Source organism: Variovorax sp. Soil_C_19 (genome assembly GCF_057657255.1).
In genome coordinates this window covers 54,371-109,601 of the sequence record NZ_JBDGIV010000003.1, presented here as the reverse complement: position 1 = coordinate 109,601, position 55,231 = coordinate 54,371, and the positions used below count along the sequence as shown (strand labels likewise).

General features: G+C 66.9%; 59 protein-coding genes (2 of these 59 cut by a window edge). 32 read left to right on the top strand and 27 right to left on the bottom strand.

The window, feature by feature from the left end:
- Positions 1-938, bottom strand: the start of a protein-coding gene (locus AC3A6R_RS07895) for an Rne/Rng family ribonuclease (protein WP_487864194.1). It extends 2,317 nt beyond the left edge of the window; the window shows 938 of its 3,255 coding nt (coding positions 1-938); the start codon lies at positions 936-938; its stop codon lies off the left edge, out of view.
- A 559-nt stretch (positions 939-1,497) separates the two neighbouring features.
- Here AC3A6R_RS07895 and AC3A6R_RS07890 point away from each other — a divergent pair.
- Genes AC3A6R_RS07890 through AC3A6R_RS07875 form a run of 4 tightly spaced genes read left to right on the top strand, consistent with a single transcriptional unit; the run spans position 1,498 to position 4,698 of the window.
- Positions 1,498-2,580 carry an RluA family pseudouridine synthase gene (locus AC3A6R_RS07890; RefSeq protein ID WP_487859581.1) on the top strand — a complete coding sequence of 361 codons (1,083 nt, stop codon included), beginning with the start codon at positions 1,498-1,500 and terminating at the stop codon, positions 2,578-2,580.
- Positions 2,573-3,247 (top strand): HAD family hydrolase, encoded by a 675-nt coding sequence (locus AC3A6R_RS07885; protein WP_487859582.1) that lies wholly within the window; start codon positions 2,573-2,575, stop codon positions 3,245-3,247. The genes AC3A6R_RS07890 and AC3A6R_RS07885 overlap by 8 nt, the downstream gene beginning before the upstream one ends.
- A gap of 31 nt (positions 3,248-3,278) precedes the next feature.
- Positions 3,279-3,653: a Rieske (2Fe-2S) protein gene (locus AC3A6R_RS07880; RefSeq protein ID WP_487859583.1), complete on the top strand. Its 375-nt coding sequence runs from the start codon at positions 3,279-3,281 to the stop codon at positions 3,651-3,653.
- A gap of 1 nt (position 3,654) precedes the next feature.
- Positions 3,655-4,698: a S49 family peptidase gene (locus AC3A6R_RS07875; RefSeq protein ID WP_487859584.1), complete on the top strand. Its 1,044-nt coding sequence runs from the start codon at positions 3,655-3,657 to the stop codon at positions 4,696-4,698.
- A gap of 36 nt (positions 4,699-4,734) precedes the next feature.
- Here the strand turns inward: AC3A6R_RS07875 and AC3A6R_RS07870 are convergent, their stop codons facing one another.
- The 3 genes from AC3A6R_RS07870 to AC3A6R_RS07860 are packed head-to-tail and all read right to left on the bottom strand — an operon-like array spanning position 4,735 to position 7,225.
- On the bottom strand, positions 4,735-5,883 hold the full coding sequence (locus AC3A6R_RS07870; RefSeq protein WP_487859585.1) for an MFS transporter: 1,149 nt from the start codon (positions 5,881-5,883) through the stop codon (positions 4,735-4,737).
- Positions 5,884-5,885: 2 nt separating this feature from the next.
- Positions 5,886-6,647, bottom strand: a complete 762-nt coding sequence (locus AC3A6R_RS07865) for an SAM-dependent methyltransferase (RefSeq protein ID WP_487859586.1) — start codon at positions 6,645-6,647, stop codon at positions 5,886-5,888.
- Positions 6,644-7,225: a Maf family protein gene (locus AC3A6R_RS07860; RefSeq protein ID WP_487859587.1), complete on the bottom strand. Its 582-nt coding sequence runs from the start codon at positions 7,223-7,225 to the stop codon at positions 6,644-6,646. The genes AC3A6R_RS07865 and AC3A6R_RS07860 overlap by 4 nt, the downstream gene beginning before the upstream one ends.
- Positions 7,226-7,261: 36 nt before the next feature.
- On the opposite strand from AC3A6R_RS07860, the gene AC3A6R_RS07855 reads away from it, so the two are divergent.
- The 22 genes from AC3A6R_RS07855 to nagZ all read left to right on the top strand — a co-directional run bounded on the left by AC3A6R_RS07855 (position 7,262) and on the right by nagZ (position 26,718).
- A complete protein-coding gene (locus tag AC3A6R_RS07855) occupies positions 7,262-7,828 on the top strand; it encodes a YceD family protein (protein WP_487859588.1) in 567 nt (188 codons plus the stop codon).
- A 125-nt stretch (positions 7,829-7,953) separates the two neighbouring features.
- Positions 7,954-8,136: a 50S ribosomal protein L32 gene (rpmF, locus tag AC3A6R_RS07850; RefSeq protein ID WP_007830466.1), complete on the top strand. Its 183-nt coding sequence runs from the start codon at positions 7,954-7,956 to the stop codon at positions 8,134-8,136.
- A 61-nt stretch (positions 8,137-8,197) separates the two neighbouring features.
- Complete coding sequence (plsX, locus tag AC3A6R_RS07845) at positions 8,198-9,292, top strand: phosphate acyltransferase PlsX (RefSeq protein ID WP_487859589.1); 1,095 nt, start codon at positions 8,198-8,200, stop codon at positions 9,290-9,292.
- Positions 9,292-10,269, top strand: coding sequence for a beta-ketoacyl-ACP synthase III (locus AC3A6R_RS07840; RefSeq protein WP_487859590.1), 978 nt, complete (start codon positions 9,292-9,294; stop codon positions 10,267-10,269). Before plsX ends, AC3A6R_RS07840 begins: the two co-directional genes overlap by 1 nt.
- A gap of 54 nt (positions 10,270-10,323) precedes the next feature.
- Positions 10,324-11,274: an ACP S-malonyltransferase gene (gene fabD / locus AC3A6R_RS07835; RefSeq protein ID WP_487859591.1), complete on the top strand. Its 951-nt coding sequence runs from the start codon at positions 10,324-10,326 to the stop codon at positions 11,272-11,274.
- 29 nt (positions 11,275-11,303) lie between these two features.
- Entirely contained in the window at positions 11,304-12,047 is a 744-nt protein-coding gene (gene fabG, locus AC3A6R_RS07830) for a 3-oxoacyl-ACP reductase FabG (RefSeq protein ID WP_487859592.1), read from the top strand.
- Positions 12,048-12,145: 98 nt separating this feature from the next.
- Entirely contained in the window at positions 12,146-12,385 is a 240-nt protein-coding gene (gene acpP / locus AC3A6R_RS07825; protein WP_007830471.1) for an acyl carrier protein, read from the top strand.
- A gap of 99 nt (positions 12,386-12,484) precedes the next feature.
- Positions 12,485-13,729, top strand: coding sequence for a beta-ketoacyl-ACP synthase II (fabF, locus tag AC3A6R_RS07820; RefSeq protein ID WP_487859593.1), 1,245 nt, complete (start codon positions 12,485-12,487; stop codon positions 13,727-13,729).
- A 13-nt stretch (positions 13,730-13,742) separates the two neighbouring features.
- On the top strand, positions 13,743-14,225 hold the full coding sequence (locus AC3A6R_RS07815; RefSeq protein ID WP_487859594.1) for a hypothetical protein: 483 nt from the start codon (positions 13,743-13,745) through the stop codon (positions 14,223-14,225).
- A 9-nt stretch (positions 14,226-14,234) separates the two neighbouring features.
- Entirely contained in the window at positions 14,235-14,909 is a 675-nt protein-coding gene (gene rpoE / locus AC3A6R_RS07810; protein ID WP_487859595.1) for an RNA polymerase sigma factor RpoE, read from the top strand.
- Positions 14,910-14,926: 17 nt separating this feature from the next.
- Positions 14,927-15,601: a sigma-E factor negative regulatory protein gene (locus tag AC3A6R_RS07805; RefSeq protein WP_487859596.1), complete on the top strand. Its 675-nt coding sequence runs from the start codon at positions 14,927-14,929 to the stop codon at positions 15,599-15,601.
- Positions 15,602-15,623: 22 nt separating this feature from the next.
- Positions 15,624-16,688 (top strand): MucB/RseB C-terminal domain-containing protein, encoded by a 1,065-nt coding sequence (locus AC3A6R_RS07800; RefSeq protein ID WP_487864193.1) that lies wholly within the window; start codon positions 15,624-15,626, stop codon positions 16,686-16,688.
- Positions 16,689-16,785: 97 nt separating this feature from the next.
- On the top strand, positions 16,786-18,294 hold the full coding sequence (locus AC3A6R_RS07795; RefSeq protein ID WP_487864192.1) for a DegQ family serine endoprotease: 1,509 nt from the start codon (positions 16,786-16,788) through the stop codon (positions 18,292-18,294).
- Positions 18,295-18,816: 522 nt separating this feature from the next.
- A complete protein-coding gene (lepA, locus tag AC3A6R_RS07790) occupies positions 18,817-20,628 on the top strand; it encodes a translation elongation factor 4 (RefSeq protein ID WP_487859599.1) in 1,812 nt (603 codons plus the stop codon).
- A gap of 8 nt (positions 20,629-20,636) precedes the next feature.
- Positions 20,637-21,602, top strand: coding sequence for a signal peptidase I (lepB, locus tag AC3A6R_RS07785; RefSeq protein ID WP_487859600.1), 966 nt, complete (start codon positions 20,637-20,639; stop codon positions 21,600-21,602).
- 30 nt (positions 21,603-21,632) lie between these two features.
- On the top strand, positions 21,633-22,004 hold the full coding sequence (locus AC3A6R_RS07780) for a DUF4845 domain-containing protein (protein WP_487859601.1): 372 nt from the start codon (positions 21,633-21,635) through the stop codon (positions 22,002-22,004).
- Positions 22,005-22,021: 17 nt separating this feature from the next.
- Positions 22,022-22,708 carry a ribonuclease III gene (rnc, locus tag AC3A6R_RS07775; protein WP_487859602.1) on the top strand — a complete coding sequence of 229 codons (687 nt, stop codon included), beginning with the start codon at positions 22,022-22,024 and terminating at the stop codon, positions 22,706-22,708.
- A 7-nt stretch (positions 22,709-22,715) separates the two neighbouring features.
- Entirely contained in the window at positions 22,716-23,684 is a 969-nt protein-coding gene (gene era / locus AC3A6R_RS07770; RefSeq protein WP_487859603.1) for a GTPase Era, read from the top strand.
- A 1-nt stretch (position 23,685) separates the two neighbouring features.
- Positions 23,686-24,462: a DNA repair protein RecO gene (gene recO, locus AC3A6R_RS07765; RefSeq protein WP_487859604.1), complete on the top strand. Its 777-nt coding sequence runs from the start codon at positions 23,686-23,688 to the stop codon at positions 24,460-24,462.
- Positions 24,459-25,220 (top strand): pyridoxine 5'-phosphate synthase, encoded by a 762-nt coding sequence (locus tag AC3A6R_RS07760; protein ID WP_487864191.1) that lies wholly within the window; start codon positions 24,459-24,461, stop codon positions 25,218-25,220. Before recO ends, AC3A6R_RS07760 begins: the two co-directional genes overlap by 4 nt.
- On the top strand, positions 25,217-25,609 hold the full coding sequence (acpS, locus tag AC3A6R_RS07755) for a holo-ACP synthase (protein WP_487864190.1): 393 nt from the start codon (positions 25,217-25,219) through the stop codon (positions 25,607-25,609). The genes AC3A6R_RS07760 and acpS overlap by 4 nt, the downstream gene beginning before the upstream one ends.
- Positions 25,606-26,718, top strand: coding sequence for a beta-N-acetylhexosaminidase (gene nagZ, locus AC3A6R_RS07750; protein WP_487864189.1), 1,113 nt, complete (start codon positions 25,606-25,608; stop codon positions 26,716-26,718). Before acpS ends, nagZ begins: the two co-directional genes overlap by 4 nt.
- Here the strand turns inward: nagZ and AC3A6R_RS07745 are convergent.
- From AC3A6R_RS07745 to AC3A6R_RS07730, 4 genes are all read right to left on the bottom strand, one after another.
- Entirely contained in the window at positions 26,715-27,233 is a 519-nt protein-coding gene (locus AC3A6R_RS07745) for a M48 metallopeptidase family protein (protein ID WP_487864188.1), read from the bottom strand. The two genes, nagZ and AC3A6R_RS07745, sit on opposite strands and share 4 nt — an antisense overlap.
- Positions 27,230-28,498 (bottom strand): Hsp70 family protein, encoded by a 1,269-nt coding sequence (locus AC3A6R_RS07740; protein ID WP_487864187.1) that lies wholly within the window; start codon positions 28,496-28,498, stop codon positions 27,230-27,232. The genes AC3A6R_RS07745 and AC3A6R_RS07740 overlap by 4 nt, the downstream gene beginning before the upstream one ends.
- Complete coding sequence (gene lysS / locus AC3A6R_RS07735) at positions 28,495-30,066, bottom strand: lysine--tRNA ligase (RefSeq protein ID WP_487864186.1); 1,572 nt, start codon at positions 30,064-30,066, stop codon at positions 28,495-28,497. Before lysS ends, AC3A6R_RS07740 begins: the two co-directional genes overlap by 4 nt.
- 122 nt (positions 30,067-30,188) lie before the next feature.
- A complete protein-coding gene (locus AC3A6R_RS07730; protein WP_487864185.1) occupies positions 30,189-30,836 on the bottom strand; it encodes an LON peptidase substrate-binding domain-containing protein in 648 nt (215 codons plus the stop codon).
- A gap of 49 nt (positions 30,837-30,885) precedes the next feature.
- On the opposite strand from AC3A6R_RS07730, the gene AC3A6R_RS07725 reads away from it, so the two are divergent.
- Positions 30,886-31,443 (top strand): YggT family protein, encoded by a 558-nt coding sequence (locus AC3A6R_RS07725; RefSeq protein ID WP_487864184.1) that lies wholly within the window; start codon positions 30,886-30,888, stop codon positions 31,441-31,443.
- A gap of 40 nt (positions 31,444-31,483) precedes the next feature.
- Here AC3A6R_RS07725 and accD read toward each other — a convergent pair whose 3' ends face one another.
- From accD to AC3A6R_RS07630, 19 genes are all read right to left on the bottom strand, one after another.
- A complete protein-coding gene (gene accD / locus AC3A6R_RS07720; RefSeq protein WP_487859613.1) occupies positions 31,484-32,356 on the bottom strand; it encodes an acetyl-CoA carboxylase, carboxyltransferase subunit beta in 873 nt (290 codons plus the stop codon).
- A 30-nt stretch (positions 32,357-32,386) separates the two neighbouring features.
- Entirely contained in the window at positions 32,387-33,232 is an 846-nt protein-coding gene (trpA, locus tag AC3A6R_RS07715; protein WP_487859614.1) for a tryptophan synthase subunit alpha, read from the bottom strand.
- Positions 33,232-34,509, bottom strand: coding sequence for a tryptophan synthase subunit beta (trpB, locus tag AC3A6R_RS07710; protein ID WP_487859615.1), 1,278 nt, complete (start codon positions 34,507-34,509; stop codon positions 33,232-33,234). The genes trpA and trpB overlap by 1 nt, the downstream gene beginning before the upstream one ends.
- Positions 34,510-34,557: 48 nt before the next feature.
- Complete coding sequence (locus AC3A6R_RS07705; protein WP_487864183.1) at positions 34,558-35,253, bottom strand: phosphoribosylanthranilate isomerase; 696 nt, start codon at positions 35,251-35,253, stop codon at positions 34,558-34,560.
- Complete coding sequence (gene truA, locus AC3A6R_RS07700) at positions 35,250-36,074, bottom strand: tRNA pseudouridine(38-40) synthase TruA (protein ID WP_487859617.1); 825 nt, start codon at positions 36,072-36,074, stop codon at positions 35,250-35,252. Before truA ends, AC3A6R_RS07705 begins: the two co-directional genes overlap by 4 nt.
- A 30-nt stretch (positions 36,075-36,104) precedes the next feature.
- The gene (locus AC3A6R_RS07695; RefSeq protein WP_487864182.1) at positions 36,105-38,927 is read right to left on the bottom strand and encodes a FimV/HubP family polar landmark protein; all 2,823 of its coding nucleotides are present in this window, start codon (positions 38,925-38,927) and stop codon (positions 36,105-36,107) included.
- Positions 38,928-39,095: 168 nt separating this feature from the next.
- Positions 39,096-40,238, bottom strand: a complete 1,143-nt coding sequence (gene asd / locus AC3A6R_RS07690; RefSeq protein ID WP_487864181.1) for an aspartate-semialdehyde dehydrogenase — start codon at positions 40,236-40,238, stop codon at positions 39,096-39,098.
- 78 nt (positions 40,239-40,316) lie between these two features.
- Entirely contained in the window at positions 40,317-41,405 is a 1,089-nt protein-coding gene (gene leuB, locus AC3A6R_RS07685) for a 3-isopropylmalate dehydrogenase (RefSeq protein ID WP_487859620.1), read from the bottom strand.
- A 38-nt stretch (positions 41,406-41,443) separates the two neighbouring features.
- Positions 41,444-42,094 carry a 3-isopropylmalate dehydratase small subunit gene (leuD, locus tag AC3A6R_RS07680; RefSeq protein WP_487859621.1) on the bottom strand — a complete coding sequence of 217 codons (651 nt, stop codon included), beginning with the start codon at positions 42,092-42,094 and terminating at the stop codon, positions 41,444-41,446.
- 14 nt (positions 42,095-42,108) lie between these two features.
- Positions 42,109-43,530 carry a 3-isopropylmalate dehydratase large subunit gene (leuC, locus tag AC3A6R_RS07675; RefSeq protein ID WP_487864180.1) on the bottom strand — a complete coding sequence of 474 codons (1,422 nt, stop codon included), beginning with the start codon at positions 43,528-43,530 and terminating at the stop codon, positions 42,109-42,111.
- A 39-nt stretch (positions 43,531-43,569) separates the two neighbouring features.
- The gene (locus AC3A6R_RS07670) at positions 43,570-44,523 is read right to left on the bottom strand and encodes a LysR substrate-binding domain-containing protein (protein WP_487859623.1); all 954 of its coding nucleotides are present in this window, start codon (positions 44,521-44,523) and stop codon (positions 43,570-43,572) included.
- A gap of 148 nt (positions 44,524-44,671) precedes the next feature.
- Positions 44,672-44,812, bottom strand: coding sequence for an entericidin A/B family lipoprotein (locus AC3A6R_RS07665; protein WP_487859624.1), 141 nt, complete (start codon positions 44,810-44,812; stop codon positions 44,672-44,674).
- 147 nt (positions 44,813-44,959) lie between these two features.
- The gene (gltA, locus tag AC3A6R_RS07660) at positions 44,960-46,270 is read right to left on the bottom strand and encodes a citrate synthase (RefSeq protein WP_487859625.1); all 1,311 of its coding nucleotides are present in this window, start codon (positions 46,268-46,270) and stop codon (positions 44,960-44,962) included.
- A gap of 24 nt (positions 46,271-46,294) precedes the next feature.
- Entirely contained in the window at positions 46,295-46,609 is a 315-nt protein-coding gene (locus tag AC3A6R_RS07655; RefSeq protein WP_487859626.1) for an FAD assembly factor SdhE, read from the bottom strand.
- Between the two features lie 19 nt (positions 46,610-46,628).
- Complete coding sequence (locus tag AC3A6R_RS07650) at positions 46,629-47,330, bottom strand: succinate dehydrogenase iron-sulfur subunit (RefSeq protein WP_487859627.1); 702 nt, start codon at positions 47,328-47,330, stop codon at positions 46,629-46,631.
- Positions 47,331-47,357: 27 nt separating this feature from the next.
- A complete protein-coding gene (gene sdhA, locus AC3A6R_RS07645; protein WP_487859628.1) occupies positions 47,358-49,166 on the bottom strand; it encodes a succinate dehydrogenase flavoprotein subunit in 1,809 nt (602 codons plus the stop codon).
- A 16-nt stretch (positions 49,167-49,182) separates the two neighbouring features.
- Complete coding sequence (sdhD, locus tag AC3A6R_RS07640; protein WP_487859629.1) at positions 49,183-49,548, bottom strand: succinate dehydrogenase, hydrophobic membrane anchor protein; 366 nt, start codon at positions 49,546-49,548, stop codon at positions 49,183-49,185.
- A 15-nt stretch (positions 49,549-49,563) separates the two neighbouring features.
- Positions 49,564-50,010, bottom strand: a complete 447-nt coding sequence (gene sdhC / locus AC3A6R_RS07635; RefSeq protein WP_487859630.1) for a succinate dehydrogenase, cytochrome b556 subunit — start codon at positions 50,008-50,010, stop codon at positions 49,564-49,566.
- Between the two features lie 235 nt (positions 50,011-50,245).
- Entirely contained in the window at positions 50,246-51,004 is a 759-nt protein-coding gene (locus AC3A6R_RS07630) for a GntR family transcriptional regulator (RefSeq protein ID WP_487859631.1), read from the bottom strand.
- Between the two features lie 184 nt (positions 51,005-51,188).
- Between AC3A6R_RS07630 and AC3A6R_RS07625 the strand changes: the two genes are divergently transcribed.
- From AC3A6R_RS07625 to AC3A6R_RS07605, 5 genes are all read left to right on the top strand, one after another.
- The gene (locus tag AC3A6R_RS07625; RefSeq protein ID WP_042578072.1) at positions 51,189-52,175 is read left to right on the top strand and encodes a malate dehydrogenase; all 987 of its coding nucleotides are present in this window, start codon (positions 51,189-51,191) and stop codon (positions 52,173-52,175) included.
- 11 nt (positions 52,176-52,186) lie between these two features.
- The gene (gene tam / locus AC3A6R_RS07620; protein ID WP_487859632.1) at positions 52,187-52,963 is read left to right on the top strand and encodes a trans-aconitate 2-methyltransferase; all 777 of its coding nucleotides are present in this window, start codon (positions 52,187-52,189) and stop codon (positions 52,961-52,963) included.
- Positions 52,960-53,961 (top strand): HpcH/HpaI aldolase/citrate lyase family protein, encoded by a 1,002-nt coding sequence (locus AC3A6R_RS07615; protein WP_487864179.1) that lies wholly within the window; start codon positions 52,960-52,962, stop codon positions 53,959-53,961. Before tam ends, AC3A6R_RS07615 begins: the two co-directional genes overlap by 4 nt.
- Positions 53,962-53,990: 29 nt before the next feature.
- A complete protein-coding gene (locus AC3A6R_RS07610) occupies positions 53,991-54,554 on the top strand; it encodes a hypothetical protein (RefSeq protein WP_487864178.1) in 564 nt (187 codons plus the stop codon).
- Positions 54,555-54,634: 80 nt separating this feature from the next.
- A protein-coding gene (locus tag AC3A6R_RS07605; protein ID WP_487859635.1) for a bifunctional aconitate hydratase 2/2-methylisocitrate dehydratase crosses the window boundary here: on the top strand, positions 54,635-55,231 show its 5' portion. It continues 1,998 nt past the right edge of the window; the window shows 597 of its 2,595 coding nt (coding positions 1-597); it begins with the start codon at positions 54,635-54,637; its stop codon lies beyond the right edge, outside the window.

The window sequence follows — 55,231 nt, the reverse complement described above, 5'->3', positions numbered from 1 at the left end:
ATGTCGCCGCCCTTGATGGCGCGGGCCGAGTTCACGTCGACCGACACGAGCGCTTCGGTGTGGTCGATCACGATGGCGCCGCCCGAGGGCAGCTGCACGGTGCGGGCATAGGCCGACTCGATCTGGTGCTCGATCTGGAAGCGGCTGAACAGCGCCGCATCGTCGCGGTAGCGCTTCACGCGGGCGGCATGCTCGGGCATGACGTGCGCCATGAACTGCTGCGCTTGCTCGTAGATGTCGTCGGTGTCGATCAAGATGTCGCCGATGTCGTGATTGAAGTAGTCACGGATGGCGCGGATGACGAGCGAGGATTCCTGGTAGATCAGGAAGGCGCCCTTGCCGCCCTTGCCCGCGCCGTCGATGGCGGTCCAGAGCTTGAGCAGGTAGTTCAGGTCCCACTGGAGTTCGGGCGCCGAGCGGCCGATGCCAGCGGTGCGCGCGATGATGCTCATGCCCTTCGGGTACTCGAGCTGGTCCATCGCCTCCTTGAGCTCGGCGCGGTCGTCGCCTTCGATGCGGCGCGAAACGCCCCCGCCACGCGGGTTGTTCGGCATCAGCACGACATAGCGGCCGGCCAGCGAGATGAAGGTGGTGAGGGCCGCGCCCTTGTTGCCGCGTTCTTCCTTCTCGACCTGGACGGTCAGTTCCTGGCCTTCCTTGATGACGTCCTGGATGCGCGCCTGGCTGGCGGAAACGCCTTCGGCAAAGTACTGCTTGGAGATTTCCTTGAACGGCAGGAAGCCGTGGCGGTCTTCGCCGTAGTCGACGAAACAGGCTTCGAGCGACGGCTCGACGCGCGTCACGACGGCCTTGTAGATGTTGCCCTTGCGCTGTTCGCGCCCTTCGATCTCGATCTCGTAGTCGAGGAGCTTTTGCCCGTCGACGATGGCCAGGCGGCGTTCTTCGGCCTGCGTGGCATTGATCAGCATCCGCTTCATGATGCGTTGTCCTTCTATGTATCGTTCTACCGGCCCATGACGGGCCAACGATGCACGGACGACGCCCGCGAAACGAGGGGAATTGCCGCTTGGCCCCGGATGCTGTGCTGTGCCGCGCAGGCGCGGACAAGCCTCTCGAGCGTCAGCTCAGGAGGACAGCCGGGGTGGGGGCGCGTGGATGGGCGCGAGCCAGATTCGGTGTTGAGCGGCCATCTTTTCGATGGCAGGGTGCGCAATGGTGGCGCGCGGCGCGGATGATTCCATGCCGGAGGCCGCTGGCAGAAGCCAGGTCGGCCAGCGCAGGCACAGTCGAATCAGCAGCATCAACACAAGGGGCTCGCTTCGATCCGCCTGCAGCTCGGAAGCTGCAGGCTGGGTATTCCGTATCGGTGTTTCGTGGGTGTCGGCTTGACTTGGGTGCAGGGCCTGCCACTTTGCGCGCTTGCGCGGGGTTTGCAGTCTCGGCGCCAAAGCGGCATCGACCTCGCAGCGTTGTAGTGGGTGCTTGACCGCAGTGGTCTAAACTTCTGTCTAATCAAGCACTTACACGACCGCGCTGGTGAAAAACATTATAGGTGCGAAGCACAGCCCCGCGGCGCCCCAAATCGCGGGAAATGAAGGCGGCGCGCCCGGCGCGTCCATCAAATTCATTACTGTGGACGCCGAATCCGCCGGACAGCGGCTCGACAACTTCCTTTTCCGCCACCTGAAGGGCGTTCCCAAGACGCATGTCTACCGGATCATCCGGTCGGGCGAGGTGCGCATCAACAAGGGACGCGTGCAGGCCGAGACGCGCATCGAGGCCGGCGACGTGCTGCGGCTGCCGCCGGTGCGGATCTCGGCGCGCGCCGAGGAGGGCGCCACGCCGCCGGCGCCCGCGCGCGAGTTCCCGGTGCTGCTCGAGGACGATGCCGTGCTCGCCATCGACAAGCCCGCCGGCGTGGCGGTGCATGGCGGCAGCGGCGTGAGCTTCGGCGTGATCGAACAGCTGCGGACCGCCCGGCCCGGCGCGAAATTCCTCGAACTGGTGCACCGGCTCGACCGCGAAACCTCGGGCATCCTGCTCGTGGCCAAGAAGCGCAGCGCGCTGGTGGCGCTGCAAGACCAGTTCCGCGAACGCGAGACCGGCAAGACCTATCTGGCGCTGGTCGAAGGAACCTGGCCGGCGAACCGCAAGGTGCTCGATGCACCGCTTGCGCGGTTCCTGCTGCCGGGCGACGTTGCGGGCGCCGGCGAACGCCGCGTGCGCGTGGTCGCCAAGGACCACCCCGACGCGATGCACGCGGTGACGCTGGTGCGCGTGCTTGCGCGGCTCACGCTGGCGGGCGAGGCCGCGCCGTTGTCGCTGCTCGCAGTCACCATCAAGACCGGCCGCACGCACCAGATCCGGGTGCACCTGGCCTCGGCCGGCCACCCGATCGCGGGCGACGACAAGTACGGCGACTCGGACCGCCAGCGCGCACTCCAGCGGCTGGGGCTGCGGCGCATGTTCCTGCATGCCTGGCGACTGCAATTCAACCATCCCGTGACCGGCGAGCGCGTGGCGCTGCAGGCCGACCTGCCGCCCGAACTGCATACCCTGATACCGCCGCCCGCCCTCGAGGCGCTGGCCCAACATCCCCTTCCCACGGCCCATGACTGACCCCACTACCCGACCCTTGCGTTTCGACCTGATTGCCTTCGACTGGGACGGCACCCTCTATGACTCCACGCGGCTCATCGTGCGCTGCATCCAGGCCGCGGTGGTCGACGTCGGCGGCGCGAAGCCGAGCGAGAACGACGCTGCCTGGGTGATCGGCCTGGGCCTGGCCGAGGCGCTCGCGCGCGCGGCACCCGACGTGCCGAAGGAGAAATACCCCGAGCTCGGTGCCCGCTACCGCTACCACTACCTGCAGCACCAGGACGACCTCGTGCTGTTCGACGGCGTGCTGCAGATGCTCGATGCGCTGCGCGCGCGCGGCCACAAGCTGGCTGTGGCCACGGGCAAATCGCGCCGCGGCCTCAACGAGGCGCTCCGGTCGGTGGCGCTGCGCGAGCGCTTCGACGGCTCGCGCACCGCCGATGAGACCTTCGGCAAGCCCCATCCGCGGATGCTGCTCGAACTGATGGAGGAGCTCGAAGTGCCGGCGGAGCGCACGCTGATGATCGGCGACACCACGCACGACCTGCAGCTCGCGCTCAATGCCGGCTGCGCGAGCGTGGGCGTGAGCTACGGCGCGCACGAGCCCGGGAGCTTCGACGAACTGAAGCCGTTGTTCGTGGCCCACTCGGTGGCCAGCCTCGAGGCCTGGCTGCTCGAGAACGCCTGACGACCGCCTGCGACCGCCTGACAATCGCGCGATGACGAGCGAAGAACAGCGCATTCCCCTGTGCAACGCGTCCGACCTGGTCGAAGGCGGCCGCGCCGTTCCCTTCGACGTGGTCTATGGCGGTGAGACCTGCCGGGCCTTCGCGGTGCGCTTCGAAGGGCAGCCGCACGCCTACCTGAACCGGTGCAGCCATGTGGCGATGGAAATGGACTTCCAGCCCGACCGCTTCTTCGACGATTCGGGCCAGTGGCTGCTGTGCGCCACGCACGGCGCGGTCTACCGGCCCGACACGGGCGAATGCGCGGGCGGCCCGTGCCGCGGCGGCCTCGTGAAGATCGCCCTGAGCGAAAGCCACGGCGTGGTCCACTGGCATACTGCCTGGAACCTCCATCCCCTGACATTCTGAAATGACCGACTCGAACCGCACGGAACCCGAAGGCTTCGAACCCTTCGAGCCGGCGACCCCTTTGGCGCCCTCGCAGGGCGCACCGAGAAACATGGCCAAAGATCCCACGCAACGCCCCGGCTGGGAGCGTGCAACGCTCGAAAAACTCGCCTTCGCATCGCTGAACGAACAGAAGGCAGCGCGCCGCTGGAAGACCTTCGTGCGCCTGTCGTGGCTCGCCTTCTTCATCTTCCTGGTCTGGCTGGCCATGTCGCGCAGCGCGCCGAGCACCGCCACGAGCACGGCGCACACGGCGGTGGTTGAGGTCAAGGGCGAGATCGCCAACGGCAGCGATGCGAGCGCCGAGTTCGTGATCGCCGCGTTGAAGACGGCCTTCGAGGACCAGGGTGCCAAGGGCATCGTGCTGCTCATCAATTCGCCCGGCGGCAGCCCGGTGCAGGCCGGCATCATCAGCGACGAGATCAAGCGCCTGAAGGCCAAGCACAAGAAGCCGGTCTATGCCGTGGTCGAGGAAACCTGTGCCTCGGCGGCGTACTACATCGCGGCAGCCACCGACAAGATCTTCGTCGACAAGGCCAGCATCGTCGGCAGCATCGGCGTGCTGATGGACGGCTTCGGCTTCACGGGCGTGATGGACAAGGTCGGCGTCGAGCGCCGCTTGCTCACGGCCGGCGAGAACAAGGGCTTCCTCGATCCGTTCAGCCCCATGAACGACGCGCAGCGTGCCCATGCCCAGGCGATGCTCGACCAGATTCACACACAGTTCATCAATGTGGTGAAGACCGGGCGCGGCGACCGGCTCAAGCTCGACACGCCGGGGCTCTTCAGCGGTCTGTTCTGGAGCGGCGAGAAGGCCGTCGAGTTCGGCTTGGCCGACCAGCTGGGCAACGTCGACTTCGTGGCGCGCGAAGTCATCAAGGCCGAGGAGGTCACCGACTACACGCGGCGTGACAACGTGGCCGAGAAGCTCGCGAAGAAATTCGGCGCCGCCATGGGCGCCGCCACCGTCCGCTCGCTGCAGTCCGCCTCGCCGGCGCTGCGCTGAGATCGGCAGCGGCTGCCCGGCGCGATCAAGCCGCGATCAAGCCCGGGTGCCGCGCTCGGTGAAGCGCGCCGAGGCCGCGAGCGCCACCGCGAACGCCACCACCACATACAGCGCGGCCGTCAGCGAACTGGCGCGCGCCAGCAGCCCGATCACCGCCGGCCCGGCCATGAAGCCCAGGTACGCCACGGCCGACACCGCGGCAATGCCGCTGGCGGGTTCCACGCCGGGCACGCGGGCCGAGGCGCCGAACAGGATCGGCACCACGTTCGCAAAGCCCACGCCCACGCCCGCGAAGCCGAGCAGTGCGACCCACGGCAGGTGCGTCAACAGCACCAGCGTCATGGCAGCGGCCGCGAGCAGGCCGCTGCCGAGCAGCAGGGCGGCGGGCGAGAAGCGGGCGCGCAGCGCGTCGCCGCCGAAGCGCGCCGCCGCCATGGCTGCGGAAAAACTCGCATAGGCCAGTGCGGCCTGCTGCTGCGGGCTGTGGAGCTCCTGCTGCATGTACAGCACGCTCCAGTCGTAGATGGCACCCTCGGCGATCAGGCCCAGCGCGGCGAGCACGCCCAGCACCGCGAGCGTGCCGCGCGGCAGGCGGAAGCCATGGCGCGCGGCCGCGTCGCCGACAGCGGCAACGGGCGGCAGCATGCGGGTCGAGGCGATCGCGACCGCAGCTACCATCGCCGCCGCCACCCACAGCAGGTGCGCCTGGGCCCCAAGTCCGGCAGCCAGCGCGGCGCTGCCGCTTGCTGCGCCGGCCATGCCGCCGAGGCTGAACATGCCGTGCATGCCGCTCATCAGCGGCTTGCCGCCCTTCAGCTCGAGCTGGGCCGCCTCGGTGTTGATGGCAACGTCGAACACGCTGGTGACGAGCCCGAAGGCGGCCAGCAGCGCCAGCAGCGCGAAATAGCCCGGCATGGCGATGAGACCCGCGAGCAGCAACGCGTAGATGCAGCCGCAAATAGCCGCCATGCGGCGGGCGCCGTGGCGGCCGATCCATCGGCCTGCGCTCGTGAGGCCGAACATCGCGCCGGCGCCGGCCGCGAGCATGGCGAGGCCGAGTTGTGCCTCGTCGATGCCGTAGTGCGCCTTGACCGTGGGCACGTGCACGCCCCAGGTCGCGAAGATGAAACCGGAAGAGAAAAACTGCGCGCGCGAGGCCCAGCGGTGGCTGGCAGTCACCCTCATCGTCAACGTCCGATCGCGAACACGGCCGGCAGGCGCTCGTCCGCGGTGCTCTTGGGCTGGGTGCGCCACGTCTTCGCGGTCTGGCTGCGAACATCGGCGGTGGCCAGCGTCAGCCCGCGCGCGACGGCGAGCCGCGTGTTGTGCTGCAGCGTCTGCACCAGCGCCTGCAGGAGTGCGGCATTGCGGTAGGGTGTCTCGATGAACAGCTGCGTCTGGCCGGTTCGCAGCGCCAGCGCCTCGAGATCGCGGATGCGGCCCTGGCGCTCGCCGGCATCCTGCGGCAGGTACCCGACGAAGGCGAAGTTCTGGCCATTGAGGCCGCTCGCCGCCAGCGCCAGCAGCAGCGACACCGGGCCGGTGAGCGGGACCACGGCCAGGCCGAGATCGTGCGCAGCCCGCGCCACCGACGAGCCGGGATCGGCCACTGCCGGCATGCCCGCCTCGCTGAGCAGTCCGATGTCATGGCCTTCGAGCGCGGCGGCGAGCAGCGGCCGAGCGTCGAACTGGCCCGCATGGTCGCCCTTCTTGTGCACTTCGCGCGGCAGTTCGCGGATGTCCTGCGCCTGTAGTGGCGCGGCCAGCGGCACCACCGCATCGATCCGCTTCAGGTAGGCGCGCGCCGACTTCGCGTTCTCGCAGATCCAGTGGGTGAGGCCCGCGGCGACCTGGAGGGTTCCGAGCGGCAGCGCGTCCTGCAGCGGCGCCTGCGATTCGCAGCCGAAGTCGAGTGGCGCGGGCACGAGGTAGAGCTTGCCCGGCGTCACAGGAGTTCGACTCCCGCGGCGCGCAGCATCCGGCAGGTGCGGATCAGCGGCAAGCCCACGAGTGCCGTGGGGTCGTCGCTGTCGATGGCGTCGAGCAGGGCGATGCCGAGGCCTTCGCTCTTGGCGCTCCCGGCGCAGTCGTAGGGCTGCTCGGCCTGCAGGTAATTTTCGATCGCGTCATCAGTGAGCTCGCGGAACACCACCCGAACGGGCGCCAGGTCGTGCTGGACGAAGCCGCTCGCGTGGCAGACCACCGCCACCGCCGTCTGGAACACCAGCGTCTGGCCGCGCATGCGCCGCAACTGCGCGGTCGCGCGCGCATGGTCGCCCGGCTTGCCCAGCGCCTCGCCGGCCAGGTCGGCCACCTGGTCGGAACCGATCACCACGGCTTCGGGAAAGCGCGCCGCCACCGCGTGGGCCTTTTCGAGCGCCAGGCGTTCGGCCAGCGCCCGGGGCGACTCGCCGCCGCGCGGGGTTTCGTCGACGTCGGGCGGCTGCACGTCGAAGGGCAGGCGCAGGCGGGAAAGCAGTTCGCGCCGGTAGCGCGAGGTCGAGGCAAGGATCACGGGGCGTTGCATGGGATGATTGTGCGTGAGCGCGCTAGACTGGTGAGGATGAAGAGAGAATTTGCCCCCGAACGGCTCGACGTGGCCCGCTTTGCCCTCGCGGGCGCCACGCTGGAAGCGGCCGAGCCGGTTGCGAACTACGTGCGGCTCGCGGCCGAGCTGGCGACCGAGGCCGACCCCGCAGCCGACACCCTCGTGCGCTGGACAGCCAGCGGCGAAGAGCGTCCCGGCGCCGACGGCAAGGCCGAGCCCTGGCTGCACCTGGACGCCGAAGCGACGCTGCCCCTGACTTGCCAGCGCTGCCTGACGCCGGTGGCGACGCCGGTCATGGTGAGCCGATGGTTCCGTTTCGTCGCCGACGAGGCCACGGCCGAGGCCGAGGACGAGGAAGCCGACGAAGACGTGCTCGCGATGAGCCGCGACTTCGACCTGCACGCGCTCGTCGAAGACGAACTGCTGATGGAAATTCCCGTCACGCCCGCGCATGACGTCTGTCCCGTGCCGGTCCGGCTGTCGTCCAGCGACGACGATTTCAAGGCGGCGGAAGAGGCCAAGCCGAACCCGTTCGCGGTGCTCGGTGCGCTGCGTCCGCGTGGCCCCAAAGAGGGCGGGTAGCCCTTATCCGCCAGCTGGGCTATAATCATGGGCTTCGCGCGCGCCGCCGTGATCAGCAATGCCATTCATCATTGCCACCGCAAGAGAGCGCATCCAATCACTCACCTCACAGTCCAGGAGCCATCATGGCCGTCCAGCAAAACAAGAAGTCGCCTTCCAAGCGTGGCATGCACCGTTCGCACAACGCGCTGGTCGTGCCCGGTATCGCCGTCGAGCCCACCACCGGCGAAACGCACCTGCGCCACCACATCAGCCCCAACGGTTTCTACCGTGGCCGGCAAGTGCTCAAAAACAAGTCCGAAGCCTGATCTCGCATCCCAAGGCCGAGGCCCGAAGCTACTTTTGCCGTAGCGTCGGGCCTTTGTTTTGATGGCTACGTCTTCTCCCGAATCCACTGCTGCGCCTTCCGCAATCACGCTTGCCGTCGATTGCATGGGAGGCGACCACGGGCCGCGCGTCACGCTCGCGGCCTGCCGCGCGTTTCTCGAGCGGCACAGTGAGGCCTCCTTGCTGCTGGTAGGTGCGCCGGCCGCATTGGCGGGCTTCGCCGCGCATCCGCGCGCCCGCGTCGTGCCGGCCAGCGAAGTGGTGGGCATGGACGACCCGATCGAGATCGCGCTGCGCAAGAAGAAAGATTCTTCCATGCGCGTGGCGATCCAGCAGGTGAAGGACGGCGCGGCGCACGCGGCGGTGTCCGCCGGCAACACCGGCGCCTTGATGGCGATTGCGCGCTACCTGCTCAAGACGCTCGACGGTATCGACCGCCCCGCGATCGCACCGCAACTGCCGAACGTGAAGGGTGGCGCGACGACCGTTCTCGACCTGGGCGCCAACGTCGATTGCGATGCCGAGGACCTGCTGCAGTTCGCCGTGCTCGGTTCCGCCCTGGTTTCCGCGCTCACGGGCAACGAGGCGCCATCGGTGGGCCTGCTCAATATCGGCGAGGAAGCCATCAAGGGCAGCGAAACCATCAAGAAGGCTAGTCAACTGCTGCGAACTGCTGCCAACTCGAAAGATCTCAACTTCTACGGCAACGTCGAGGGCAACGACATTTTCAAAGGCACCACGGACATCGTCGTATGCGACGGCTTCGTCGGGAACGTGGCGCTCAAGGCCAGCGAAGGCGTGGCTTCGATGATTGGCGATTTCATTCGGGTCGAATTTTCCCGCAATGTCTTCACCAAGATGGCTGCAATTGCAGCCTATCCGGTCCTAAAAGCGTTCAAAAGCCGCCTTGACCACCGCCGCTACAACGGCGCGGCCCTGCTTGGCCTGCGCGGGCTGGTTTTCAAGAGCCATGGCTCGGCTGACGAAGTGGCTTTCGGCCATGCGCTCGATCGCGCTTATGATGCCGCTCGCAACAACCTGCTCGATCGCGTGCGGGCCCGCATTGCCCACGCCGCGCCATTGCTCGCGCGGCAGGAGCCCGCGGTGTCCCAGGACGCGACGGCCCTTCACGCTTGATGAGCCCATATTCACGCATCACCGGCACCGGCAGCTACCTGCCACCGCGCCGGGTGACCAACGACGACCTCGCCAGTGAACTGGCGCTGCGCGGCGTCGAGACCTCCAATCAGTGGATCGTCGAGCGCACCGGCATCCACGCGCGCCACTTCGCGGCACCGGAGGTGTCGAGCAGCGACCTCGCCCTTGAAGCGGCCCGGCACGCCCTCGAGGCGGCAGGCCGCAAGGCGGAAGAGATCGACCTGATCATCGTCGCGACCTCGACGCCGGACATGGTGTTTCCGTCGTCGGCCGCGATCCTCCAGAACAAGCTTGGCATTGCCGGCTGCCCGGCCTTCGACGTGCAGGCGGTCTGCAGCGGCTTCGTCTATGCCCTTACGGTGGCTGACGCGATGATCCGCACCGGCACGGCACGGTGCGCGCTGGTGGTGGGCGCCGAGGTCTTCTCGCGCATCCTCGATTTCAACGACCGCACCACCTGCGTGCTGTTCGGCGACGGCGCGGGCGCGGTGGTGCTCGAGGCCAGCGAGGAGCCCGGCATTCTCGCGAGCGATCTGCATGCGGATGGCAAGCACGTGGGCATCCTGTGCGTGCCCGGCCATGTGTCGGGCGGCAACGTGCTCGGCACACCGCTGCTGCACATGGACGGTCAGGCCGTCTTCAAGCTCGCTGTGCGCGTGCTCGAGGAAGCCGCCCGTACCACGCTCGCGAAGGCCGGCAAGACCGAAGCCGACATCGACTGGCTGATTCCGCACCAGGCGAACATCCGCATCATGGAAGGCACGGCGAAGAAGCTCAAGCTGCCGCTCGAGAAGCTTGTCGTCACGGTCAACGAGCACGGCAACACGTCGGCCGCCTCGATCCCGCTGGCGCTCGACGAGGCCGTGCGGTCCGGGAGGGTGAAGAAAGGCGAGACGCTCATGCTTGAAGGCGTGGGCGGTGGCTTCACCTGGGGTGCGGTGCTACTGAATCTATAGCATGCCGCCGTCCGCAGTCGCGTACCGCGGCGTTCGCATGCGCCATAAAAAACAATGAAATCCTTTGCTTTTGTCTTTCCCGGCCAGGGCTCTCAGGCCGTCGGCATGCTCGACGCCTGGGGCGATCATCCGGCCGTGACCGAGACCTTGCGCGAGGCGTCCGAAGCGCTCGGCGAAGACATCGGCGCGCTGATCAAGAACGGTCCCAAGGAAGAGCTGGCGCTCACCACCAACACCCAGCCCGTGATGCTGGTGGCTGGCGTGGCCGCCTGGCGTGCCTGGCTCGCCGAGGGCGGCGCGGCCCCTGCGGTCGTGGCGGGGCATTCGCTGGGCGAGTATTCGGCACTCGTGGCGTCGGGCGTGCTCACGCTGGCGCAGGCTGCGCCGCTCGTGCGGTTCCGCGCCAAGGCCATGCAGCAGGCCGTGCCGGTGGGCGCAGGTGCGATGGCGGCGGTCCTCGGCATGGAGGCCTCGAAGGTGATCGCTGGTTGCGCCGAGGCCAACGCGTCCTTCGGCGCGGGCAGTGCCGAAATCGTCGAGGCGGTGAACTTCAACGATCCGATGCAGACGGTTATCGCCGGCAGCAAGGCCGCGGTCGACAAGGCCTGTGAGCTGCTCAAGGCGGGCGGCGCCAAGCGCGCGCTGCTGCTGCCGGTGTCGGCACCGTTCCATTCGAGCCTGATGAAGCCCGCCGCCGAGGCGCTGCGCGAGAAGCTCAGCACGATCAGGCTGGCCGCGCCGCAAATTCCGGTGCTCAACAACATCGACGTGGCGGTGGAAACCGAGCCCGAGCGCATCCGCGAGGCCCTGGTGCGCCAGGCCGCCGGTCCGGTGCGGTGGGTCGAGAGCGTCCAGGCCTTGAAACTGCGCGGTGTCGCCGCCATCATCGAGTGCGGGCCCGGCCGGGTGCTGGCCGGAACGGTCAAGCGCATCGCCCCCGAACTCGAAGCCGCGTCGGTGTACGACCCGGCCACGCTCGCAGACACCCGTCAACTGCTCGCCTGATGAGCGGCCCAAGGCCCGATACTCCTTTTATGAGCATTCCAAAATTCGAAGGGCAGGTTGCCCTGGTCACCGGCGCATCGCGCGGCATCGGCGCGGCAATCGCGCTCGAACTCGCGCAGCGCGGTCTCAAGGTGGTCGGCACTGGCACCACCAACGACAGCGCGGCCAAGATCACGTCGGCCCTGAGCGCGTTCGACGGCCGCGGCCGTGCGCTCGACGTGAACGACGGGGCGGCCGTCGAAGCGCTCATCGACGAGATCGTCAAGGCTTATGGCGCGATCCACGTGCTGGTCAACAACGCCGGCATCACGCGCGACACGCTGGCCATGCGCCTCAAGGACGAAGACTGGGATGCGGTACTCGACACCAATCTGAAAGCCGTGTTCCGGCTTTCGCGCGCGGTGATCCGCCCGATGATGAAGCAGCGCTACGGCCGCATCATCAGCATCACGAGCGTGGTGGGCGCCGCCGGCAATGCCGGCCAGGCGAACTACGCGGCCGCCAAGGCCGGCGTTGCCGGCATGACCCGCGCGCTCGCGCGCGAACTCGGCAGCCGCAACATCACGGTCAACTGCGTCGCGCCGGGCTTCATCGAAACCGACATGACGGCCAGCCTTCCCGAAGCCCAGCAGCAGGCGCTGCTGCAGCAGATCCCGCTCGGGCACCTGGGCAAGCCGGCCGACATCGCGCATGCGGTGGCCTACCTCGCATCGCCTCAGGCGTCGTACGTGACGGGGCAGGAGCTGCACGTCAACGGCGGCATGCACATGTAGCCGAAAGGCGCAATGTTTTCCCGTACCGGACGCACGGCAAATGCCACAATGCGCCCGGCTAAAATCCACTGTTACCTACAACCCTCAGAGGGAACCAAATGAGCGATATCGAAGCACGTGTCAAGAAAATCATCGCCGAGCAGCTCGGCGTGGAAGAGTCTCAAGTGACGAATGAAAAGGCTTTCGTGGCCGACCTCGGCGCTGACTCGCTCGACACGGTCGAACTCGTGATGGCACTCGAAGACGAGTTCGGCATCGAGATCCCCGACGAAGATGCCGAAAAGATCACCACGGTGCAAAACGCCGTCGACTACGCCACCAAGAATCAAAAGGCCTGATCGGCCAATTGATGCTGCGACGGCGCCTGGCGGCTTTTCTTCACTGAACCGCAAGCGCCGATCGGCAGCTGCTCCACGCTTCCAGAAAGGTTTGCCGGCATGACCAAACGCCGCGTCGTCGTGACCGGACTCGGTTGCATCGCTCCTGTCGGAAACTCCGCAACCGAATCCTGGGCCAACCTGTTGGCCGGGAAGTCGGGCATTGCGAACATTACCGCCTTCGATGCAAGCGCCTTCGCCTGCAAGTTCGCAGGCGAGGTGAAGGGTTTCGACATCACCCAATACATTTCCGAGAAGGAAGCGCGTCACATGGACCGCTTCATCCATCTCGGCCTTGCCGCGGCCATCCAGGCCGTGCAGGACAGCGGTATCCAGACCAACGATGCGCTTTCGCCCGAAGAGGCGACGCGCATTGGCTGCAACATCGGCTCGGGCATCGGCGGGTTGCCGATGATCGAAGAAACGCACGGGGAGCTCGTGAACCGCGGCCCTCGCCGCGTGTCGCCGTTCTTCGTGCCGGCCTCGATCATCAACATGATCTCGGGCCACGTCTCCATCAAGTACGGCTTCCAGGGGCCGAACATCGCGGTCGTCACGGCCTGCACCACCGGCTTGCATGCGATCGGCCTGTCGGCCCGCATGATCGAGTACGGCGATGCCGACGTGATGGTCGCGGGCGGCGCCGAATCGACCGTCTCGCCGCTGGGCATCGGCGGCTTCGCGGCGGCGCGCGCACTCTCGACGCGCAACGACGATCCCGCCACGGCCTCGCGCCCGTGGGACAAGGACCGCGACGGCTTCGTGCTCGGCGAGGGCGCCGGGGTGGTCGTGCTCGAGGAGTACGAGCACGCCAAGGCGCGCGGCGCCAAGATCTACGCCGAGGTTTCGGGCTTCGGCATGAGCGCCGACGCGTATCACATGACGGCGCCCAATGTCGACGGACCACGCCGGTCGATGTCGATGGCGCTCGCCAATGCGGGGGTCAACGCCGACGAGGTGCAGTATCTCAATGCGCATGGCACTTCCACGCCGCTGGGCGACCTGAACGAGACCAACGCGATCAAGAACACCTTCGGCGACCATGCGAAGAAGCTGATCGTGAACTCCACCAAGTCGATGACCGGCCACCTGCTGGGCGGCGCTGGCGGCATCGAGTCGGTGTTCACAGTGCTCGCGCTGCATCATCAGAAGAGCCCGCCGACCATCAACATCTTCAACCAGGATCCGGAGTGCGATCTCGACTACTGCGCCAACGAGGCGCGCGATCTGAAGATCGATGTCGCGGTCAAGAACAACTTCGGCTTCGGCGGCACCAACGGCACGCTGGTGTTCAAGCGCGTTTGAGCATTGCTCTTTCATGCACAGCGCGCCGTCGGTGATCTATCCGGTCGGGCGCTCGCGCGGTGCAGCCCGGATCCTGATCGCGGCGTGGGCACTGGGTGCGTGCTGCGCCGGCGTGTCCTGCTATTTTTTTGACGGCGCGGGCTGGCGCCAGGTGCTCCTGGTGCTGAGCGTGCTGTTCTCGGGCGGTGCTGCCGCGCTCGCGCTGCGAGGCGACGCTGCGGCCGAACTGCGTTTCGACGGGCGTCACTGGACGCTGGCGGGCGCGGAGACCGGCCGGGCGGTTGTTGCGGCGCGCGCGGCCGTGGCGCTCGACCTGCAATCACTGCTGCTGATCAGGCTGGCCGAGCCGGGTCGGTCGGTGCGCTGGGTGTGGGCCGAGCACAGTGCCATGCCCGAGCGCTGGCGCGACCTGCGCCGTGCGGTATATTCGCGCGCCCCGTCGGGTTCGACCGCCGGTGAGCCGTGGCGGGCGACCGCCCATGCCGATGGGCCCTGAACCTTCCAGATGACCACTTCCGTGCCGCCAGTGCCACCGGACTCGGGCTTGCCCGAGGGAGTCGCCGCTGCGCCGCGGCCGGGGGAGGTCGACTTGCAACTGGTCCAGCGCACCGTGGCCGGCGACCAGAAAGCCTTCGAACTTCTGGTCATCAAGTACCAACGCCGGATCGAGCGCCTGATCGGGCGCATGGTGCGCGATGTCGACCTGGTCGAGGATATCGCGCAGGAGACCTTCATCCGGGCCTATCGCGCGTTGCATCAGTTTCGCGGCGACGCGCAGTTCTACACCTGGCTCTACCGGATCGCGGTCAACACCGCCAAGAAGGCGCTGGTCGACATGAAGCGCGATCCGACCATCTCGGAAAGCGCCCTGCGCCCGTCTTCTGACGACGACGATGAAACTTACCGTCCGGGAAACGAACCAACCACCGACGAAACCCCCGAATCGGTGCTGGCGGCCAACGAAATCGCCCGCGTGGTCGAGATGGCCATGGATGCGCTGCCAGCCGAACTGCGTCAGGCTGTGACCCTGCGCGAGATCGAGGGCATGAGTTACGAAGAGATTGCCGAGGTCATGAATTGCCCCATCGGCACGGTGCGCTCGCGTATCTTCAGAGCGCGTGAGGCCATTTCGGCCAAGGTCAAGCCGATGCTGGACAACCAATCCGGCAAGCGGTGGTAGGTAAGCAGGTGAATGAAATGAATCAGAGCATGACGGTTCGTGAACAAGTGTCCGCACTCGCGGACGGTCATTTGCAAAGCGAGGACCTGGCGCTGGCCATCGAAGCGGTCTGCGCGCAGGAAGACGCCCGCGGCGCCTGGCAGGCCTACCATCTCGTGGGCGACGTGCTGCGCTCGGGCGCCCATTCGCCATGCACCGACACCGACGCCTTCCTGACGCGCTTCCAGCGGCGCCTGGCGGCCGAGCCCTTGGTGGTGCGGCCGGCCGCGGTGCCCGTGGCGCCCGCTACGTCGGTGCCTGCGGTTCGTCGCAAGGCGGACGCGGCCAACGAGCCGGTGTTCCGCTGGAAACTCGTCGCCGGTGCCGCGTCGCTGATGGCGGTCGCGGCCATCAGCTGGACCCTGGTCGGCAACGGCGCTGCCGTGCAGGCGCCGGGCGCTCAACTCGCGGCAACGCAGCCGCAGCCGGGCGCAGCGTCCGTGGTGGCCACAGCGGGTGCGAACGGCGCCGCGAATGCCGCCCCGACCGCGCGGGCGTCGACGCGCGTGCTGGTCGGCAACGGCAACCCGCAAGTGATGCTGCGCGATCCGCGACTCGACCAGTTGCTCGAGGCGCATCAGCAGGCCGGCGGCGCATCTCAGATGCCCTCGGGGTTCCTGCGCAATGCGACTTTCGAAGGCCCTTCGCGCTGATGTGCGCCGATCGCCACGCTCGATGACCGTTCCGATGCCCACCTCCGCTCGCGCGTTTGCGCTGGTGATCGCTGCCTTTTGCCTGGCCCATGCGGCGGTCGCCCAGACCCGGCCCGCGGCGGCGAACCCCAAAGGTGCGGCCTCGGCACAGGCCGGTGACGCGCCGCCGTCGCTGGGCGTTGTCGAGTGGCTGCAGCGCATGCACTCGGGGGCACGGCAGCGCAACTACATTGGTACCTTCGTGGTGTCGGCCGCGGGCGGCAATCTGTCGAGCGCGCGCATCTGGCATGTGCGCGACGGCGAGATGCAGATCGAGCGCATCGAGGCCTTGTCGGGGCCGCCGCGCTCCACCTTCAGGCGCAACCACCATGTCATGACCTTCCTGCCCGAGGCGAAGGTCGTGAAGGTCGAGAAGCGCGAGAACTTCGATCTGTTCCCCAACCTGCCGGACAAGCCCGATTCGTCGATCGGCGACTTCTACGAGGTGCGGGCGCTCGGCAAGGACCGCGTGGCTGGTTTCGACACCGACGTGGTGCAGCTCGTGCCACACGATGGCCTGCGCTTCGGCTACCGCATCTGGAGCGAGCGCCGCTCCGGCCTGCTCGTGAAGCTCCAGACCGTCGACAACGACTCCCGCGTGGTGGAGCAGTCGGCGTTCTCCGAACTCCAGCTCGATGCACCGATCAAGGCGCAGGCGCTGCTGCAGATGATGTCCAACACCAGTGGCTACCGCGTCGAGAAGCTCGAACTCGAGCGCAGCAGCGCGCATGACGAGGGCTGGACGCTCAAGACACCCGTCGCGGGCTTCCGGCCGCGCAGCTTCTACCGCCGCCCCGCGGGCGACAAGAGTGCGCAGGAACGCACCGTCCAGTGGACGTTTTCCGATGGCCTCGCTTCGGTCTCGCTTTTCATCGAACGCTACGATGAAAAGCGCGCGCCCCGCGACGGCGTGTTGACCATCGGTGCCACCAATGCGATTCGCCGGCGGCTGCCGGAGCCGGTGAGCGACTGGTGGCTCACGGCAGTGGGCGAGGTGCCGCAGCAGACGCTCAACGCATTTGCCCAGAGTCTTGCACGCACGCGCTGAAGTGGAACTGTCCCACGGCCGGTGCTGAACCAAGTTGGCATTGCAGACTCCATAGCTCTTCTACTTTTTGCCGCTCTGTTCTTTTGAAAGAAAACCGATGATGTTCAAAGTCGAGGGACACCAGGTTCGTTCCTATCTCTTCGCATTCGGCATGGCATTCACCGGCGCAGCAGCGCTATTGCCCGCCGCGCCGGCTCATGCGCAGGCACCGCAGGTGCCCCAGATGCCGCAAGCGCGCGGTCTGCCCGATTTCGCAGACCTCGTCGAGCAGGTCGGCCCCGCGGTGGTCGGCATCCGCACGGTCGAGAAGGTCACGCGTGGCGGCGGTAGCGGTGGCGGGGAAATGGACGAGGAGATGCAGGAGTTCTTTCGCCGTTTCTTCGGCCAGCCGCTGCCCGGCAACCCGCGCCCCGGCCCGCGCCCGAACCGCCCGCCGCAGGAGGAAGAGCGTCCGCGCGGCGTGGGTTCGGGTTTCATCCTGAGCGCCGACGGCTACGTGATGACCAATGCGCACGTGATCGAGGATGCTTCCGAGATCATCGTCACCCTGACCGACAAGCGCGAGTTCAAGGCCAAGCTGATCGGCGCCGACAAGCGCAGCGACGTTGCCGTGGTCAAGATCGAGGCCGCGGGCCTCCCCGCGGTGAAGGTGGGCGACATCTCGAAGCTGCGCGTCGGCGAATGGGTCATGGCGATCGGTTCGCCCTTCGGCCTCGAGAACACCGTGACGGCCGGCATCGTGAGCGCGAAGCAGCGCGACACCGGCGACCTGGTGCCGCTGATCCAGACCGACGTGGCGATCAACCCCGGCAATTCGGGTGGCCCGCTGATCAACCTGCGCGGCGAAGTGGTCGGTATCAACAGCCAGATCTACTCGCGCTCGGGCGGCTACATGGGCATTTCGTTCTCGATCCCGATCGACGAGGCGATCCGTGTCAGCGACCAGCTGCGCACCACCGGCCGCGTGTCGCGCGGCCTCATCGGCGTGACCATCGGCACGGTGTCGAAGGACGTGGCCGAATCCCTCGGCCTTGGCAAGGCGCGTGGGGCGGTCGTGAGCAGCGTGGTGCCGGGTTCGGCGGCCGACAAGGCCGGCGTGCGTCCGGGCGACATCATCACCAAGTACGGCGACAAGGTCATCGAGACGCCGACCGATCTGTCGCGCTCGGTCGCGAGCACCAAGCCGGGCATCAAGAGCACGCTGAGCGTCTTCCGCAACGGCAGCGCGCGCGAGCTGTCGATCACGGTGGCCGAAGGCGACCCTGAAGCCAAGCCCGCCGGCAAACGCCCGCAGGAGAGCGAAGAGCCGCAAGGCAAACCCTCGGCAGCCGGCAAGGCGTTGGGCTTGACGGTCACCGACCTGACCGAAGCGCAGAAGAAAGAGCTGAAGATGCGCGGTGGCGTGCGCATCGAAGCTGCGAGCGATGCCGCGGCGCGGGCCGGGCTCCGCGAAGGCGACGTGATCCTTGCCGTCGGGAACATCGAGGTCTCGGGCGTGAAGGATTTTGAGGCCGCGATCGCCAAGGCCGACAAGAGCAAGCCACTCAGTGTGCTGTTCCGCCGCGGCGAGTGGGCGCAATACGCACTGATCCGGCCCGCACGCTGATCCGGCCCAGCCGTCAAGTGGCCCCACCCTTCACTCGGGTTTGGGGCCCTTTTTTTGAGGTGTTTGCGACGTTCGAGCGCCTGGTTTCAAAAAAAGTTAATGGGGTGAAAAGAGTTGATTTTGTTAGTGAAAACTAACTTAAATCGAGCCTTAGGACGAATTTCGGTAGAATAGTGAACGCTGGGCGGTAGGTCAGTGCATAAGGAGGTGGGTTTCCTCCACCATGCGAGATGTCCTGCAGCAGTCCACCGGCGCTCCACAGATCGCCCACATGTTGTTCATGGAGTGCTCCACCGATCTTGTGGATAAGTTGTTAATATCTTTGATGTTGTGGACCCGCAACGACCCGTTTCGACCCTGTCCCTGGATGTACGCGCTTCCCTTTTTGCCTACAATGAAGTTCCAACTACTGCAGTTGCCATTGCTTGTTGGTTCAGGGCGCGTCTCCAGAAGACGCGCCCTTTTTTCTTGCCTGTCGCACTCTGCGCACGAGCCAATTCAAGTACTTAAGCGTTCCCGTTGATGAATCACATCAGAAATTTCTCGATCATTGCGCACATCGACCACGGCAAGTCGACGCTCGCAGACCGCTTGATCCAGCGTTGCGGCGGCCTCGCGGAGCGCGAAATGGAAGCGCAGGTTCTCGACTCGATGGACATCGAAAAAGAGCGTGGGATAACCATCAAGGCGCAGACCGCAGCACTGCACTACAAGGCGCGCGATGGACAGGTCTACAACCTCAATCTGATCGACACGCCGGGCCACGTCGACTTCTCGTACGAAGTGAGTCGCTCGCTCTCCGCATGCGAAGGTGCGCTGCTCGTCGTCGACGCATCGCAAGGTGTCGAAGCGCAGACGGTGGCCAACTGCTACACCGCGCTCGATCTCGGTGTCGAGGTGGTGCCGGTGCTGAACAAGATCGACTTGCCGAACGCGGACCTCGACAACGCGCGCACCGAGATCGAAGACGTGATCGGCATCGATGCGACCGACGCGATTCCCTGCTCGGCGAAAACCGGCGTGGGCATCGACGAGATCCTCGAGACGATCGTCAAGCGCATGCCCGCGCCGCGCGGCAATCCCGACGGTCCGCTGCGCGCGATGATCGTCGATAGCTGGTTCGATGCGTACGTTGGTGTCGTCATGCTGGTGCGCGTGGTGGATGGACGGCTCGTCAAGGGCGAGCGCATCAAGATGATGGCCTCGGGCGCCATGTACAACGCCGACAACATCGGCGTCTTCACGCCGGCCACCGAGCCGCGCGCGTCGCTCGAGGCGGGCGAGGTGGGCTACATCATCGCGGGCATCAAGGAACTGCAGGCTGCCAAGGTCGGCGACACCGTGACGCTGATCAAGTCGGGCACGGGCGGCGCGGGGGCCACGGCCACCGAGGCGCTGCCGGGCTTCAAGGAAATCCAGCCGCAGGTGTTTGCCGGGCTCTATCCGACCGAGGCCAGCGAGTACGACTCGCTTCGCGATGCGCTCGAGAAGCTCAAGCTCAACGATTCGTCGCTGCGCTATGAGCCCGAGGTGAGTCAGGCTCTGGGCTTCGGTTTCCGCTGCGGCTTCCTCGGCCTGCTGCACATGGAGATCGTGCAGGAGCGGCTGGAGCGGGAGTTCGACCAGGACCTGATCACCACCGCGCCAAGCGTGGTGTACCAGGTGGTGCGCAACGACGGCGAGGTCATCATGGTCGAGAACCCGTCCAAGATGCCCGAAGTCGGCAAGATGAGCGAGATCCGCGAGCCGATCGTGACCGTTCATCTCTACATGCCGCAGGAATATGTCGGCGCGGTCATGACGCTCGCGAACCAGAAGCGCGGCGTGCAGTTGAACATGGCCTACCACGGCCGCCAGGTCATGCTGACCTACGAGATGCCGCTCGGCGAGATCGTGCTCGACTTCTTCGACAAGCTGAAGTCGGTCAGCCGGGGCTACGCCTCCATGGACTACGAGTTCAAGGAGTACCGGGCGTCGGACGTGGTCAAGGTCGACATCCTGCTCAACGGCGAGAAGGTCGACGCGCTGTCGATCATCGTGCACCGCAGCCAGTCGCAATACCGCGGCAGGGCGGTGGTATCGAAGATGCGCGAGATCATTTCGCGCCAGATGTTCGACGTTGCGATCCAGGCTGCCATCGGGGTCAACATCATTGCGCGTGAGACAATCAAGGCGCTGCGCAAGAACGTGCTGGCCAAGTGCTACGGCGGCGACATCTCCCGCAAGAAGAAGCTGCTCGAGAAGCAGAAGGCGGGCAAGAAAAGAATGAAGCAGATCGGCTCCGTCGAGGTCCCGCAAGAGGCCTTCCTCGCGATTCTGCAAGTCGAAGACTGATCTCAAACATGGCATTCATTACTTCAGTGGTACTCGCGGCCTTCGTCGGCTACGTCGGTGCCTGGTACTTTGGTGCGCTCGAAGGCAACTTCGCGCTGCTGCTGTTCCTGGCCACGGTGGTCACCGGCCTGTACTGGCTGGCCGAGCGCTTCTACTTCCTGCCCCGGCGCGAGCGCGCCGCTGCGGCGCTCGAGGAGTCGCTCGCCGAGCGCAACGCGCGCCTCGCCGGCCAGGGCATCACGCAGGTCGACACGGTGGACCCGAAGGCGAGCGAGCGCCTGCTGATGCAGCCGTGGTGGCTCGACTGGACGGCCGGGCTGTTCCCGGTGATCCTGGTGGTGTTTCTGCTGCGTTCGTTCCTGTACGAACCCTTCAAGATTCCCTCGGGCTCGATGATGCCGACGCTGCTGACCGGCGACCTGATCCTGGTCAACAAGTTCACCTATGGCCTGCGCCTGCCGGTCATCAACACCAAGATCACCGAGGGCACGCCGCTGGCCCGCGGCGACGTGGTGGTCTTCCGCTATCCGCCCAAGCCGAGCATGGACTACATCAAGCGCGTGGTCGGCATCCCGGGCGACGAGGTCGCCTACCTCAACAAGAAGCTCACCATCAACGGCCAACCGGTACCCAAGCAGCCGCTGCCCGACTATCTCGACAGCGAATCGATGCGGCTGCTGAAGCAGTTCAGCGAAGACCTTGGCAGCAAGCAGCACCGCCTGCTCAACGACGATGCCGGCCCGGCCTTCGTGCAAGGTGTGACCGATTTCCCGTTTCGCGAGAATTGCCGCTATTCGGTGGAGGGCGTGGTGTGCAAGGTGCCCGCCGGCAACTACTTCATGATGGGCGACAACCGCGATAATTCGGCCGACTCGCGTTTCTGGGGCTTCGTGCCCGACAAGAACATCGTCGGACGAGCGTTCTTCGTGTGGATGAATTTCGGAGACCTGGGTCGCATCGGTCCGTTCCAATAAGCAATCGAGATACTCGAGGGGGTTAGGGATATGAAGTCGAATCCATTCATCCGCAGCGCCGGGGCTTCGCGGCAGCGCGGCATTTCGTTCCTCGGCCTGGTCTTCGTGGCCGTGGTGCTGGCGTGCGTGGGCGTCGTGGTCGCGCAGGTCATTCCGACGCTGATCGAATACCAGGCCATCAACAAGGCCGCCAACAAGGCCAAGGAAGGCACCACGGTGCCCGAAGTGCGCGCAATCTTCGACCGGGCGCAGGCGATCGACGACTTCAAGTCGGTCTCCGGCAAGGACCTCGACATCCGCAAGGAAGGCGACCGGGTGGTCGTCTCGTATGCCTACGAGCGCGAGATCCCGTTGTTCGGCCCGGCCTACCTGGTGCTCAAGTACAAGGGCGAGGCCCGCTGAACGCGGCGACACGCAAGGTGGACGGTGGCCTCGTTGCGCTGCAGGAGCGCCTCCAGCATTCGTTCTCGGACCCGCGGCTGCTTCAGCTCGCGCTGACGCACCGCAGCTTCTCCGCCGACCACAACGAGCGCCTCGAGTTCCTCGGCGACTCGGTGCTCAACCTCGCGGTTTCGCACCTGCTCTACATCCGGCTTTCGGCGCTGCCCGAGGGCGACCTTTCCCGCGTGCGGGCCAATCTGGTCAAGCAGGACACGCTGCACCAGCTGGCGGTCGACCTGGCGCTGTCGCCGCTGTTGCGGCTCGGGGAAGGCGAGGCACGCTCGGGTGGCCCGAACCGGCCCTCGATCCTGGCCGACGCGCTCGAGGCGCTGATCGGCGCGGTCTACCTCGACGCCGGCTTCGCCGCCGCCGAGGCGCTGGTGCATCGGCTCTACGACGCGGTCGAGATCAATCCGCGAATGCAGGCTGCGGCCAAAGACCCGAAGACCGAATTGCAGGAATGGCTCCAGGGCCACAAAATGAAGTTGCCGGCGTATCGCGTGGTGGACACGCTCGGCGCAGCGCACAAGCAGACCTTCGATGTCGAGTGCGAAGTGCCGGAGCTGGGCCTGCGCGAGCGCGGCATCGGTGGCTCGCGCCGCGCCGGCGAGCAGGCCGCCGCGGCGGCCATGTTGATCCGGCTCAAGGCACGCGGCGCCGCGTGAAACCAGAATGAACGACGTAATCGACTCAGCAGCAGCAGACGCCCCGGAGCCTCCGGCCGGTCCGAACGCAAGCGGTCCGCAGCACTGCGGGCTGGTGGCCATCGTCGGCAAGCCCAACGTGGGCAAGTCGACGCTGCTCAATGCGCTGGTCGGCCAGAAGATCAGCATCACCTCGCGCAAGGCGCAAACCACGCGGCACCGCATCACGGGCATGCGCACGCGGGGGGCGACGCAGTTCGTGTTCGTCGACACGCCGGGCTTCCAGACCCTGCATGCCAACGCGCTCAACAAGTCGCTCAACAAGACCGTGCAGGGGGCCGTGGGCGACGTGGACCTGATCCTCTTCGTGGTCGAGGCCGGGAGCTTCACGCCCGCCGACGAGCGCGTGCTCAAGCTGCTCGGCAAGGGCATTCCCACGGTGCTGCTCGCCAACAAGCTCGACAACGTGCACCGCCGCGGCGACATCGCCCCCTGGCTGCAGCAGATGCAGCAGAAGCACGCTTTCACCGAATTCGTGCCGATGTCGGCCAAGAATGCCAAGGACGTCGAGCGCCTGTTCGGCGTCTGCGAGAAATACCTGCCCGAGCAGCCCTGGTTCTACGCCGAGGACGAACTGACCGACCGCAGCGAGAAATTCCTCGCGGGCGAGCTGGTGCGCGAGAAACTGTTTCGTCTGACCGGCGATGAGCTGCCCTACACCTCGACGGTCATCATCGACAAGTTCGAGGAAGAGCCGCCGCAGAAGAAGGGGCAGAAGCGCCTGCTGCGCATCGCCGCGACCATCGTCGTCGAGCGCGACGGCCACAAGGCCATGGTCATCGGCGACAAAGGCGAGCGCATCAAGCGCATCGGCATGGAAACGCGGGTCGAGCTCGAAAAACTCGCCGACGCGAAGGTCTTCCTCGAGCTGTGGGTGAAGGTGCGCTCCGGCTGGGCCGACGACGAAGCCCGCGTGCGCTCCTTCGGCTACGAATGAAGTGGCGACGGCTGCCCACCGCGTTTCGCACGAACCGGCGTACGTGCTCCACCGCTACGACTGGAGCGAGTCGAGCCTGATCCTCGAGGTCTTCACGCGGCACCACGGGCGCATCGCGCTGGTGGCCAAGGGCGCGAAGCGGCCGAGTTCCAATTTCAGGCCGGTGCTGCTGCCGCTGCAGCCACTGCAGCTCAACTACGGCGGCGACGCCGAGATCCGCACCCTTAAAGGTGCCGAATGGATGGGCGGCCATGTCATGCCCACGGGCGAGGCGCTGCTCTCGGGCTATTACGTCAACGAGCTGCTGCTGCGCCTGCTCGCGCGCGACGATCCCCACGAAGCGCTGTTCGACGCCTATGCCGGCGTGGTGCAGGTGCTTGCCGGCGACCATGCCGGTGCGCAGGCGGCCACCCAGGCCGCGGCGCTGCGCGCCTTCGAATTGCTGCTGCTGCGTGAAGTGGGCTTGCTGCCTTCGCTCGATGTCCAGACGCTGACGCTCGAGCCGCTCTCGGCCGACGCGCACTACAGTCTGGTGCCCGAAGCCGGCCTCCGGCTTGCGGCCGGCGGCGAAGCGGCGCTGCGCGGCACCGACTGGCGGTCGCTGCAGGCCGTGCTCGACGACCGGGCGCCGTTCACGGCCACGCTGCGCGAGATCGCGAATCTGGACGCCGGCAGCAACGGTGCGTTGAGAAACCAGCTGCGCCCTCTGCTCAACTACCATTGCGGTGTGTCCACGCTGCGTACGCGGCAGATGATGAGAGATTTGCAAGCCCTATGAGCACTTCCGGCCCAACGACCACCTCGCTGTCGGTCAATCTCAACAAGGTAGCGCTGGTGCGCAACACCCGCCAGCTCGGCATTCCGAGCGTGGTGGCCGCCGCCGAGGCCTGCCTCGCGGCCGGCGCGCAGGGCATCACGGTGCATCCGCGGCCCGACGCGCGCCACATACGCGCGCACGACGTGCACGACCTGGCGGCACTGCTCGCCGCAAAGTGGCCGGCCATCGAGTTCAACATCGAAGGCAACCCGTTCCACAACCTGATGGACTTCGTGCGCGAACAGAAGCCGCACCAGGCCACCTTCGTGCCCGACAGCGAAACGCAGTCGACCAGCGACCACGGCTGGAGCTTCCCGGAGGACGCCGAGCGCCTGCGCCCGGTGATTGCCGAAGCGCGTGCGCTCGGCGTGCGCGTGAGCCTCTTCATGGACCCGATTCCCGAGATGATGGCCGCGGCCAAAGCCGTGGGCGCCGACCGCGTCGAGCTGTACACCGAGGGCTATGCCGCTGCGCGCGGCACCGCCGGCGAAGAGGCCGTGCTTGCGCGCTACGCCCAAGCGGCGCGCGCGGCGCAGGCCGCCGGCCTGGGAGTCAATGCCGGGCACGACCTTAGCCGCGACAACCTCACGCCTTTCTTGCGCGCCGTGCGCGGTGTGCACGAGGTCTCGATCGGCCATGCATTCATCGCCGATGCGCTCGAGCTCGGCTATGCCGCCACCACGCGGGCCTACCTGCGCTGCATCGCCGACGCGTCATGATCTACGGCATCGGCACCGACATCTGCGACGTGCGGCGCATCGCCGCGACCTTCGAGCGCCAGGGCGAGCGTTTTGCCGAGCGCGTGCTGAGCGAGGCCGAATTCGTGGTCTGGAAGGGCCGCAGCGCGCGCTGGCCGAAGCGCGGCCTGAGCTATCTCGCCACCCGCTTTTCCGCCAAGGAGGCATTCAGCAAGGCGATCGGCATGGGCATGCGCATGCCGATGAGCTGGCGCCTGTGCGAGATCGCGAACCTGCGAAGCGGCAAGCCGGTGATCGTGCTGCATGGCGAACTCAAGCGGTGGTTCGAGGCCCAGGGCCTCACGGCGCACGTCACCGTGACCGACGAGACCGACTATGCGGCGAGCTTCGTCGTGGTGGAGAAGGCATGACGGCCGCAAGGGCGCCGCGCAACGGCGGCCATGCGCCGCTGATCATCGACGTGGCGGGCACCGAACTCACCGATGCCGACCGCCGCCGCGTGCGCGATCCGCTGGTGGGTGGCGTGATCCATTTCGCCCGCAACTGGCACGACCGTGCCCAGATGACCGCGCTCAACGCCGAGTTGAAGGCCATCCGGCCCGACCTGCTGATTTGCGTGGACCACGAAGGTGGCCGGGTCCAGCGCTTTCGCACTGACGGTTTCACGCGCCTGCCGTCGATGCGGGCGCTGGGCGAACTGTGGATGCGCGATGCCATGCGCGCCACCCAGGCCGCGACCGCGGCAGGGCAGGTGCTGGCCGCGGAGCTGCGCGCCTGCGATGTCGACTTCAGCTTCGCGCCGGTGCTCGACCTCGACCACGGCGGCAGCGGCGTGATCGGCGACCGCAGCTTCCACCGCGATCCGCGCGTGGTGGCCATGTTGGCCAAGAGTGTGGCACACGGCATGCTGCAGGCCGGCATGGCCAACTGCGGCAAGCACTTTCCGGGACACGGTTTCGTCAAGGCCGATTCGCACGTCGAGATTCCGGTCGACCGGCGCGGCCTCAAGGCCATCCTCGCGGACGACGCGCGACCGTTCGAATGGCTCGCCGGCACGCTCACGGCCGTGATGCCCGCGCATGTGATCTATCCCAAGGTCGACAAGCGACCCGCGGGGTTCTCGCGCAAATGGCTGAAGGATGTGCTGCGCGAGCGGCTGGCCTTCGACGGCGCCATCTTCAGTGACGACCTGAGCATGGAAGCGGGGCGCTACATCGACGGCGAACTGCTGAGCTACGCCGACGCGGCACTTGCGGCGCTCGATGCGGGCTGCGATCTTGCGATGCTTTGCAACCAGAGCGTCGGCGATGGTGCGGCGCTCGATGGGCTGCTCGACGGTTTCCAGTCGGCAGCGAGGACGGGACGCTGGCACCCCGATGCGGCCAGCGAGGCGCGGCGGCGGGCGCTGCTCCCCGGTGCTTCGCCGCTCGGTTGGCAGGCGCTGGCCGGATCGCCAGGGTACCGGCACGCCCGGCAAGTGCTGGCGAAGGCGGAGCTGGCCGCTGCGCAGGGCGTCTAGCCTGCGAGCGGATTCGCCCACAGGCGTTCGCCGCCCGTCTCCAGGTGCGTCAGGTAAAGCCGCACGTCGAATTCCAGCCGGTGGTAGTCGGGCGCCATGTGCTCGCACAGCGCATAGAAACTCTTGTCGTGCTCGCGCTCCTTCATGTGCGCGAGTTCATGCACCACGATCATGCGCAGCCATTCGAGTGGCACTTCCCTGAACAGGGTCGCGACGCGGATTTCGCGTTTGGCCTTGAGCTTGTTGCCCTGAACGCGCGAGACGGTGGTGTGCGTGCCGAGTGCGTTGCGGATCACATGGAGCTTGCTGTCGAATGCCACCTTCGACAGCGGCGGGGCCTTGCGCATGAAGTCGTTCTTGAGCGCACTCACGTATTCGTAGAGCGCGCGGTCGGTCTGCACGTCGTGCATCGGCCCCGGATAGCGCTTCTGCAGCAGGGGCCCCAGCCCGTCGGTCGCCACGAGCTGCTGGACCTGCGCCAGCAACGCGGGGGGATAGCCCGCGAGGTACTTCATGCAGCCGATCCGGCGCAGGCGAGCCCGGTGGCCACGCCGCCGAACAGATCGCCCTCGACCAGCGGCACGCCGGCAAAGCTCTTGCGCAGCGCCTGCTGGAACGGCCGCAAGGCCGAGGAGCCGCCGGTCAGGTAGATCGCGTCGAGGTCGCCGCTGCGCAGGCCCGCGCGCCGCACGCAGGCATGTGCGCAGGCGACCACGTCGTCGAGCAGGGACGACAGCTGCTGCGCCATGTCGGCGGGCGAGAGCGAGGCCGACAGGTTGCGCTCGGCGCACGACAGGTCGATCTCGGCGCTTGCGTCCTGCACCGAGGCGGCGATCTTCGCCTGCTCGACCTCGCTGGCGATCCGGTGGCCGTGCCGCTCCTCGAGCACCGTCATGAGCCGGTCGTGCAACCGCGTGTCGGCGTAGCTGGAACGCAAATCCTTCGCCTGCCGCAGCGCCTTGGCGGCATAGAGCCAATTGATCAGGTGCCAGGACGACAGGTCGAAAAAGACCTTGCTCGGCACTTCGCGGCCCTGCGCGCCGGTGTGGCGGAATCCGAATGCGGGCATCACGCGGTCGAGGTTGAGGCGTTGGTCGAAATCGGTCCCGCCGATGTGCACGCCGCTGGTGGCGAGCACGTCGCCGCTGCGGTCGTCGCGCTCCGCACGCTCGGGGCTGACGCGCACGACCGTGAAGTCGGAGGTGCCGCCGCCGACGTCGACGATCAGCACCAGCGATTCCTTGGCGATGCGCTGCTCGTAGTCGAAGGCCGCCGCGATCGGCTCGAGCTGGAACGCGATGTCATTGAAGCCCGCCGCGCGCGCTGCGTGGCGCAGGCTCTCCTCGGCCCGCTCGTCGCGCTTCGCATCGCCGTCGACGAAATGAACCGGGCGCCCGATCACCACGCGCTCGGGCGTGCGCCCCAGCTCGCGGCCCGCACGGACGGCGAGCTCGCGCAGGAAACGCGCAATGATGTCTTCGAAGCTCACAAGGCCGTCGTAGATGGCGGTCTTCTCCTGCATCAGCGGACTGCCCAGCAGGCTCTTGAGCGAGCGCATCAGTCGGCCTTCTACGCCCGCGAGGTACAGCGCAATGGCATCGCGGCCGAAGTGGGTGCTGCGGTCCTCGGCGTTGAAGAAGATCGCGGTCGGCAGCGTGGTCGCGGTGCCCTCGACCGGCAGCAGCCGCACCGCGCCGTCGATGCGGCAGGCGACGGCTGAATTGGAGGTGCCGAAGTCGATGCCGATCGTCGGCAGCGACGACGGGGAACGCACGCTCAAGCTTCCCTGCGCAGCGCCGGGAACAGGATCACGTCGCGGATGCTCGGTGAATCCGTCAGCAGCATCATCAGCCGGTCGATGCCGATGCCGCAGCCGCCGGTGGGCGGCATGCCGTACTCGAGCGCCCGCACGAAATCGTGGTCGTAGTACATGGCTTCATCGTCGCCGCTGTCCTTGGCGGCCACCTGCGCGTTGAAGCGCGCGGCCTGGTCCTCGGCATCGTTGAGCTCGCTGAAGCCATTGCCGAATTCGCGCCCGGTGATGTAGAGCTCGAAGCGCTCGGTGACCTCGGGCCGGTCGTCGTTGGCGCGTGCCAGCGGCGAGATCTCGGTCGGGTGTTCCATGATGAAGGTGGGCTGCCAGAGCTTTTCTTCCACCGTCTCTTCGAAGTACATGACCTGCAGGCTCGCGAGGCTGCGCTGCGAGAGCTTGTCCTTTTCTTCGCTGAAGCCGAGCTTGCGCAATGCGTTGACCAGCCACGCGCTGTCGTCCACGCCCTGCGCCACGTCCGCGGCGTCGGTGTACTTGAGGATCGCCTCGCGGATCGTCAGCCGCTCGAAGGGCTGCGTCAGGTCGACCGGCTTTCCCTGGTAGGTGAGCTGCTGGGTGCCTACGGCCTTGTCGGCGATGGTGCGGATCAGCGTCTCGGTGAAGTCCATCAGGTCGCGGTAGTTCCAGTAGGCCGCGTAGAACTCCATCATCGTGAACTCGGGGTTGTGCCGTACCGAGATGCCTTCGTTGCGGTAGCTCCGGTTGATCTCGAACACGCGCTCGAAGCCGCCGACGATCAGGCGCTTCAGGTACAGCTCGGGCGCGATGCGCAGGAACATCTCCTGGTCGAGCGCGTTGTGGTGCGTCTTGAACGGCTTGGCGTTCGCGCCGCCCGGAATCGGGTGCAGCATCGGCGTCTCGACCTCGAGAAAGTCGTTCGCCACCATGAACTCGCGCAGCGCGCTCACGGCCTTGCTGCGCGCGGTGAAGCGCACGCGGGCGGTTTCGTCGGTGATCAGGTCGACATAGCGCTGGCGGTACTTCTGCTCCTGGTCGACCATGCCGTGAAACTTGTCGGGCAGCGGACGCAGGCTCTTGGTGAGCAGGCGCAGCGTGGTCACCTTGACCGACAGCTCGCCGGTCTTGGTCTTCATCAGCGTGCCTTCGGCGCCGACGATGTCGCCGAGGTCCCAGCGCTTGAAGTCCGCATAGACCTCCTCGCCAACCGCGTCACGCGTCACGTAGAGCTGGATGCGGCCGGTGGCGTCCTGCAGGGTCGCGAAGCTGGCCTTGCCCATCACGCGCTTGAGCATCATGCGCCCCGCCACGCTCACGGCCACGGCCTTCGCTTCGAGCGCCTCGGCTTCGACGGCGCCATGCGCCTCGACGAGCGCGGCGGCACGGTGGCCGGGCTTGAAGTCGTTGGGAAATGCAACGCCCTTGCCCTCGGCCTGCGCGGCGCGCAGCAGCTTGAGCTTTTCGCGGCGCTCCGCGATGAGCTGGTTGTCGTCGGCGGCCGGTGCGGCGGGCGCTACTGCGGCGGGCGTGGGAATGGGGGGAGTCAGGTGATCGGACATGGAAGGCGGGGAGGGCGCATCGGGAGCGTGCGCAACCGCGCATTTTAGCCGATGAAGTCCGGGCCGAACCGGCCAGAAAAGCCCGTCAATGCTGTGCGATCTGCTATTTAAAAGGTAGCGCCTTAGCCAGTGATGCCCGTGCGTGCGAGAAGATCGCTGACCAGTTCGAGGCGCATCAGCGGGCTCTCGAGTTCCATGAGCCGCTGCCGCAGTTCGAGTTGCATGGGCACGAGTTCGCACCAGCGGTTGGCGACCCAGCCGCAATCGTCGAAGCGGTAGGGCGCGCCGATCGGCAGCCGCACGGCCTCGGCACCCTGGGCGCTGCGGCGTTCCTCGAGGGTGTCGACCAGGCGGCGCAGGGCGGTGGCGGTGTGCGCGAGGTCGGCCGGGATCTCGAGTGCCATGTCGTCGGCCAGGCCTTCGACTTCGGCAACCCACAGGCCGTGCTTCTGCATTTCGGTTTCGCGCACGCGGAAGCGCTGGGTGCCCACGCATTCGATCTGGAGCAGCCCGCTCTGTGGCGATTCGAACTCGCGGATGACGGCCAGGGTGCCGATGGCCGCGAAGCGCTCGGCCTCGGCACCAGGCTTGCGCACCTCGCTGCCGCTCGTCAGGCTGACCACGCCGAAGGGGGCGTCGGCCCGGCGGCATTTGCCGACCATGTCGAGGTAGCGGACCTCGAAGATCCGCAGCGGCAGCACACCGCCCGGAAACAGCACGGTGCCGAGCGGGAATAATGGAAGTGAATGCAAAAGGGGCTGTTTCGTCATCGAGCGGTCTCGCATGGCTATCATCGCATTCCCCTCACGATGCCGTCCCATGCTCTACCAGATTCCCTCGTTTCTTCTCGATGTGATCGTCGGCCTGCTCGGCGGCGCCTGCCTGCTGCGCCTGTACATGCAGTACCACCGCGTGCCGTTCGGCAATCCGCTCGGTCGTTTCATCTTTGCGGTCACCGACTGGATCGTGCTGCCGCTGCGGCGGATCGTGCCGTCGGTGAAGCGCTGGGACCTCGCGAGCGGGATCGCGGCCTGGCTGCTGGTGCTTGCCAAGTTCCTGCTGCTCTGGCTCCTGATCGGCAACCTGGGCCGGCTCATTGCGCTGCCGCTGGTGTCGTTCGTGGGTCTGCTTCAGTTGGCCGTTTCGGGGCTGACGGCGTTGCTCGTGGTGTACGCCGTGCTGTCATGGATACCGGGCGCTTCGCCGATGCTGCTCGACCTGATTTCGCGGCTCGCGGAACCGCTGGTACGGCCGTTGCGCCGCTTCATCCCGCTGCTCGGCGGAGTGGACCTGTCGCCGCTGGTCGCGATCGTGCTGTTGCAGGTGGTCGCGATCGTGCTGGGCAACCTGCTGGTCTGGGCCTACCGGCTGGGCTGAACAGGGCTCGCGCCCCGTTGCCCTGCCGGGCAGCGCGCGTTCAAAGGACCGCGTCGGCTGGCTGGCGCAGCAGCATCGCCAGTGTGCTGGCCATGGTCTTGCGCAGTTCGCGGCGGTCGCAGATGAAGTCGATCGCGCCCTTGGTCTGCAGGAACTCCGCGCGCTGGAAGCCTTCGGGCAGCGTCACACGCACGGTCGATTCGATCACGCGCGGGCCGGCAAAGCCGATCAGCGCCTTGGGCTCGGCAATGACCACGTCGCCCACGAACGCAAAACCGGCCGAGACGCCGCCCATGGTCGGGTCGGTCAGCACGCTGATGTAGGGCAGGCCCTTCTTGGCCAGGCGCGTGAGCGCTGCATTGGTCTTGGCCATCTGCATCAGCGACAGCAGGCCTTCCTGCATGCGCGCGCCGCCGGTCGCGGTGAAGCAGATGAAGGGCACCTTCTGCTCGATGGCGGTCTCGACGCCCCGCACGAAGCGCTCGCCGACCACGCTGCCCATGCTGCCGCCCATGAACTCGAACTCGAAGCAGGCCACGACCACGCTGATGCTGTGGACGGAGCCGCCCATGACGACCAGCGCGTCGGTCTCGCCGGTGTTCTCGAGGGCTTCCTTGAGCCGCTCGGGATAGCGGCGGCTGTCCTTGAACTTGAGTGCATCGACGGGAAGCACTTCCTGGGCGAGCTCGTAGCGGCCCTCGGCGTCCAGGAAGGCATCGAGCCGCGCGCGCGCGCCGATGCGGTGATGGTGGCTGCAGCTCGGGCAGACGTTCTGGTTGTGCTCGAGATCGGTCTTGTAGAGCACCGTCTCGCAGGCCGGGCATTTGATCCACAGGCCTTCGGGCACCTGGCGGCGCTCCGAAGGGTCGGTCTGGGCGATCTTGGCGGGTAGCAGTTTTTCAAGCCAGCTCATGGGCAATCCTCGGGGTCAGGGCAGCGGCGATTATCGGCCAGCCGCGTTCTTGGGGGTAGCCGCGGGCAGAGCATCGAGCGCCTCGCGGATTTCGGACAGGAATTCACGCACCACCGGCACCACCTGCTCGCGTGGTTGCCCGTCGATCAGCTGGATGATCTTGGTGCCGATCACGACGGCGTCCGCCGCCGAACCGACCGCCTGCGCAGTGCGCGCGTCGCGGATGCCGAAGCCCACGCCCACCGGGATGCTCACATGTTCGCGGATGCGCGGGATCATCTGGCCGACCGCCTCGGTGTCGAGGTGGCCGGCGCCGGTGACGCCCTTGAGCGAGACGTAGTAGACGTAGCCGCTCGCGATGCGCGCCACCTGCGCCATGCGCTCGCTCGTGCTGGTGGGCGCGAGCAGGAAGATCAAGTCGATGCCGGCCGCCTTGAGGTCGGCGGCGAAGTCCTCGCATTCTTCCGGTGGGTAGTCGACCACGAGGAGGCCGTCGACGCCGGCGGCGGCGGCATCGCGAATGAAGGCCTTCGGGCCATGCACGAGGTCGTAGCGCTCGACCGGGTTGGCATAGCCCATCAGCACCACCGGCGTCGTCGCATCATCCTGGCGGAAGGCGGCGACCATCGCGAGCACCTGCTTCATGCCCACGCCCATGGCCAGCGCCGCTTCACCGGCCTTCTGGATCACGGGGCCGTCGGCCATCGGGTCGGAGAACGGCACGCCGAGCTCGATCACGTCGGCGCCCGCGGCCACCATGCCGTGCATCAGCGCCGGTGTGATGTCGGCATAGGGAAAGCCGGCGGTGACGTAGGGGATGAGGGCGCGGCGCCCGTCCTTTTTCAGTGCGTCGAAGGTGGCGGCAATACGGCTCATCATTTGCCTCCCTTCACGCTCAGCCCGCGCATCGAGGGCCGGTCGTAGAAGTCGACGCCCGAAAGATCGGCCACGGTGCCGATGTCCTTGTCGCCGCGCCCCGAGAGGTTCACGAGGATCGACTGGTCGGGCCGCATGGTCTTGGCGAGCTTGAGCGCGTACGCCACCGCGTGGCTCGATTCGAGCGCGGGGATGATGCCTTCGGTGCGGCACAGGTAGTGGAAGGCCTCGAGCGCTTCGGTGTCGGTGATGCCCACGTATTCGGCGCGGCCGATGTCGGCCAGGTGTGCATGTTCGGGGCCTACGCCCGGGTAGTCGAGGCCCGCGCTGATGCTGTGCGTTTCAGTGACCTGGCCGTCCTCGTTCTGCAGCAGGTAGGTGCGGTTGCCGTGCAGCACGCCCGGGCTGCCACGCAGGATCGATGCCGCGTGCTTGCCGCTGTCGAGGCCTTCGCCGGCGGCTTCCACGCCGATGAGCCGCGTGCCCGCGAAGGGGATGTACGGATGAAAGATGCCGATGGCGTTGCTGCCGCCGCCCACGCAGGCGATCACCACGTCGGGCTGCCGGCCCTCGGCTTCGCCGGTGATGCCCTGCGCCGCCAGCATGGCGGGCATCTGCTCGACGCATTCGGTGCCGATCACGCTCTGGAAGTCGCGCACCATCGTCGGGTAAGGGTGCGGGCCCGCCACCGTGCCGATGATGTAGAAGGTGTTTTCCACGTTCGTGACCCAGTCGCGCATGGCCTCGTTGAGCGCGTCCTTCAGCGTCTGGCTGCCCGAGTCGACCGGCACCACCGTGGCGCCGAGCAGGTTCATGCGGTAGACGTTTGGGCTCTGGCGCTTCACGTCCTGGCTGCCCATGTAGACCACGCACTCGAGCCCGTAGCGCGCGCAGATCGTCGCCGTGGCCACGCCGTGCTGGCCGGCACCGGTCTCGGCGATGACGCGGGGCTTGCCCATGCGGCGCGCGAGCATCGCCTGGCCGATCACGTTGTTGATCTTGTGCGCGCCGGTGTGGTTGAGGTCTTCGCGCTTCAGGTAGATCTGGGCGCCGCCCATCTCGCGGCTCGTGCGCGCGGCGTGGTAGATCGGCGAGGGGCGGCCGACGAAGTGCTTGAGCTCATAGTGAAATTCCGCGAGGAACGCTGGATCGTCCTTGCACTTCGCATAGGCGTCGCGCAGTTCATTGATCGCGTGGGTGAGCGTTTCGCTCGCGAAGCTGCCGCCGTAACGGCCGAAATGGCCGCTGGCATCGGGTTGCTGGTAATTGCTTTGCATGGTTCTCGATCGGTGGGCCGCGGCCCGATCGCGATCGGGAAGCGGCGGCTAACTGGAGGAGAAGGACGCGTCGGCCGCCCTGGCGGCTGCAACGAATTGCCGGATCTTGGCGGCGTCCTTCAGGCCCTTGTTTCCCGGGCCGTCGATTTCGACGCCCGAGCTCACATCAACGGACAGCGACTTGCAGCGCGTCCGCAGGATGCGAATGCCATCGCTCACGTTTGCAGGTGTGAGCCCACCACTCAAGACGAGGTGAGCGTCGACGGCGGGTGGAAGAAGTGACCAATCGAATGCCTTGCCGCCACCGCCATAACCTTCGACATGCGCGTCGAGCAGGATGGCCTGGGCGTGGGAGTAATCGGAAGCGTATTTTACGAGGTCGAAGGCCACGCCGGCAGCCCCCATGGGAATCCGGGCGGCGCGCATGTAGCGAAACCGCCCTTGGCCTGCGGCCTCGTTGCACTGCAACGGGGTCTCGTCGCCATGGAACTGCGCGATGGCGCCGTTCACGCGGGCGAGTGATTCCACCACCCTGGGCGCCGCCTCGTTGACGAACAGCAGCACCGGCGTCACGAAGGGCGGCAGCCGCGACGCCAGTTCGGCCGCGCGCTCGGCCGTGACCGCGCGCGGGCTGGCGGCGTAGAGCACGAAGCCCACGGCGTCGGCACCGGCCTCGACCGCCGCATCCACGTCGGCCTCACGCGTGAGGCCACAGATCTTGATGCGGGTGCGGGCTGCGCTCATGGCGGGCCATCATAAGCAGCGCCGCCGCCCTGCAGCGTGGCTTCGGCCGGCAGACCCCACCGGGCGTCGTACAACGGCCCGAGGAAATACAGCCCATTCGCGGAAAAGGTAGGCGCCGCGACCTTGCGGCTGCGGGCCTCGAGCACTTCGGTAATCCACTCGGGCCGCTCGTCGCCGCGGCCGATGCGCACCAGGCAGCCCATCAGGTTGCGGATCATGTGGTGCAGGAAGGCGTCGGCCTCGAACTCGAAGTGCCAGCGGCAGCGCTCGCCGTCGCCGCGGCGCGTGATCTCGATGCGCCGCAGGTCCTTGACAGGCGAGAGGGCCTGGCAGGCCGAGGCGCGGAACGAGCTGAAGTCGTGCCGGCCCACCAGCTGTGCCGCCGCGGCGCGCATTGCGTCGCCGTCGAGCGGGTACATCGACCAGCCGACCCTGCCTGCATCGAGGCTGGGTCGCACGGGCGACTGCGAGAGCACGTAGACGTAGCGGCGGGCCAGGGCGCTGGCTCGGCAATGGAATTCGTCAGGCACCGGGTGCGCCCACTGCACCGCGATGTCGTCGGGCAGGTAGCGGTTGGTGCCGCGCATCCAGGAGACGTTGTCGCGTGCGATGTCGGTGTCGAAGTGCACCACCTGCATCAGCGCATGCACGCCGGCGTCGGTGCGGCCGGCGCACAGCGTGCTGACCCTGCTGCCTGCGGACAGCCCGGCGAACTTCGCGAGCGCGGCTTCGAGCTTGTCCTGCACCGTGCGGCCCGAGCGCTGGCTTTGCCAGCCCTCGTATGCCTGCCCGTTGTAGCGGATGCCGAGCGCGAGCCTCACGAATTCAGGAAGAACAAGGCGGCGGGCGGCTCATCGCAGCTCGGCGAGGAGCTGCCGGGCCTGCGACTGGACGTCGCCGGCGCTTTCGGCTTCGACTTCCTCGACCAGCGAGCGGGCGCCTTCGACGTCGCCGATCGCCTGCAGTTCGCGCGCCAGCGACAGCTTGACTGCATGCGGGCTGTCTTCGTCGTCCTCGTCCAGGCTCGGCTCCGCGCGCAGCGTCGCCCCGGTGGCGGCGTTGCTGTTGCTGCTGTCGGCCGCCGGACGGGCCGGAAGGCCGGCCAGCGCGCTCATGTCGAATTCGATGAAGCCCGAGTCGGCGGGGAGCGCGCTGCGCAGGCCGACAGGGCGCGTGTTGGGATCGACATCGCCGAGCGCCCCGGGGCGGGTTATCGGTGCCAGTGCGCCTGGCGCGGTGTCGAAGTCGTTCTCCATGTCGGCCGGCGCGATGGGCGGCTGCGCGGCGGGATGGCTGTTGCCCAGCGGCGCGACAGGCGTCGGGGCTGCATAGGCGGTCTTGGGCAGGCTGGCGCTGACCGGGGCAGGCGCAGGTGCCGGCGCAGGGGAGAGGGCCGCGGGCTGGCTCAGGTCGAGGTCGAAATCCAGCGGTGCGACCGAAGGCACGAAGGCCGGCGGTGCCGACACGGCGGGCGCCGGGGCAGGCGCAGGGGCCGGTGCTGCGGGCTTGGCTGCTGCGGCCGCGGCCAGCGCGCCGGCAAACGCAGCGCTTTCGGCCGGGCTCACGCCGCGGGCCGTGCTGCCCGCGTCGTACAGCGGGTTGCCCGGATCCAGGTCTTTGCCCATGTCGACCACACGGTTCCAGTCGGGACCGGTGCCATTGGTGAGCTTGTGTACTTCGGTGGCCAGGCCTTCGTAGGCCCGCACGTCGCGGCGCTTGGCGTGGATTTCGAGCAGCTTGAGGTGGATCGCCGTGCGCTCGGGGTTCACGCGCAGCGCTTCGCGCAGGATTTCCTCGGCCTGCAGGTCGCGACCGTAGGCGAGATACACGTCGGCTTCGGCCACCGGATCCACGTCGCCGGCATCGAGCTGGCTCGGCGAGTACGACAGCGACGAGACGGTGGAGTCGCCGCGCTGCTTGGTGTCGACCGATTCGCCGCCGCTGGCGCCGAAGAACGAGTCCTTCGGAATGCGGCTCTCGAGGAACACGCTCTCGCTCATTTCCTCGCGCCGGCGGCCGAGCACGCGGAAGAGCAGGAAGCCGACGAGCAAGGCGACCAGCGCGGCACCCGCGAGCATCAGCGGGTTGGCGAGCAGCTCTTCGAAGAAGCCGCGCTCGGGCGGTGGCGGCGGAGGGGCTGCCTTGACGACCGGCTTGGGGGGCGCAACCGGTGCGGGCGCCGCGGCACTGGCCGCCGCCGCGGGAGCGCCCGGGGTCGTTTCGGCCGTGCTCGGTGTGCCAACGGTGGCTTCGGGCGCGGCGGTGGCTGGCGCCGCGGCCGTTGCTGCTGCGGCCGGGGCTTCTGCCGCAGGCGTGGGAGCGGTCGGCGGAGTGGCGGGGGCTGCGGCCGTCGCCGGCGCGGTCACGCCCGGGTTGGGAACCGGAATGCCGGGTGCCGCAGGCGCTGCGGGCGAACCCGCAGCAGGCGCTGATCCTGCAGCAGGCGCTGACCCTGCGGGGGGCGTCACCGAACCGGTGGCGGCCTTCAGCTTGGCCAGTTCCTCGATGTTCTTGGAGAGCTCCGCGACACGGTTGCTGTTCTCCTGCGCCTGGCGCGCCTGGGCAACCTTTTCTTCGGCTGCGCGGGCTGCGGCGCTGTTCTGCGTGATGGTCAGCTTGTCGGGCGCGCTCGCTGCCGCATTGCGGTCTTCGACACTGGCCTGCAGCCTGCCCGACGCGCTGCGGTCGGCCGCGGCGACGTTCGAGGTGGGCGCGTTCTCGGCCAGGCGCCGGCGGTAGGCGCCGAAGTCCCGGCTTTGCGCGACGATGGTGCGCCGTGCCTCGGCGGCGGGTGTCGCACCCGCCTCGGTGGCGCTCGGCAGGTCGAGCACTGCACCAGCCTTCATGCGGTTGACGTTGCCACCGATGAATGCATCGGGGTTGGCCCGCAGGAGTGCGACCAGCATCTGGTCGAGCGAAACCTCGGCAGGTTTGTGGGCCGCGGCGATCCTGCCGGCGGTATCGCCGCGCTGGACGGTGAGCTGCTCGCCGCCTGTCGCGCGGGGCGGGGCGGTGGTGGCGGCACGCTGCGGCGCTGCGGCGGGCGGCGTGGCGGTGGGCGCTGGTGCGGTGGCGGGCGCAACCGGGGCAGCGGGCGCAGAAAGTGCCCGCTCTCGGCGCGCGCGTGCTGCCAGTACCTCGGGGCGTTCCACGGGCGCGCGGACCTGGGGCGACACCGGAGCAATCGGTGCGGCGGGCGCGGGCTGGCGGGTCGTCGGCGGGTCGAGCAGCACGGTGTAGTCGCGCACGATCCGGCCCGATGCGCCATTGGCTTCGAGCAGCAGGTCGATGAACGGATCGTTGAGCGGGCGGCTGCCGGTCAGCCGCACGACGTACTGGCCCCCGGCACGTCGCTGCAGCGTGGCCCTGACGTCGCTGAGCGCCGCGTTGTAGGGCACGCCGGCGTTCTTGAATGCCTCTGCGCTGGCAACCCCGATCTTCAGGCTTTCGGCCTCGGCGGCGGCCATTTCGGTCACCTCGATCTCGGCGCGCAGCGGTTCGCCCAGGGCCGACTGCACCTTCAACTGTCCGAGCGCAAAGGCGCTGGCGTCGGCGCTTCCAAGGCCCAGGACCACGGCGATGGCCGTGCCGAGCACCGAGAGACGGAGGCCATGGAGGGTCGGCGAAGGGCGAGCGGCCGATGGGCGGGCCGCGGGCAACAGATGTCTTGTCATGCTGATAGGGGGCGGCTCAGGCCCAGAAATTGTAAGAGGACGTTAGCACCAAGACCGGGGGCTGACAAGGCGCCGCGCCCCGTCTACCCAGTGCGCGCATACTTACGCACGCGTTCGGTGTTGCCTGCCGGCAACACCCTTGACCTCTGGGGAGCCCGCGAACCCCCATCAAGCCTCGAGCAGGATCCGCAGCATGCGACGCAGCGGTTCGGCGGCGCCCCACAGCAGCTGGTCGCCGATCGTGAACGCGCCGACGTATTCGGGGCCCATCGCCAGCTTGCGGATGCGGCCCACCGGGATGTCCATGGTGCCGGTCACGGCCACGGGCGTCAGGGCCGCGAGCGTGGCTTCGCGGGTGTTCGGCACCACCTTGGCCCAGGGGTTGTCGGCGGCGATGAGCGCTTCGATGTCCGCCACCGGCACGTCCTTCTTGAGCTTGAAGGTCAGCGCCTGGCTGTGGCAGCGCATGGCGCCGATGCGCACGCAGAAGCCGTCGACCGGCGTGGCCGCCGTACCGAAGCCCGCACCCTGGCCCAGGATCTTGTTGGTTTCGGCGCCGGCCTTCCATTCTTCCTTCGAGACGCCATCGCCCAGGTCCTTGTCGATCCAGGGAATCAGCGAGCCGCCCAGCGGCGCGCCGAAGTTCGCGGTTTCGGAGGCGCTGAGGTTCTGCTGGCGATGCAGCACCTTGCGGTCGATCTCAAGAATGGCCGACTTGGGGTCGTCCAGCAGCGCGCGCACCTCGGCGTTGATGGTGCCGAACTGGGTCAGCAGTTCGCGCATGTGCTGCGCGCCGCCGCCCGAGGCCGCCTGGTAGGTCATGCTGGTCATCCATTCGACCAGCCCGGCCTTGTAGAGCGCGCCCACGCCCATGAGCATGCAGCTCACGGTGCAGTTGCCGCCGATCCAGTTCTTGCCGCCCTTGGCGAGCGCGTTCTGGATCACCGGCAGGTTGACCGGGTCGAGCACGATGACCGCGTCGTCGTTCATGCGCAGCGTGGAAGCGGCATCGATCCAATGGCCGCTCCAGCCTGCCGCGCGCAGCTTGGGAAATACCTCGGTGGTGTAGTCGCCGCCCTGGCAGGTGATGACGATGTCGCACTTCTTGAGTGCGTCGATGTCGTTCGCATCCTTGAGCGTGGTCTCGTTCTTCGCCATGGCCGGGGCCTTGCCGCCGACGTTCGAGGTCGAGAAGAAGACCGGCTCGATGAGCCCGAAGTCGCTTTCGGCCTGCATGCGGTCCATCAGGACCGAGCCGACCATGCCGCGCCAGCCTACGAGGCCGACCAGGGGTTGGGATGCGTTCGCCATTTCAGTTTGCCCTTTGAAAAAGTTTCTCTTTCGCCCGACTCGTCGAGCCGGGGAGGGGCGTGACGAAGCGGGCTGCGGTTAGCCGGTAATCGTCTTTTTGGTGATTGCTGCAACGACCGCATCGCCCATTTCACGGGTGCCGACGCGCTTCGTGCCTTCCGACCAGATGTCACCCGTGCGCAGCCCGGAGGCGAGCACTTGCTTGACTGCCGACTCGATACGGTCGGCAGCTTCGGCTTGGTTGAGTGAAAAGCGGAGCATCATGGCAGCGGACAGTATTGTAGCCAATGGATTGGCAACCCCTTTGCCCGCAATGTCGGGTGCGCTGCCGTGGCTGGGCTCGTAGAGGCCCTGGTTGCTCGCATTGAGCGAGGCCGAAGGCAGCATGCCGATCGAACCCGTGAGCATCGCCGCCTCGTCCGACAGGATGTCGCCGAACATGTTGCCGGTGACGATCACGTCGAACTTCTTCGGCGCCTTCACGAGCTGCATGGCGGCGTTGTCGACGTACATGTGGTCGAGCTCGACGTCGGGGTAGTCCTTGTGCACTTCGGTCACCACGTCCTTCCAGAACTGGAAGGTCTCGAGCACGTTGGCCTTGTCGACGCTGGTCACGCGCTTGCTGCGCTTGCGGGCGGCCTCGAAGGCGACGCGGGCGATGCGCTCGATCTCGGGGCGCGAATAGCGCATCGTGTCGAAGGCTTCTTCGGCGCCCGGGAAGTGGCCGTCCACCGCGGTGCGGCGGCCGCGCGGCTGGCCGAAGTAGATGTCGCCGGTCAGCTCGCGGATGATGAGGATGTCCAGGCCCGCGATGAGTTCGGGCTTGAGGCTCGAGGCGTCGACCAGCTGCTCGTAGCAGATGGCCGGCCGGAAGTTCGCGAACAGACCGAGGTTCTTGCGCAGGCCCAGGATCGCCTGTTCGGGCCGCAGCGGGCGGTCGAGCTTGTCGTACTTCCAGTCGCCGACGGCGCCGAAAAGCACGGCGTCGGCTTCCTTCGCGAGCTTGAGCGTCGCCTCGGGCAGCGGATGGCCGTGCGCTTCGTAGGCGGCACCGCCGACGAGCGCCGTTTCCATCTCGAACGAGAGGTCGAGCGCGTCGAGCACGCGGATGGCTTCCGCCACGATTTCGGTGCCGATGCCGTCACCCGGGAGAACTGCGATTTTCATGGTTGGTCTGAGGTTTGGAAATGGGATGCGGATGCCGTTCAGGCGATCATCGTGTGCGCCAGCCAGGGCTTCGACGCGAGCCGTTCGGCTTCGAAGGCCTTGATCTTGTCCTGGTGCCGCAGCGTGAGGCCGATGTCGTCGAGGCCGTTGACGAGGCAGTACTTGCGGAAGGCCTGCACGTCGAACGCGAACTCGCCGCCGTCGGGCTTCACGACCACCTGGCGCTCCAGGTCGATGGTCAGCGTGTAGCCGGGGAATGCAAGGGCCTCGTCGAACAGCTGGGCCACCTGCGCCTCGGGCAGCACGATCGGCAGCAGCCCGTTCTTGAAGCTGTTGTTGAAGAAGATGTCGGCATAGCTCGGCGCGATGATCGCGCGGAAGCCGTACTGGTCGAGCGCCCACGGCGCGTGCTCGCGCGACGAGCCGCAGCCGAAGTTCTTGCGCGCGAGCAGGACCGAGGCGCCCGCATAGCGCGGCTGGTTCAGCACGAAATCGGGGTTGGGCTTGCGGCTGGCCGGGTCCTGGCCCGGGAAGCCGGCGTCCAGGTAGCGCCATTCGTCGAACAGGTTCTGGCCGAAGCCGGTGCGCTTGATCGACTTGAGGAACTGCTTCGGGATGATCGCGTCGGTGTCGACGTTCTCGCGGTCCATCGGTGCCACGAGGCCTTGGTGTACGGTGAATTTCTGCATGTGTGGTCTCCAGATCAGGCGAACTTGCGCACATCGACGAAGTGGCCGTGGACGGCCGCGGCCGCAGCCATGGCGGGGCTCACGAGGTGGGTGCGCCCGCCGGCGCCCTGGCGGCCTTCGAAGTTGCGGTTGCTGGTCGAGGCGCAGCGCTCGCCGGGCTCGAGCCGGTCGGCGTTCATCGCCAGGCACATCGAGCAGCCCGGCTCGCGCCATTCGAAGCCCGCGGCCTTGAAGATCGCATCGAGCCCTTCGCGCTCGGCCTGTTCCTTCACCACGCCCGAACCGGGCACCACCATCGCGAGCTTCACGTTCTTCGCGACCCTCTGGCCGAGCTTCTTCACCACGGCGGCGGCCTCGCGCATGTCCTCGATGCGGCTGTTGGTGCACGAGCCGATGAACACCTTGTCGATGAAGATGTCGTCCATCGCCTTGTTCGGCTCCAGGCCCATGTAGACCAGCGCGCGCTCGATGGCGCCGCGCTTGCTCGCGTCCTTTTCCTTCTCGGGGTCGGGCACGCGGCCATTGATGGCGACCACCATCTCGGGCGAGGTGCCCCAGGTCACCTGCGGCTGGATCTGCGCGGCGTCGAGCTCGACCACGGCGTCGAAACGCGCGTCCGGGTCGGAATGCAGCGTGCGCCAGTAGCTCGCGGCCTGCTCCCATTCGACGCCGGTGGGCGCGAGCGGTCGGCCCTTCACATAGCTCAGGGTCTTGTCGTCGACGGCCACCAGCCCTGCGCGCGCGCCGGCCTCGATGGCCATGTTGCAGACCGTCATGCGGCCTTCCATGCTCAGGTCGCGGATCGCGGAACCTGCGAACTCGATGGTGTAGCCGGTGCCGCCGGCGGTGCCGATCTTGCCGATGATCGCCAGCACGATGTCCTTGGCGGTGCAGCCGAGCGGCAGCTTGCCCTCGACCTTGACGAGCATGTTCTTCGCCTTCTTGCCCAGCAGCGTCTGGGTGGCCATGACGTGCTCGACCTCGCTGGTGCCGATGCCGTGCGCAAGCGCGCCGAACGCACCGTGCGTGGAGGTGTGCGAGTCGCCGCAGACCACGGTCATGCCGGGCAGCGTGGCGCCCGATTCGGGGCCGATCACGTGCACGATGCCCTGGCGCTTGCTCAGGAACGGGAAGAACGCGGCGGCACCGAATTCGGCGATGTTCTTGTCGAGCGTGGTGACCTGTTCCTTGCTGGTCGGGTCGGCAATGCCTTCATAGCCGAGTTCCCAGCCCGTGGTGGGGGTGTTGTGGTCGGCCGTGGCCACCACGGAGCTGATGCGCCACAGCTTGCGGCCGGCGACGCGCAGGCCTTCGAAGGCCTGCGGGCTGGTGACTTCGTGCACCAGGTGGCGGTCGATGTAGAGGATCGCGGTGCCGTCTTCCTCGGTGTGGACGACGTGTTCGTCCCAGATCTTGTCGTAGAGCGTGCGTGCCATGTCGGTCTCTTGGTCTTTCGTGGGGAAACTGGATTGTGTCTATGCCGCGAGCGGCTGTTCGTCGGCGCCGGCGCCCGCGGCCGCGTGCAGGTGGTTCACCAGCGAGCGAGCCGCCACCGGCAGGGTGGAAAAGTCGCGGGCCACCAGCCGGATCTCGCGCTCGGCCCAGGCGTTGTCGAGCGCCACGCTCGCAAGGCCGCGGCCGATGCCGTCGTGCATGAGCTCGAAGGCGCGCTGCGGCATCACGCCCACGCCCAAGCCGTTCTCGATCATGCGGCACATGGCGTCCAGGCCGGTGACGTGGATGCGCAGCTTGATGCTGCGGCCGGCGGCGAGTGCGGCCTCGTGCATCGCCACGTAGATCGAACTGTTGGTGTGCAGGCCGACATGGTCGAATTCGAGCGACTCGACGAAGTCGATGCGCGCGCGCGCAGCGAGCGCGTGGCCCGCAGGAACGATCAGCGCCAGGCGGTCGTGGCGGTACGCAAGGCTCTGCAGCTCGCCCGCGCCGCCGGCCACGTGGCAGACGCCGAGATCGGCCGCGCCTTCCTGCACCGCGCGGATCACCTCGCTGCTCAGGTGCTCTTCGAGGTCGATCTTGATCGCTTCGTGGGCGCGCGAGAACACGCCGAGGTCTTCAGGGAGGAACTGCACGATCGCCGAGATGTTCGCGTGCACGCGAACATGGCCGCGCACGCCGTCGGCGTACTCGCTGAGCTCGCCCTGCATCTTCTCGAGGCTGTAGAGCACCGAGCGGGCGTGGTGCAGCAGGCTCTCGCCCGCGGGCGTGAGGTCCACGCCGCGCGCATGGCGGTAGAGAAGGGGGGTGCCGAGTGTGGCCTCCAGGTCGGACAGCCGCTTGCTGATGGCCGAGGCAGCAATGAATTCGCGCTCGGCCGCGCGCCCGATGCTGCCGAGCTCGCAAACGGCCACGAAAAGCTGCAACGACGTGAGGTCGATGCGGCGGGCGAAATTGCGTTCGGAGGTACTCATGGGGGTGGCGGCATCGCGCTTTGCGATGAGTTTGCCATTTTCCCCCGGTTTTCAACGCGATGCCATCGCCATCTGCGATGGGTTCGTTGCCATGGGGCGACGAGCAGCGGGCCGACGCCCTGGAGCGAGTCGGCCCGTGTCGGCGCGCTTACTGGCGCTTCTTGGCGGCGTCCTCGACCTTTTCGCCACCCTTCTGGATGTCCTGTCCGGCACCCCGGAAGGTGTTGCAGCCACTCAGCGGAATGGCGAGGGCGAAAGCGACGGCGAGCAGCGCGGTGATTTGCTTCATGACGGGTCTCCTGACGGAAGGTTGAAAAAACAAGGTCGGGATCGAGCCTCGTGTCTGAACCTAGTCTCCCCCAACGCCGCTCGTGTCAGCCAAGACGCAAAAAGGCTGCCCGTGGGCAGCCTTTTTGGAAGCGATGCGCCGCAGTGCTTAGCGGGCCGAGATCGGCTTCACGTCGCGCTTGGGCGAACCTTCGAACAGCTGGCGCGGCCGGCCGATCTTGTACTCGGGGTCGCCGATCATCTCGTTGAGCTGGGCGATCCAGCCGACCGTGCGCGCGAGCGCGAAGATCGCGGTGAACAGCGGCACCGGGATGCCGATGGCGCGCTGCACGATGCCCGAATAGAAGTCGACGTTCGGGTAGAGCTTGCGCGAGACGAAGTACTCGTCTTCAAGCGCGATCTTCTCGAGCTCCTTGGCGAGCTTGAACAGCGGGTCTTGCTCGAGGCCGAGTTCGGTCAGCACTTCGTTGCAGGTTTCCTGCATCAGCTTTGCGCGCGGGTCGTAGTTCTTGTACACGCGATGGCCGAAGCCCATGAGCTTGACGTTCGAGTTCTTGTCCTTGACCTTCTTGATGAACTCGCCGATCTTCTCGACGCCGCCCTCACGCTGGATGTCGTACAGCATGTTGAGCGCCGCCTCGTTGGCACCGCCGTGGGCCGGGCCCCAGAGGCAGGCCACGCCGGCCGCGATCGCCGCGAACGGGTTGGTGCCCGACGAGCCGCACAGGCGCACGGTCGAGGTCGAGGCGTTCTGCTCGTGGTCGGCGTGCAGGATGAAGATGCGGTCGAGCGCGCGCTCGAGCACCGGGTTCACCTTGTACTCCTCGCAGGGCGTCGCGAACATCATGTGCAGGAAGTTGCCCGCATAGCTGAGCTCGTTCTTCGGGTACATGTACGGCTGGCCGATCGTGTACTTGTAGGCCATGGCCACGAGCGTAGGCATCTTCGCGATCAGGCGGATCGCGGCGATCTCGCGGTGCTCGGGATTGTTGATGTCCGTGCTGTCGTGATAGAAGGCCGAGAGCGCGCCGACAAGGCCGGTCATGATGGCCATCGGGTGCGCGTCGCGGCGGAAACCGCGCAGGAAGAACTGCATCTGCTCGTTGACCATCGTGTGGTTGGTCACGAGCTTCGTGAAGTTGGCCTTCTTGGTGGCGTCGGGCAGTTCCCCGTAGAGCAATAGGTGGCAGGTCTCGAGGAAGTCGCAGTTGGTGGCGAGTTGCTCGATCGGATAGCCGCGGTACAGCAGCTCGCCCTTGTCGCCGTCGATGTAGGTAATGGCCGACTGGCAGGAAGCGGTCGACATGAAACCCGGGTCGTACGTGAACATGCCGGTCTGCGCATAGAGCTTGCGGATGTCGATCACGTCGGGGCCGATGGTGCCTTTGTAGATCGGCAGTTCGACGTTGTCTCCGCCGTTGCTGAACGACAGCGTGGCCTTGGTATCGGAAGCTTTCATTTCGGGTTTCTTTCAGAGGTGGATTCAGGACGATGGAGAGGTCGAGGGGCGCTGGGCGCCGTCGGTGCGCATCAGCTGCAGCAAGGCGACCACCTCGGCCCCGGCCCATGCGGGCTCGGGCTCCTTTCTTTGCAGGAGCAGATCGAGGAGATCGTTGTCCGACAGGTCCATCAGGGTCTCCATCGCCGCAGCCTGGCCGACGGTGATGTCGGCCTCGTGCCGCTCGAAGAAGCGGGCGATGAACAGGTCGTTCTCGAGCAGGCCGCGCCGGCAGCGCCATTTCAGCTTGCTCAGCGCGCGTTCGCTGAGCGGCTGTGCGAGGTCGGCAGCGGTGTCCATGGCTTCTATCGGTCCGGGATCAGATGGCGCGACGCACCATCAGTTCCTTGATCTTGCCGATCGCCTTGGTCGGATTCAGGTTCTTCGGGCACACGTCGACGCAGTTCATGATCGTGTGGCAGCGGAACAGGCGGTACGGATCTTCGAGGTTGTCCAGGCGCTCGGCCGTGGCTTCGTCGCGGCTGTCGGCGATGAAGCGGTAGGCCTGCAGCAGGCCGGCGGGGCCCACGAACTTGTCGGGGTTCCACCAGAAGCTCGGGCAGCTGGTCGAGCAGCTCGCGCACAGAATGCACTCGTAGAGGCCGTTGAGCTCGTCGCGCTCCTCGGGCGACTGCAGGCGTTCCTTCTCGGGCGGCACGTTGTCGTTCTGCAGGTACGGCTTGATCGAGTTGTACTGCTTGAAGAACTGGGTCATGTCCACGATCAAGTCGCGGATCACGGGCAGGCCCGGCAGCGGCTTGAGCACCACGGTGCCCTTGAGCGTGTTCATGTTTGTCAGGCAGGCCAGGCCGTTCTTGCCGTTGATGTTCATCGCGTCGGAGCCGCAGACGCCTTCGCGGCACGAGCGGCGGAACGACAGCGTCGGGTCCTGCGCCTTGAGCTTCATCAGGGCGTCTAGCAGCATGCGCTCATGGCCGTCGAGTTCGATCTCGATGGTCTGCATGTAGGGCTTGGCGTCCTTGTCCGGGTCGTAGCGGTAGATCTGGAATGTGCGCTTCATCGTGAAACCTTGTGATGTTGTTCTGGCTTAGAACGTACGGACCTTGGGAGGAACGGAGTCGACCGTCAGTGGCTTGAGGTTGACCGGCTTGTAGGAAAGGCGGTTGCCCTCGCTGTACCAAAGCGTGTGCTTCATCCAGTTGGCGTCGTCGCGGCCGAGCGGTGCGACCGGGTCGTCCGACGGACGCTCGTAGTCCTCGACCGTGTGCGCGCCGCGGCATTCCTTGCGGGCGGCAGCCGACACCATCGTGGCCTGGGCCACCTCGATCAGGTTGTCGACCTCGAGGGCCTCGATGCGCGCGGTGTTGAACACCTTGGATTTGTCCTTCAGGCCGATCGCGTTGACGCGCTCGCGCACCGCGGCGATCTTGACCACGCCTTCGTCCATCGAAGCCTGCTTGCGGAACACGGCGGCGTGCTGCTGCATGACGGTGCGGATCTCGCCGGCCACGTCTTGCGCGTACTCGCCGCCGGCATCGGCCTCGAGCCGGTTCAGGCGCTCCAGCGTGCGGTCGGCCGCATCGGCCGGCAGCGGCTTGTGCTCCTTCTGCTTGTCGTTGAACTCGACGATGTGGTTGCCGGCCGCGCGGCCGAACACCAGCAGGTCGAGCAGCGAATTGGTGCCGAGGCGGTTGGCGCCGTGCACGCTCACGCAGGAGCATTCGCCCACGGCGTAGAGACCGTTCACCACCTGGTTGTGAACGTCGCCGTTCTGCACCACCACCTGGCCGTTGATGTTGGTCGGGATGCCGCCCATCTGGTAGTGGATCGTCGGCACCACGGGGATCGGCTCCTTGGTGATGTCGACGTTGGCGAAGTTCACGCCGATCTCGTACACCGAAGGCAGGCGCTTGTGGATGGTCTCGGCACCGAGGTGGTCGAGCTTCAGCAGCACGTAGTCCTTGTTGGGTCCGCAGCCGCGGCCTTCCTTGATCTCCTGGTCCATCGAGCGCGACACGAAGTCGCGCGGGGCCAGGTCCTTCAGCGTGGGCGCATAGCGCTCCATGAAGCGCTCGCCGTTGCTGTTGAGCAGGATGGCGCCTTCGCCGCGGCAGCCTTCGGTCAGCAGCACGCCCGCGCCGGCCACGCCGGTCGGGTGGAACTGCCAAAACTCCATGTCCTGCAGCGGGATGCCCGAGCGCGCGGCCATGCCCAGGCCGTCGCCGGTGTTGATGAAGGCGTTGGTCGAGGCCTGGAAGATGCGGCCCGCGCCACCGGTGGCGAGCAGCACGGTCTTGGCCTGCAGGATGTGCAGGTCGCCGGTTTCCATTTCGAGTGCCGTCACGCCCACCACGTCGCCTTCGGCGTCGCGGATCAGGTCGAGCGCCATCCATTCGACGAAGAACTGGGTGCGTGCCTCGACGTTCTTCTGGTAGAGCGTGTGCAGCATCGCGTGACCGGTGCGGTCGGCCGCGGCGCAGGCGCGCTGCACGGGCTTTTCGCCATAGTTGGCCGTGTGGCCGCCGAACGGGCGCTGGTAGATCGTGCCGTCGGGGTTGCGGTCGAAAGGCATGCCGAAGTGCTCGAGTTCGTACACGACCTTCGGCGCTTCGCGGCACATGAACTCGATCGCATCCTGGTCGCCGAGCCAGTCGGAGCCCTTGATCGTGTCGTAGAAGTGGTAGTGCCAGTTGTCCTCGCTCATGTTGCCGAGAGAGGCGCCCACGCCGCCCTGCGCGGCGACGGTGTGCGAGCGGGTCGGGAACACCTTCGAGAGCACGGCCACGTTGAGGCCGGCACGCGCGAGCTGCAGCGAGGCGCGCATGCCGGAACCGCCGGCACCGACGATCACGACGTCGAACTTGCGCTTGGTGATTTGTTCTTTTGTGTAGGTCATGGTGGGGATCGCGTCGTCAGATTTTCCAAAGCACTTGAATGGCCCAACCCGCGCAACCGACAAGCCAGACGATGGTGAAAATTTGCAGGGCAAGGCGGATGCCGACCGGCTGGATGTAGTCCATCCATACGTCGCGCATGCCCACCCACACGTGGTAGAGCAGGGCGGCGATCACGGAGAAGGTCAGCACCTTCATCCACTGCGCGGCAAAGATGCCGGCCCAGAGGTCGTAGCCGATGGGGCCGCGCGAGAAGATCAACTGCGCGAGCAGCACGATCGTGAAGAGCGCCATCAGGCCGCCCGTGATGCGCTGGCTGAGCCAGTCGCGAAGACCGTAATGTGCGCCGACGACGATGCGCTTGGAGCCGTAGTTCACAGACATGGTTCTGGCTCCTTCTCAGTACAGACCGAACAGCTTGGCGCCGAGCACCACGGTGAGCAGGATGCTCAGGACCAGCGTGACCAGGGCCGAGCTGTGGCCAAACTCCTTGGTCACCGCCTTGTGGCTCACGTCCATCCAGAGATGGCGCAGGCCGGCGATGAAGTGGTGCAGGTAGGCCCAGATCAGCGCGAGCGCGACAAGCTTGAAGAACCAGCCCGGAGCGAAACCAATGCCGCTGTTGAAGGCGGCCTTGAACCTGGCGAACGAATAGTCCGAAGACAGCGAGGTGTCGAACATCCAGATGATGAACGGCATCAGCAGGAACATCAGCACGCCGCTGATGCGGTGCAGGATCGACACGATGCCGGCCGGCGGCAGCCGGTAGGTCGTGAGATCGGTGAAGGCGTTGATGTTGCGGAACTCGCGGCGCGGTGTCCGGGGGGGAGTGGCAAGCTCTGTCATGGGGGGAGGGCTTTCGTGGCTTGTTGGCTTGTTCTGAGAGCGAACGCTGTTGTTTCTTCTGCGGAATGCAAACGACGCAAAATTCTATTGCAATGCACCATTGTCCGGCGGAGGGGCCCGCGTCGTCGCACCGCGGCAGTCGGATGCTATCGACTTGGTCGCATGGTGGACCCGGCGCGCCGGCGCTGCAATGCGGTCCGATCCGGATGCGATGTGGAATGGGCCCGGCATCGTCTCAACCCAGCTGGTTGCGGTAGTGGTGCGTGTCGGTGCGGTAGAGCCCGCGCCGCAGTTCCATCGGCGTGTCGTGGTAGGTGTGCGCCAGGCGCTCGACGCTCAGCAGCGGCGTCTGCGGCGCCACGTCGAGCAGGGCGGCCTGCTCGGCATCGGGCAGCACGGCGCGGATCTTTTCCTCGGCCCGCACCATGCGCACGCCGAACTCGGTCTCGAACATCGCGTACATCGGCCCCGGCCAGGCGCGCAGCCGCTCGGCCGTCAGCCCTTTGAACGGGGCGCCCGGCAGCCAGAGGTCTTCGAGGATCGTGGGCACGCCCCCGTACGCGAGCACGCGCCGCACCTGCAGCACCGCGTCGCCCGTGCGCAGCCCCAGCGCGCGCGCCACGTCGGCCGAGGCGCGCTGGCGCCGACAGTCGACGATGGTGCGCTCGGCGGGCCCTTCGGCAGCCGGGCTGCCGGTGTCCGGCACGAGCTTGAGGAAGCGGTACTGCACATGCTGCTCGGCATGCGTGGCGACGAAGGTGCCCTTGCCCTGGCGCCGCACCACGAGGTTCTCGGCCGCGAGCTCGTCGATGGCCTTGCGCACCGTGCCCTGGCTCACGCGGTAGCGCACCGCCAGGTCCATCTCGCTCGGGATCGGTTCGCCCGGCTTCCATTCGCCGGCCTGCAGGCTCTGCAGGATCAGCGTCTTGATCTGCTGGTAGAGCGGGCTGAAGGACGGCGTCGCGGAATCTTCGAGGACGGAGGGGGCATTCATGGCAGCGGTGGGTGCGCCGTGGCGGCAACCGTGGAGCATATCTTATATAAGACATAAGACGAGGCGAATCGAATCGGCTTAAAATGCGGGCCGGCCTGCGCCGCGGACGAACACCCGCCCCGCAGGAAGCCTGGCGCCTCCACGCGCCCGCCCCTACCGTTTCACCATCTTCTGGAGTCTTCCCATGAGCAAAAAGCCCGTCCGCGTTGCCGTCACCGGTGCCGCCGGCCAAATCGGTTACGCCCTGTTGTTCCGTATCGCGTCGGGCGAAATGCTCGGCAAGGACCAGCCGGTCATCCTCCAGCTGCTCGAGATCCCTGATGAAAAAGCGCAGAAGGCGCTCAAGGGCGTGATGATGGAGCTCGACGACTGCGCCTTCCCGCTGCTGGCCGGCATGGAAGCCCACGGCGACCCGATGACCGCCTTCAAGGACGCAGACTACGCGCTGCTCGTGGGCTCGCGCCCGCGCGGCCCGGGCATGGAGCGCGCCGAGCTGCTCGCCGTCAACGGCGCCATCTTCACCGCCCAGGGCAAGGCCCTGAACGCCGTGGCGAGCCGCAACGTCAAGGTGCTGGTGGTCGGCAACCCGGCCAACACCAATGCCTACATCGCCATGAAGAGCGCGCCCGACCTGCCGCGCAAGAACTTCACCGCCATGCTGCGCCTCGACCACAACCGCGCTGCCAGCCAGATCGCCGCCAAGACCGGCAAGGCCGTGGCCGACATCGAGAAGCTCACCGTCTGGGGCAACCACTCGCCCACGATGTACGCCGACTACCGCTTCGCCACCATCAACGGCGAGAGCGTCGCCAAGATGATCAACGACCAGGAATGGAACGCCAACACCTTCCTGCCGACCGTCGGCAAGCGCGGCGCCGCCATCATCGAGGCGCGCGGCCTGTCGTCGGCCGCCTCGGCCGCCAACGCCGCCATCGACCACATGCGCGACTGGGCGCTGGGCACCAATGGCAAGTGGGTCACGATGGGCATTCCGTCGGACGGCCAGTACGGGATCCCGAAGGACGTGATGTTCGGCTTCCCGGTCACCTGCGAGAACGGCGAGTACAAGCTGGTCGAAGGCCTCGAGATCGACGCCTTCAGCCAGGAGCGGATCAACAAGACCCTCGAAGAGCTCGAAGGCGAGCGCGCCGGCGTCGCCCACCTGCTGTAAGCAACCTGCGCATGCTCGACTGGAACCCCGCGCTCTACCGTCGCTACGAGGACGAGCGCACCCGCCCCGCACAGGAACTCCTGGCGCGGGTGCCACTGGCCGAGGCCCGACGTGTCGTCGATCTCGGCTGCGGGCCGGGCAATTCCACCGAGCTGCTGTCGCGGCGGTTCCCGGCGGCGCGCGTCGTCGGCACCGACAACTCCGAAGCCATGCTGGCCAGTGCGCGCGAGCGCCTGCCCGAGGCGCGCTTCGAGTTGAGCGACATTGCGACCTGGGCGCCGCATGAAGCGCCCGATCTCATCTATGCCAACGCAGCCCTCCAGTGGGTGCCGGACCACGAAAAGCTGATCCCGCGCCTGTTCGCTGCGCTGGCCCCGGGCGGCGTGCTCGCCGTCCAGATGCCCGACAACCGTGAAGAGCCCACGCACCGCCTGATGCGCGCCGTTGCGGCCGAGGCGCCCTGGGCCGAACCCATCGGCGACGCCGATCGCCTGCGCACGCTGCTGTTGCCGCTCGGCGGCTACTACGACCTGCTCGCGCCCGAGGCGGCCCGGGTCGATGTGTGGCACACCATCTATCAGCACCCGATGGCCAGCGCCGCGGCCATCGTCGAATGGGTGCGCGGCACCGGGCTGAAACCCTTCGTCGACCGGCTGCCGGCCGACCTGCAGGCCAGCTACCTGGCTGAATACGAGCGCCGCGTCGACCAGGCCTATCCGGCGCGGACCGACGGCAAGCGGCTGCTGGCGTTCCCGCGCATGTTCATCGTGGCGCAGAAAAAAGCATGACGACGAAATCCGTTCATCCTGCCGAAGTGCTGCTCGGCGCCCAGGCCGGCGCCGTCACGCTGCCGGTGTGCGACCACTACAGCGGCGTCGAGGCGCGCATGCGCAAGAGCCTCGCGCTGCAGGCCGAGATGGCCGACGAATTCGGCGCCTGCGTGTTCGACGTCACGCTCGACTGCGAGGACGGCGCACCCGTGGGCGGCGAGTCCGACCATGCCGCACTGGTGACCGAACTCGCGCTGGCCGCCAGGCCGGGCCTGCGGGTCGGCGTGCGGGTGCACCCGGTGGACCACCCCGCCTTTGCCGGCGACGTCGTCACCATCGCGGGCGGTGCGGGCCAGCGGCTCAGCCACCTGATGGTGCCGAAGGTCGAGACCGTTGCCGACGTGGTGCAGGCGGTCGAAGCGCTCCACGCGGCCGATGCCCCCGACCTGCCGCTGCACGTGCTGATCGAATCGCCGCTGGCCGTGCACAACGCCTTCGACATCGCAGCGCATCCGCGCGTGCAGTCGCTGAGCTTCGGCCTGATGGACTTCGTCTCGGCCCATGCGGGTGCGATTCCCGCCGAGGGCATGGGCGCCGTCGGGCAGTTCACGCATCCGCTCGTGGTGCGCGCGAAGCTCGCCATCGCCTCGGCCGCCCATGCGCATGGCAAGGTGCCTTCGCACTGCGTGGTCACCGAGTTCAACGACATGGCCGCCATGCGCACCGCGGCGCGCAGGGCGGCGGCCGAATTCGGCTACACGCGCATGTGGAGCATCCATCCGAACCAGATCCGACCGATCCTCGAGGCCTTCGCCCCAGACGAGGCGCAGATCCAGATTGCCACAAGAATCATTACAACTGCGGCGACCGCCGATTGGGCGCCGACGCAAATTGATGGCACATTGCACGACCGCGCGAGCTATCGCCATTTCTGGCAAGTGCTGACGCGCGCCCATGCCACCGGGCGCGCGCTGCCGCCAGAAGCCCAGGCCTGGTTTGCACTCGCGGCCTCTTGAAACCCGCTCCAGCCTCAAGGAACACACCCATGAAGAAAATCGCTCTGATCGCTGCCCTGGCCCTGGCGCTGCCGTTTGCGGCCGTGGCCCAGACCACCCCCGCCAAGCCCGCGGCCAAGGCAGAGGCCAAGCCGAAGGCCAAGAAGACCCCGCCCAAGAAGAAGGTCGCCCGCAGCGCCAAGAAGGCGGTCGAGGAAGTCACCCCCATTGCCGACGACGCCAACGTCGTGCTGACCGATGCCGACCTGGCCGTGGCCCAGCGCGTGTCCACCGGCCGGGCGCAATGCGAACTCGGCGCCGACGTGACGGTGAGCGCCGACGACAAGAAGCCCGGCTTCTTCAACGTGACCACCAAGGGCCTGAAGTACCGCATGCACCCGGTCGAAAGCCGCACCGGCGCGATCCGCCTCGAAGACCCGCGCGCCGGCGCCATGTGGCTGCAGCTCGGCAACAAGTCGATGCTGATGAACCAGAAGGCCGGTCTGCGCATTGCCGACGAATGCCAGACGGCGGAGCAGCTGGCCTTTGCCGAAGAAATGAAGAAGAACCCGCCGAAGAGTCTGTTCGAAGGCTCCGACGCGCCCAAGCAGTAGTAAGAGAGCCCTGTCGGGCTGCGGCGCGGCGCCTGCCTGGCCGCACCGCACGCCCGGCCCCCGTTTCCGGAGAAAAGAAGATGTTGCAAGCCTACGTTGACCATGTTGCCGAACGCGCCGCGCTCGGCATTCCACCGCTTCCCCTGAGTGCGAAGCAGACCGCCGAAGCCATCGAGCTCCTCAAGGGCGCGAACGCCGAGGACGGCGCTTTCCTGCTCGACCTGCTGACCCACCGCGTGCCTGCCGGCGTCGACGATGCCGCCAAGGTCAAGGCCAGCTACCTCGCGGCGGTGGCGCATGGCACCGAGAAGAGCCAATTCATCACGCGCGCCCGCGCCACCGAACTGCTCGGCACCATGCTCGGCGGCTACAACATCTCCCCGCTGATCGACCTGCTGGACGATGCCGAGGTCGGCAGCGTCGCGGCCGAGGGCCTCAAGAAGACCCTGCTGATGTTCGACCAGTTCCATGACGTCAAGGAAAAGGCCGACCAGGGCAACGCTCATGCCAAGGCCGTGCTGCAAAGCTGGGCCGACGCCGAGTGGTTCACCAGCCGCCCCGAAGTGCCGCAGAGCATCACGGTCAGCATCTTCAAGGTGGCCGGTGAAATCAACACCGATGACCTGTCCCCCGCACCCGACGCCACCACGCGTCCCGACATTCCGATGCACGCCCTG

Bases quoted from the DNA above. Each gene is read 5' to 3' on its own strand.
- AC3A6R_RS07665 (WP_487859624.1), bottom strand. From the start codon at position 44,812: ATGAAGCAAATCACCGCGCTGCTCGCCGTCGCTTTCGCCCTCGCCATT.
- AC3A6R_RS07615 (WP_487864179.1), top strand. From the start codon at position 52,960: ATGACGACGAAATCCGTTCATCCTGCCGAAGTGCTGCTCGGCGCCCAG.
- leuC (WP_487864180.1), bottom strand. From the start codon at position 43,530: ATGGCACGCACGCTCTACGACAAGATCTGGGACGAACACGTCGTCCAC.
- AC3A6R_RS07655 (WP_487859626.1), bottom strand. From the start codon at position 46,609: ATGGACACCGCTGCCGACCTCGCACAGCCGCTCAGCGAACGCGCGCTG.
- tam (WP_487859632.1), top strand. From the start codon at position 52,187: ATGCTCGACTGGAACCCCGCGCTCTACCGTCGCTACGAGGACGAGCGC.
- AC3A6R_RS07650 (WP_487859627.1), bottom strand. From the start codon at position 47,330: ATGAAGCGCACATTCCAGATCTACCGCTACGACCCGGACAAGGACGCC.
- AC3A6R_RS07840 (WP_487859590.1), top strand. From the start codon at position 9,292: ATGAGCCCATATTCACGCATCACCGGCACCGGCAGCTACCTGCCACCG.
- AC3A6R_RS07780 (WP_487859601.1), top strand. From the start codon at position 21,633: ATGAAGTCGAATCCATTCATCCGCAGCGCCGGGGCTTCGCGGCAGCGC.
- rpoE (WP_487859595.1), top strand. From the start codon at position 14,235: ATGACCACTTCCGTGCCGCCAGTGCCACCGGACTCGGGCTTGCCCGAG.
- nagZ (WP_487864189.1), top strand. From the start codon at position 25,606: ATGACGGCCGCAAGGGCGCCGCGCAACGGCGGCCATGCGCCGCTGATC.
- accD (WP_487859613.1), bottom strand. From the start codon at position 32,356: ATGAGCTGGCTTGAAAAACTGCTACCCGCCAAGATCGCCCAGACCGAC.
- leuB (WP_487859620.1), bottom strand. From the start codon at position 41,405: ATGAAAATCGCAGTTCTCCCGGGTGACGGCATCGGCACCGAAATCGTG.
- AC3A6R_RS07870 (WP_487859585.1), bottom strand. From the start codon at position 5,883: ATGAGGGTGACTGCCAGCCACCGCTGGGCCTCGCGCGCGCAGTTTTTC.
- lepB (WP_487859600.1), top strand. From the start codon at position 20,637: ATGGCATTCATTACTTCAGTGGTACTCGCGGCCTTCGTCGGCTACGTC.
- gltA (WP_487859625.1), bottom strand. From the start codon at position 46,270: ATGAAAGCTTCCGATACCAAGGCCACGCTGTCGTTCAGCAACGGCGGA.
- AC3A6R_RS07760 (WP_487864191.1), top strand. From the start codon at position 24,459: ATGAGCACTTCCGGCCCAACGACCACCTCGCTGTCGGTCAATCTCAAC.
- acpS (WP_487864190.1), top strand. From the start codon at position 25,217: ATGATCTACGGCATCGGCACCGACATCTGCGACGTGCGGCGCATCGCC.
- AC3A6R_RS07745 (WP_487864188.1), bottom strand. From the start codon at position 27,233: ATGAAGTACCTCGCGGGCTATCCCCCCGCGTTGCTGGCGCAGGTCCAG.
- AC3A6R_RS07805 (WP_487859596.1), top strand. From the start codon at position 14,927: ATGAATCAGAGCATGACGGTTCGTGAACAAGTGTCCGCACTCGCGGAC.
- AC3A6R_RS07815 (WP_487859594.1), top strand. From the start codon at position 13,743: ATGCACAGCGCGCCGTCGGTGATCTATCCGGTCGGGCGCTCGCGCGGT.
- AC3A6R_RS07880 (WP_487859583.1), top strand. From the start codon at position 3,279: ATGACGAGCGAAGAACAGCGCATTCCCCTGTGCAACGCGTCCGACCTG.
- AC3A6R_RS07855 (WP_487859588.1), top strand. From the start codon at position 7,262: ATGAAGAGAGAATTTGCCCCCGAACGGCTCGACGTGGCCCGCTTTGCC.
- AC3A6R_RS07800 (WP_487864193.1), top strand. From the start codon at position 15,624: ATGACCGTTCCGATGCCCACCTCCGCTCGCGCGTTTGCGCTGGTGATC.
- AC3A6R_RS07630 (WP_487859631.1), bottom strand. From the start codon at position 51,004: ATGAATGCCCCCTCCGTCCTCGAAGATTCCGCGACGCCGTCCTTCAGC.
- AC3A6R_RS07860 (WP_487859587.1), bottom strand. From the start codon at position 7,225: ATGCAACGCCCCGTGATCCTTGCCTCGACCTCGCGCTACCGGCGCGAA.
- AC3A6R_RS07705 (WP_487864183.1), bottom strand. From the start codon at position 35,253: ATGAGCGCAGCCCGCACCCGCATCAAGATCTGTGGCCTCACGCGTGAG.
- AC3A6R_RS07730 (WP_487864185.1), bottom strand. From the start codon at position 30,836: ATGACGAAACAGCCCCTTTTGCATTCACTTCCATTATTCCCGCTCGGC.
- AC3A6R_RS07695 (WP_487864182.1), bottom strand. From the start codon at position 38,927: ATGACAAGACATCTGTTGCCCGCGGCCCGCCCATCGGCCGCTCGCCCT.
- trpB (WP_487859615.1), bottom strand. From the start codon at position 34,509: ATGCAAAGCAATTACCAGCAACCCGATGCCAGCGGCCATTTCGGCCGT.
- fabD (WP_487859591.1), top strand. From the start codon at position 10,324: ATGAAATCCTTTGCTTTTGTCTTTCCCGGCCAGGGCTCTCAGGCCGTC.
- AC3A6R_RS07670 (WP_487859623.1), bottom strand. From the start codon at position 44,523: ATGAGTACCTCCGAACGCAATTTCGCCCGCCGCATCGACCTCACGTCG.
- lysS (WP_487864186.1), bottom strand. From the start codon at position 30,066: ATGTCCGATCACCTGACTCCCCCCATTCCCACGCCCGCCGCAGTAGCG.
- plsX (WP_487859589.1), top strand. From the start codon at position 8,198: ATGGCTACGTCTTCTCCCGAATCCACTGCTGCGCCTTCCGCAATCACG.
- sdhC (WP_487859630.1), bottom strand. From the start codon at position 50,010: ATGACAGAGCTTGCCACTCCCCCCCGGACACCGCGCCGCGAGTTCCGC.
- fabG (WP_487859592.1), top strand. From the start codon at position 11,304: ATGAGCATTCCAAAATTCGAAGGGCAGGTTGCCCTGGTCACCGGCGCA.
- sdhD (WP_487859629.1), bottom strand. From the start codon at position 49,548: ATGTCTGTGAACTACGGCTCCAAGCGCATCGTCGTCGGCGCACATTAC.
- AC3A6R_RS07875 (WP_487859584.1), top strand. From the start codon at position 3,655: ATGACCGACTCGAACCGCACGGAACCCGAAGGCTTCGAACCCTTCGAG.
- rpmF (WP_007830466.1), top strand. From the start codon at position 7,954: ATGGCCGTCCAGCAAAACAAGAAGTCGCCTTCCAAGCGTGGCATGCAC.
- AC3A6R_RS07725 (WP_487864184.1), top strand. From the start codon at position 30,886: ATGCTCTACCAGATTCCCTCGTTTCTTCTCGATGTGATCGTCGGCCTG.
- trpA (WP_487859614.1), bottom strand. From the start codon at position 33,232: ATGAGCCGTATTGCCGCCACCTTCGACGCACTGAAAAAGGACGGGCGC.
- asd (WP_487864181.1), bottom strand. From the start codon at position 40,238: ATGGCGAACGCATCCCAACCCCTGGTCGGCCTCGTAGGCTGGCGCGGC.
- sdhA (WP_487859628.1), bottom strand. From the start codon at position 49,166: ATGACCTACACAAAAGAACAAATCACCAAGCGCAAGTTCGACGTCGTG.
- AC3A6R_RS07610 (WP_487864178.1), top strand. From the start codon at position 53,991: ATGAAGAAAATCGCTCTGATCGCTGCCCTGGCCCTGGCGCTGCCGTTT.
- AC3A6R_RS07885 (WP_487859582.1), top strand. From the start codon at position 2,573: ATGACTGACCCCACTACCCGACCCTTGCGTTTCGACCTGATTGCCTTC.
- leuD (WP_487859621.1), bottom strand. From the start codon at position 42,094: ATGCAGAAATTCACCGTACACCAAGGCCTCGTGGCACCGATGGACCGC.
- AC3A6R_RS07795 (WP_487864192.1), top strand. From the start codon at position 16,786: ATGATGTTCAAAGTCGAGGGACACCAGGTTCGTTCCTATCTCTTCGCA.
- AC3A6R_RS07625 (WP_042578072.1), top strand. From the start codon at position 51,189: ATGAGCAAAAAGCCCGTCCGCGTTGCCGTCACCGGTGCCGCCGGCCAA.
- fabF (WP_487859593.1), top strand. From the start codon at position 12,485: ATGACCAAACGCCGCGTCGTCGTGACCGGACTCGGTTGCATCGCTCCT.
- lepA (WP_487859599.1), top strand. From the start codon at position 18,817: ATGAATCACATCAGAAATTTCTCGATCATTGCGCACATCGACCACGGC.
- era (WP_487859603.1), top strand. From the start codon at position 22,716: ATGAACGACGTAATCGACTCAGCAGCAGCAGACGCCCCGGAGCCTCCG.
- acpP (WP_007830471.1), top strand. From the start codon at position 12,146: ATGAGCGATATCGAAGCACGTGTCAAGAAAATCATCGCCGAGCAGCTC.